The sequence below is a fragment of the Streptomyces boninensis genome, from assembly GCF_048572725.1.
In the GTDB taxonomy this organism is placed as follows: domain Bacteria; phylum Actinomycetota; class Actinomycetes; order Streptomycetales; family Streptomycetaceae; genus Streptomyces; species Streptomyces boninensis.
In genome coordinates this window covers 622,115-677,806 of record NZ_CP183837.1, presented here as the reverse complement: position 1 = coordinate 677,806, position 55,692 = coordinate 622,115, and the positions used below count along the sequence as shown (strand labels likewise).

The window sequence follows — 55,692 nt, the reverse complement described above, 5'->3', positions numbered from 1 at the left end:
GCGGGTGAGCAGGCCGCCCAGGTGCTCGCGGACCTCGGGATCGGCGTTCATGGCGGCCCATGGTGCGAGGTCGGAGTCGCGCCATCCGCGCAGGGTGAGGCGGGCGCTGTGCAGTTCGGTCATGCCGGCCAGCCAATCATGACGGCCTCTGGCGCGGACGTATCCGGCGGGTCAGGATGGGGGAGGGGCGAGTCACTCGGCTAGGCGACGGGTGGGGTGGTGCGGCAATGTCCGGTTCCCTGAAGACTCTGGTGGGGTGCACCGCGGGCGGTCTGGTGGCCGTGTCGGCGTACTCCGTGGCGCTGGGCAGCAGCGGGTGGCTGTGGTTCTTCTGGACCGTGCTGCTGCTGACGATGATCGGGTCGATCGTCGTGGGGGACTGAACCGGCCCTGACCCGCCGCGGCGGGCGGACGGCCCGTGCTGCCGCCCGCCCGCCGGTTCTGTTCAGCAGTGCGCGAAAGTCCCCGCCGCGGGGCGCTCCACCGCATCCGGAGTCCAGGCCTTCGCGGCCATGCCGTTCAGATCCCAGACCACCTTCCCGGCGCGCACGGTCACCTGCGCCGTGAGCTTCCGCTTGCCGTCGATGCGATAGCCGAAGCTGTCCGTGAAGCCGAACGTGCCACGGTCGGCGGAGAGGACCGCGATGTCGGCCGGTGCGCCCTCCGACAGGTGCCCGAGGTCGGGGCGGCCGATGGTCTGCGCCGGCATCCAGGTGGACGCCTTGATCACGTCCGTCAGCGGAATCCCGAGCACCAGGAACTTCGACATGAGGTTGGCCATGTCCTTCATCCCGGAGTTCATGCTCGTGATGTGCAGGTCGGTGGAGATGGTGTCGGGCGGAAAGCCTTCCTTCATGGCCTGCTTCACCACGTCCCACCCGAAGCTGCCGCCGCCGTGCCCGACGTCGAAGAGCACCCCGCGCCGGCGGCCCGCGTGCATGCCCGAGTTGAGCCTGCCGTCCACGAGCTCGCGGCGCAGCCCCGAGTAGGCGTGCGTGTAGATGTCGCCGCGGCGGAGCTTCTCGGTGAGCAGCTGCTCCAGCGGGCGCTCGGGGTGGTCGGAGCCGAAGTCGACCTTCACCGGGAGGTCCGCGCGCACACCGGCCTCCAGCGAACGGTCCACCGCGATCCAGTCGGCGCCCTCGTAGTGTGCCGTCTTGATGCCGACGATCAGCCCCGGATACTGCTCGGCTTTGTCGACCGCGGGCCCCGGCCGCATGTCGCCGGTGTCCTGCTCGACCTTGGCGCCGCCCATGCCCTTGCCGACGATGTTGAGGAACGCCAGCACCCGGGTCTCTGCGCGGTCGATGATCTTCTTCTTGAACAGCTCGAAGTTGGCGGCCCCCGAGGAGCCGGCGTCCACCGCGGTGGTGACGCCGCTGCGGAAGGTGAACCCGTCCGGCACCACGCCGTTCTTGCCGTCCGCGTAGTCGTTCGCCGGCCCGTAGAACAGGTGGGCGTGCAGATCGATCAGGCCCGGGGTGACGTACTGCCCGCGGGCGTCCACGGTCTGCTTCGCCCCCGAGGCGTCGATGCTCTTCGCCACCTCGGCGATCTTCCCGTCCTTGACGGCGATGTCCCGCACGGCGTTCAGCTTGTTCTTCGGGTCGATGACATGGCCGCGCTGGATGACGAGGTCGTACGCCCCTGCCTCCTCGGCCGCCGCGCCGGAGGGGGCCGCCGCGGCCGGGGCCGCCTTGCCCACGACCATGCCGAGCGCCGCGGCGGGCGCTGCCAGTACGCGGGCGCGGTTGCGTATCTCCATCCCGTCGGCCCTCATATGACCGCGATGCAATCGATCTCGACCAGCGAGTCCCCGGGGATGCCGGCCGCGGCGGCGATCGTGGTGCGGACGCCCGGCTCGGGGCCCCAGCGGCCGAGGAACACCTCGTTCATGCCGTCGTAGTCGTCGAGGGTGTTGAGGTAGACGTTGACCTTGAGCACCTTCTTCATCGAGGAGCCGACCGACTCCAGGTAGCGCTCCACCTCGTTCAGCACATGCTCGGTGTGGTCCTTGATATCGCCCTCGAAGTGGGCGCCGATGCCGGAGATGAAGACCATCGAGCCGTACGTGACGATGGGGCTGAACAGCGGGTTCTCCGGCGGCTCCTCGCCACCGGGGTAGTGCACCTCCTTCTTCGGCTTGTGGCCGTGCTTGGTGTCGGCCGCCGAAGCCGCGCCGGCGCCGGCCACCGTCGGCACGGCCGCGATGGCCGCGACGGCGGGCGCCTTGCGGATGAAGTCACGTCGGTTCGAGCTCACATGTCCTCCAGGGGTTGTTCAGGGCATGACAGGTGGAAAGAAGGGTCGGGGACGCGCTCAGGACTTCTTGGTGGCCTTCCAGCTGCCCTTCAGGTACTCGCCCATGTCGACCTTGCCGCTGATGCGGTCGCCGTCGAGGGTGCCGGTGAAGGTGAAGGACAGCGAGTCGCCGTGCTCCTCCCCGTAATTGCTGCGCACCGTCACCTCGGCGCCGCTGACGGAGCCGGTCGCGTCCCGGGAGACGAAGTCCCCGCGATGCGTGCCGGTGATCTTCGCGCCGTCCTGGCTCAGCTTCAGCTCGTGCGCCGAGGACGTGCCCGCCGTGTACGTGATCTCCAGCTCCCAGGTGCCGGAGGCGTCCACGGTCGGCGGCTTCGGCGGCTCGGGTGCGGGCGGCGGGTCCTTGAGCAGCTTCACGACCGCGTCGGCGATCGTCTTGTCGTTGCCGGGCTCGAGCATGTAAGGCGTGACGGCCACCCCGGACTGTGCCGGGTCGTCGCCCGAGGCGGCATTGATCGCGATCCGCGGTGAGCCCTCCCACAGCGCGTCCACGATCGTCTGGCCCAGCACGCCGGCCTTTTCGGCATCCCACAGCAGGTTCAGCGTCGGGGTGCGGTTGGAGAGGCCCTCCGGCTGCACGATCTTCGACGTGACGCCGGGCACGGCGCTCTTCACCCGCCGGGCGATGGTGTTCAGCCATGAAGTCCAGCGCTCGTACTCGGCCTTGTGGTCGCGGCGCACCCACATCTCCACCGCGGCCAGCATGCCCATGGCCTCTTCCTTGCCGACCTTGAAGCCGCGGGCGAAGCCGTGGTGCGGGGCGCTGTGCACCCAGGCGGCGCGGACCAGGTCCTCGCGGCCGAGCAGGATGCCGGCCGACTGCGGGCCGCGCAGCGCCTTGCCGCCGCTGTACGCGACCAGGTCGGCGCCGCGTTCGAGGTGCACGTTGGGGATGGTGAGGACCTCGGCGGCGGCGTCCACCAGCACCGGCACGTCCTTCTCGTGGGCGAGCTCGGCGATCGTCTTGGTGTCGAGCTCGCTCTCGTCGACCCGGGGCATGGCGAAGATGTAGACGAGCGCGGTCTGCGGCCCGAGCGCCGCCTTCAGCTCCTCCTTGGTATCGACCTCGACGACCTTGAGGCCGACGGCGCTGATCGCGGCCTCGTACACATTCCTGGAATGCTTGGGAATGATCGCCTCGGTCTTCTCGAAGCCCGTGAGATCCGGTATCCGCACGTGCAGATCCGGGTTGCCGCCCGCGGTACACGCGGCCGTCGCATGCGTCAGCGCCGCCGCGCAGCCGGAGGCCACCATCCCGAACTCCGCGCGGGTCAGCTCGCCGAGCCGCTTCCCGATCCCGTCCGCGAGCTCGTCCAGCTGCACGTACTCCCGCGCCGCCGCATCGATCGCCGACCGCACCTCGGGCAGGATCAGCGAGCCGCTCAGGACGGTGTACGTGCCGCGCCCGTTGATCAGCGGCCGGACCCCGATCTTCTCGTACGCGCCCTTCTTCGCCCGTGCGCCGCCGCTCTCGGCCGCCGCCTCGCCCGCCGCGAGCGGGCCCAGCGCGAGGGCTCCGCCCACGGCCGCGCTCCGCCCCAGTACCGTCCGACGCGTGAGCTTCTCTGCCGTCATCCCGGCCCCCATCCGCCTCGTGGATCGTTGTGCGCTACAACCTAGGAAGGCCGGGATCCGCTGTTAAGCGCACATCCCTGATGCCACTATCCGGGTTCCGGATCCGCGCCGGTCAGCCCGGCAAGTGCCCAGGTGATACCAGCCCTCGGTCGTGGTCCACCTGGAGCGGGCGGGTGCCGGCCGGGGGTTCGGAGGCCGCTATTTCGCGGAGGAGGGTGCGGGCCGGCGGGGTCAGGGGGCTGGTGGTGGACCAGTGGACGGCGACGCGGCGGCCGCAGGGGACGTCCAGGCGGCGGGCCACGACGCCGTCGGTGTCGGCGGTGGAGACGGCCAGGCTGTTGGTGACGCCCACGCCGAGGCCGCTGCGGACGAGGGAGATGAGGGTCTGCGGCTGGTTGGTGGCCTGCACCGCGTGCGGCTCCAGGCCGCGTTCGCGGAAGGCGCGGTAGGTCTCGAAGTTCATCGCCTCCGGGGAGCCGAGCCGGCCGATGGTGATCAGCGGATGGCAGGCGACCTCGGCCAGCGGCAGCGGCTCCGGCAGCTCGGCGAGCGGATGGCCCGGCGGGTGTACGACGATGAGCCCCTCCCGCCACAGCGGCCGGAACTCCACCGAAGGGCCGGGCGGCGGCGTCATCGGCCGCAGGCAGATGTCCACCTCACCGGCCGCCAGCGCGGCGTCGAGCTCCAGCGTGGACCGCTCCACCAGGATCACCTTGATCGCCGGGCGGGTGCGCGCCATGCGCTCCAGCAGCTGCGGTACGAACGCCACGGACGCACTCGGATAGCTGCCGAGCGTCACCAGCCCGCGGGCCGCACCGCGATAGCCGGCCATGGCCGCCTCGGCGCCCGCGAGTTGCCGCAGGATGGCGCGGGCGTGGTCGGCGAGCGCCACCCCCGCATCGGTGAGGGACACCGGCCGCCGGTCGCGGTCGAAGAGCGGCACCCCCGCCTCCTTCTCCAGGGCGGCGACATGCATGCTCACCCGGCCCTGCGAGCGGTGCGTCACCTCCGCCGCGGCGCTGAAGCTGCCGGTGTCGACGACGCCGAGGAAGGACACGAGCCATTCGAGACGCAGGTCGGTACGCAGCATGACCGAGGTCTACCGTCGCGCCGGACGGCTCACAATCGGGCGCTGGGAATGAGAGGAGGGCCGATCCGCTTTACGAATAGCCCTTCGGCTTCATGGGTGTTGACCGGGCGGTCAGTGGTGGTGATGGCCGTGACTGTGACCGTGCCCGTGGTGGTGCCCGTGCCCGCGCCGCCGCCAGCTGACCGCGTCCGGGTCCGCGGGGCGCCGGTCCACGACCAGACCGCCCGCGGTGAGCAGCAGCCCGGCGACGGAGACCGCGTGCGCGAGCGCGGTGCGCGGCACCCGTACGGGGTCCAGCACTCCGGCCGCCGCCAGATCGCGGAAGGTGCGGGTGGCGGCGTCCCAGCCATGGCCCGCGGGCAGTCCGGCGAGCCGGGCGGCGATGTGGGCGCCGTCGGGGCCGGAGTTGGCGGCGATCCGGCGCGCGGGTGCGGCGAGCGCGTCCCGTACCGCCAGCGCGCCGGCCCGCTCGTCGCCCGCCGCTGCGCTGAGGGGCGGCGCCGCCGCGGCCAGGGCGCAGCCGCCGCCGCTGACCACGCCGTCCGCCATCGCCGCCCGGGTCGCCGCGACCGCCGCGGTCACCCGTCGCGCCCGCTCGGCGCTCTCGGCATCCGTCGGCGCGCCCACCTTCAGCACGCACACACCGCCGGTCAGCCGGGCCAGGCGGGTGCCGAGCACCTCCCGGTCGAAGCCGGCGGCGCCGGTTCGGGCGTACTCCAGCTGCCGCACCCGCGCCTCGACGACCGTCGCCGACCCGGCGCCGCCGGTCACGGTGGTGCCGCTCTTCGTGGCCACCACCCGCGCCGCCCGGCCGAGTTGGCCGAGCCCGACCTGCTCCAGCGGCAGCCCGGCCTCCGGCGCGACCACCTCGCCGCCGGTGAGCGCCGCCAGGTCCTCGACGTGCGCCCGGCGGCGTTCGCCGAGCGCCGGCGCGGCAATGGCGGCGCACAGGAGCGTGCCCCGCAGCCGGTTCATGACCAGCGCCGACAGCGCCTCCCCGCCGATGCCGCCCGCGACGACCAGCAGCGGCCGCCCGGTGGCGGCGACCTTGTCCAGCACGGGCAGCAGCTCCCGCACCCCGCCGATCTGCCCCGGGTGCAGCAGCAGATACGCGTCCTCGAGCACCGCCGCACCCTGCTCGGGATGGGTGACCATCAGCGGGCTGAGCAGCCCCTGCTCGAGCCGCACGCCCGCCCCGAACTCGGCCTCCAGGTCCGGCACATGCGCTTCCTCCACCGTCACCGCACCATGCGCCCCGGCCTTCGCGCACGCCCGCGCGATCAGCTCGCCCCACTCCCGGTCCCCGGCCGCCGCGCCCGCCACCACGGCCGCCTCCTGCTCACCGGCCAACGGCCGCGCCGCCGCCGCGAGCCGCCCGTCGGCCGCCCCGGCGGCGGCCGCCATGCCGCGCCGCACCGCGAGCGGATCGGCGCCCGCCGTCACCGCGCGCAGCCCCGCCGCGAACAGCGCCCCGGCGAGCACGACCGTGGTCGCGGCCCCGTCCCCGGCCACCTCCCGCGTGCGCCCGGCGGCCTCGCGTACGAGCCGGGCGCCCAGGTTCTCGTACGGATCCGGCAGCTCCACCGCCTCGGCCACCGCGGCGCCGTCCGCCGTCACCACAGGGCCGTCCGCGGTGCCGAGCACCACCTGCCGGCCGCCCGGCCCCAGCGTGACGCCGACCGCGTCCGCGACGGCGGCGACGCCACGCCCGAGCGCGGCCCGGGCGGCGGCACCGGACAGCTGCCCGGTCACCGGCGCCCCGGCCGGCCACGCTCCATGATCAGCGCCGCCTGCATCATCGCGCGGGCGTAGCCGGTGTCGTAGAGCTCGCCGCCATGGCCGCCGCCGCCCACGTCCTTGTACTGGTTGTCCTCGACCGACCCGTTCTCCCGGTCGAAGTCCAGCGCCCGCGGATGCTCGGCCAGGATGCCGCGGTCGTAGCCGGCGCGGACCAGCATCCGCATGAAGCCGAACATGTCGGTCTCGCCGGTGTCGGGGAAGACCTCCGCGTACTTCACCCGCGGCTCGTCGACGCGGACGTTGCGGTAGTGGATGTGGTTGACCCGGTCCTTGCGGGCCATCCAGCGCAGGAAGTCGACCGAGTCGAAGCCGGTCTCGGCGGTGACGCCGGAGTGCACGGTCATGCCGTTCGACGGGCTGTCGACCGTCTCCACCATCCGCTTCCAGTCCGCCACCGACCCGAGGATCTGCGGATTGCCGCGGCTGACCGCGGCGGGCGGGTCGTTGGGGTGCACCGCCATCCGCACGCCGGCCTCCTCCGCCACCGGCATCACCTCGCGCAGGAAGTACTCGAAGTGCTCCCACAGCTCCTCGCGGGTGAAGGCCGGAACGCCGTCGGGGCGCGGCAGGTCGCGGACCTTCACGCCGTCCACCTCGTGGTCGAGGGAGAAGGCGGTGTAGCCGGCGCCGGGCCGGTCGTCCTCGTCGATCTCCTCGTAGTAGCCCTCGAAGAGGCGGTGGACATACCAGTTGTACTCGACCACCGGAATCCCGGCCGCGCCCGCCGCCCGCAGCGACGCCTTGATGTCGTCGATGGCCTTGTCCCGGCCGTCCTCGCCGCGTACCACCGCGTCGGGCGCGCTGATCAGATACGCGGTGACGTGCATGCCCTGCTCCTCCAGCCGCTCCCGGTCGGCCTGGAGTTCGGCGGCCTGCCAGGGCACCTTGGGCACGTCGGTGACGAGGGCGCCGGTGATGCCGGCCTGCCGCCAGCGGCGGACCGTCTCCGGCTTCGGATTACGGGACATCCACTGGCACAGCTTGGGGGTGTCGGCGCCTTCGCTGACCTCGTCCGGCCAGTTGAGCTGCGGGAACGGCGCCTGACCGGATGTGGCGCCGGCGGCGGGCGGGGCCGCGGTCAGGGAGACGCCGACGGCCGCGGCGGCCGCAGTCGAGCCGGTCATGAGGAACGTACGACGTGAACTGCCGGAAAGATGTGCGTCATTCATCGTGCGGATCCTTTCGGGGCCTCGAGTTCCTTGATCCAGTACTCCCGTGCCAGCGCATCGACTCCCGCCGGCGCCACCCCCCGCAGATGCACCACATGCCCGTCCGTGCCGGCGATCCGCCCGTGCTTCTGCAGCTGCAGAATGTGATAGCGCTCGGGCGCGAAGCCGAGCCTGACGTCCACCGAGAAGCGCCCGCGCGCGTCCCGCTCGGCGCCGACGCCGGGGCCTGCCTTGCCGCCGGCCTGCACGCTCAGCCACACCTGGTACGCGAGGACGATCAGCACGACCACCGCCAGCTTGCGCAGCGTGGGGCTCTTCGCGGCTCTACGAAGCAGCGTCGAGTTGACCGGCATCGGCCTCATCTCCCGCCAGCAGTTCGTTGACCCGGTTCGCGATGGCCCGGAGTTCCGGGGACGCGAGCGCGTCGTCCCATCGCCGCGGTCGCGGCAGCGGCACATCGACGATCTCCCGCACCCGGCTCGGCCGGCCTGACAGCACCACCACCCGGTCGGACAGGAACACCGCCTCGTCCACGTCATGGGTGACGAAGAAGACCGTCGGCCGCCGGCTCTCGAAGATCCCGGTGAGGTCCTCCTGCAGCTTGCGCCGGGTCTGCGCGTCGATGGACGCGAACGGCTCGTCCATGAGCATCACCGCCGGCTCGTTCGCGAGCACCCGGGCCACTCCGAGACGCTGCTGCATGCCGCCGGACAACTCGTGCGGATACCGGTGCTCGAAGCCGCTGAGGCCGACGAGCTCCAGGAACTCCTCCGCCCGCGCGGTGCGTTCATCCCGCGGCACGCCGCGCATCCGCAGCCCGAAGACGACATTCCCCAGCACCGTCTTCCACGGGAACAGCGCATGGCTCTGGAAGACCACCCCGCGGTCGGGCCCCGGCCCCGCGACCGGCCGCCCGTCCACCACCACATCGCCCGCCGTCAGGTCCACGAACCCGGCGACGATGTTCAGCACGGTCGTCTTGCCGCAGCCGCTCGGCCCCAGCACCGACACGAACTCGCCCTGTTCGACGGCGAAGGACACGTCGTCGATCGCGGTGACCTCCTCACCGCTGTAGTCGTCCGTGTATGTCTTGTGCAGCCCGCTAATCTCCAGGGCGGTCATCCGTCGGCCTCCAACCTGCGTACCATTCCCCAGCGTTCGACGGTCGCCCGCTCGAACGGGGCCAGAATCAGCGCGTCCAGCGCGTACCAGAGCGCCCCGAGCACGGCCATGCCCAGGAACACCTGGCTGATGTCGCCGACGCGGCGGGCGTCGAACATCATGAAGCCGACACCGCTGGTGCCGACGATGATCTCCGCGGCCACCAGCGCCCGCCAGCCATAGCCGAGGCCGGTACGGATCCCGCCGGCCACCGAGGGCAGCGCCCCGGGCACGATCACCTCGAGGAACACCCGCCACCGCCCGGCCCCCAGCGATCGCGCGGCCCTGACCAGCTCCCGCGGCACCTGCTCGACACCCGCGACGACGCTCAGCATCAGCGGAAAGACGATCGTGTAGACGAGCACAAAGGTCACCGACGTCAGACTGAACCCGAACCACACAATGACGATCGGCAGCCACGCGATATCGGCAATCGCCTGGAAGAACAGCAGAATCGGCCAGCAGAACCGCCGCAGCCGCGGCAGCATCGCCACCGCGTACCCCAGCGGCAGCCCGATCAGCAGCCCGAAGCCGACCCCGTACCCGAGCCGGGTCAGCGAATCGGACAGATAGCCCGGCAGGATGCCCTTCTCCAGCAGCTCACCGAGCTTCTCGACCACCGTCGGCGGCCCGACGAAGAACTCCTTCGGGAACACCTCCAGCGCCGCCAGCAGCCACCACAGCGCGACCACCGGCACGAAGGGACCCAGCGTGCGGAAGGTGCCGCTGCGCGCCAGCCGCCGCCAGAGCGGCGCACGTCGCTTGGTCGGTACGGCCCGTACGGGCTTCGCGGTTACCACGGCCATCAGCGACCCACCCCCGTCATGCCCCACCGCTGCACGGTGCGCCGCTCGAGCGGCGCCAGCAGCAGCCGGTCCATCAGCAGCCACAGCACACCGATGATCACCATCGAGGCGATGATGACGTCGGTGCGGAAGTACTTCTGCGCCTGGAACAGGGCGTAGCCGAGCCCCGCGTCCGACGCGATGATCTCGGCCGCGACCAGCCCGCGCCAGCCGTACCCGAGGCCGACGCGCAGCCCCGTCACGATGCTCGGCAGCGCGCCCGGCAGCAGCACCTCGGTGAACATCCGCGTCCGGGACGTCCCCATGCTGCGGGCGGCCCGCAGCAGCTGCAGCGGGATCTGCCGTACGCCCAGCATCGCGTTGTACGTGATCGCGAAGAACATCGCATTCCACACGATGAAGATCACCGCGCGGTCCCCGTACCCGAACCAGAGGGTCGCCACCGGAATCCACGCGATGCCCGCGAGCGCCACCGAGAACCGCAGCAGCGGCGCGAAGAACGCCGACAGCAGCCGGCTCGACCCGAGCGCGATCCCGAAAGGCAGCGCCGTCACCAGCGCCAGCACGATCCCCAGCCCCATCCGCTTCAGGCTGGCGCCCAGATGCCGGAAGAGATCGCCGCTCGTCCACATGTCCCCGATCGCCGAGGCCACGTCGCCGACCTGCGGAAACACCCGCATCGGCGCCCCGGACGCCGCCACCGCGACCGCCCACACCGCCACCAGTACGCCGAGCGGTCCGACGAACCACAGCGCGGGACCGACTCGCTTGCCCAGGGGACTGGCCCGCCCCGCGGGTTTGACCCGCTCGGCGGGCTTCACGGACTGCGCGGTCACGACGGGCAGGCCTTCGAAGCCGCGCCGCGCTCGAAGGTGTAGCCGCGCTCGATGCCCGCGGCCTTCGGGACCTGCGGCAGGTCGGCGAAGAGCTTGTCGTTCTTCGCCATCACGTCGAGGATCGGCTCCGGGTCGAAGTACTTGCCCACGTCGAAGCCGGACTTCACATCGCCCTGCTCGGCCAGCAGCCGGGCGAGGGTGTCGAGGGCGAGGTAGTTGCAGGCGGAGAAGCGGCCGTCGAGCTGCTTGACGTTGTGCTTCATCGCCTTGCGGGCCACGGCCTTCTTGGTGCCGGGCAGCCAGCGGGTCGCGGAGTCCGCGGCGTCCGTCGGGTTCTTGCGCATCCACTGGTCGGTACGCGCCCGCGCCGTCAGGAAGCGGCGCACCTCCTCCGGGTGCTCCTTCGCGTACTTGGGAGTGGTGACGATGTAGCCGACGAACGGTATGTAGCCGCCGCCGCGCAGCACCTCCTTGGCGCCCGCCACCGAATCGGTGATGGAGATCGGGAACGGATCCCACACGATCGCCACATCGATGCCGCCGGTCTTCAGCGCCACCGCCATGTCCGGCGGCTCGGTGTTCACGATCTTCACATCACTGGTCTTCAGCCCGGCCTTGTCCAGCACACCCAGCAGATACAGGTGGTTGATGGACCCCTCGGACACCCCGATCTTCTTGCCCTTCAGGGACTTCAGGTCCTTGCCGTCGACGCCGGACTTGGCGGCTGCCACCACCGCCATCGTCTCGTCGATGCTCTGCTGGCTGGACGACCCGGTGTAGTTGCCCACCAGCGCTAGGTCGATGCCCTTCTGCGCGGCGGCGATCGCGGGCGTACCGACCTGCACGAAGTCGACCTCGCCCGCCTGCAGCGCGTTGAGGGCGTCGACGCCCGTCGGATACGGCTGCGCCAGCTTGACGTTGAGGTTCTCCTCGTCGAAGTATCCGGCCTCGACCCCGGCCGGCAGCCCGACCTGGTCGATCGCCGACACATACCCCGCCTTGACCTGCGTGGGCGCGGCGCCGTCGGCGCCGGCCACGTCGTCGTCGACGGTCGAGCCGTCGGAACACCCCGCGAGCAGCAGCATCCCCGAGCATGCCGCGACCACGGTGTGGCGTAGGGGCCTACCCATGACTTCTCATCTCCTGATCGGTCCGGTTGACGGTGGTTTCTCGGCTCCGGCCGCGGCGTCCACGACGTCGCGGTGCGGTATGGGGGTGACCGCGCCAGGGCCGGTCGTGGTGAGTGCGGCCGCGACCGCCGCGTAACGCGCGGCCTCCTCCGGCGACGCACCGCCGGTCAGCCGCGCGGCGAAGGCGCCGTCGAAGGTGTCTCCGGCCCCGGTGGAATCCACCGGCGTCACCGGATGCGGCGCGATCCGGGTGACCGCACCGTCGTGCGCCAGCAGCACGCCCTGCGCGCCCAGCTTCAGCGCCACGACCGAGGGGCCGCGCCGTACGAAGGCATCGAGCACTTCCTCCGGCTCCTGCAGCCCGGTCAGCACCCGCCCTTCCTCAAGGTTCGGCAGCGCGATGTCGCACAGCTCCACGCTGCGCATCACGATCGCCCGGGCCCGCTCGGCCGGCCACAGCGCGGGCCGCAGATTCGGGTCGTACGAAATGAGCGTCGAGCTCCGCCGCGCCGTCTCCATCGCGTGGAATGCCGCATCGCAGGCGGAGGTGGAAATCGCCTGGGTGATCCCGGAAAGGTGCAGCAGCCGGGCCCCGGCGATCGCCTCCTCCGGAATATCGGCGGGGGTGAGCCGGCTGGCGGGGGAATTGGCCCGGTAGTACGTGAACGAGCTGGCCGATGGCGTACGGGCAATGAAGTAGATCCCGGTACGCCCGCCCGGCTCGCGCACCACATGCTCCGCCGTGACGCCTTCGCGTTCCCACAGCCGTACGAAGGCGGCCCCGAATTCGTCGTCGCCGATCCGCGTGACATATCCCGCGCGGGCGCCGGAACGGGCCGCGGCGATCGCGAAGTTGCTCGTATCCCCGCCGTACCCGACGGCAAAGGCGGCACCCGCCGCGACCGGCTCGTCGGCGGCGCCGACGGAATTGAACTCCAGCAGCGGCTCTCCGACCGCGATGACATCCATGCGGCCGCCTCAGATCCTGTTGTACTTCTCGAGCCCGCCGCGCAGCGAACCCGACTCGAGAATCAGCGCGGTCTGCTCCCGCTCCCGCCGCTCGATCTCCTGCGCGCCTTCGAGGACCTTGTCGATGAGATGCGCCGGTACGCACACGACCCCGTCGCTGTCGGCGACGATGAGATCCCCGGGCGATACGGCGGTGCCGCCGATCTCGACCGGCTCATTCAGGCATACGGTCCGGTACCGGCCCACGGTCGTCGCGGGCACGCTGCCGCGCGCATAGACCGCGAAGTCCGGGTAATCCCGCCGGATCTCCTCCACATCCCGCACCCCGCCGTCCAGCACCGCGCCCGCGAGCCGGTTCGCGACCGCGCCCGCGGTCATCAGCCCGCCCCACACCGCCACCTCCGCGCCCCCGGCCGCGATGCACACCACGCTCCCCGGCGCCGACTCGTCGATGGCCTGCAGCGCATGCTCGGGCGGCACGGACTCGGGGGAGGGGACCTCTTGCACGGTCACGGCGGGCCCGACGAGCTTCTGGCCCGGAAGCACCTGGCGGATGCTGCCCGCGAGAAACCCGCGCAGCCCGTGCTGCTCGACGGCGTCGGCGACCGAGGCGGTAGCTATGGAACGGAATGCCTCGACGGTCTCGTCAGGAATAGTGGCCATGTGGGGTGAGCTCCCGTCTGCTGCGTTGGCAAATGCCTCACCAACCGGAATGGAAATGCGTGAACTTCCGCCTGGCGAACACTAGGAGCGGTTTGGTACGGGCGTTAATCCTCGGTCGCGGATGCCGGTATCCGACTCGCGGATGTCCACGGCCATTCGGGCACCGGCAGCTTGCTCAGCCGCTCCCGCACCGCCTCCACCGCGGGCGATGCCTCCCCGAGCCGCCACCATGTGGCCACGACCCGCTCGCAGTTCGCGTCGCTGATCGGCACCAGCGTGACGCCTGTCGTATCGGCGGTGGTCATGGCAAGCGCATTGGTGACCCCGACGCCCAGCCCGTGCCGTACGAGCGAGATGAGCGTCTGCGGCTGATTGGTGCGCTCGCAGATCACCGGCTGCAGCCCGAGATTGGCGAAGGCGAGGTTGGTCTCGTACTGCCGGCTGTGCCCGTCGTCGCTCTCCCCGATGCTGATGACCGGCAGCGCCGCGGTCTGCGCGAGGGTCACTCCGCTTGCCGCGGCGAGTGGGTGGTCGTCCCGGAATACGGCGACGAGGGGTTCCCGCCACAGCACCTGGCTGGCCACGCGATCGGAATTGACGAGGGGATGCAGCGGCCGTACGGCGAGATCGACGCTCCCGTCGGTGAGCCGCCGCCCGAGCTCGATGCTGGGCCCCTCGTGCAGCACCAGCCGCACCTGCGGATGCGTGGCCCGCAAGGCCCGTACCATCCGCGGATACAGATACGCGGCCACGCTCGGATAGCACCCCAGCCGCACCGTCCCGCAGACCGTGCCGTCGGCGAGCTCGGCCAGCAGGTCGAGACGTCGGATGATTTCCTCGGCGTGCGGGAGCAGCCCCCGCCCCTCGGGGGTGAGGATGGCGGGCTGGACCGACCGGTCGACCAGCCGCCGCCCCACCAGCCGTTCCAGCGCTGCCACGTGGCTGCTCACCCGCGGCTGCGACCGGTACAGCGCCTTTGCCGCGGCGGAGAAGCTGCCGTGGTGGGCGACGGCGACGAAGCTGGCGATCCAGTCGATGCGATAGTGGTGCACGCTGCTGAGGTCCACGGCCGCCGCCCTCCGATCACCTTGATCGGTTAGCAGGCTACCCGCGGGGCGGGGCGGCGGGAACGGTCCGTGATCGACTGATCTGCCGCGCGCGGCGGACATCAGCGGATGAACTGGTCGACGTAGCCGCCCCCGAGCCCGGCCTTCTCGTAGTGCGCCCGGCACATGTCGATCTTCGTGAAGGTGTCCTCGTACCCGGTCTGGACCCCGTCCTCGTCAACGTAGGCCATGGCCCCGGTGATATTGAAGAACGTGATCATCTCGTCGCAGTCCGGCGGCACGGCGAGGGTGTGGATCTCCCCGGGCGGCTCGTATACGAAGTGCCCGGCCTCGGCGACCCAGTCGTGCTCGTAGTAATGCCACTTGCCTTTGATGACATATCCGAAGACGACGCCGGGGTGGCGATGCCGGGAGATGATTCCGGAGGCGGTCACCTTGAGCAGATTGCACCACTGCCCGGTCACGGTATTGAACATGAGCGGCCGGAACCAGACATTCGGCGCCTGCGGCACCCATACGCGGTCGTCTTCGGGGATGGCGGCGACGGCGATTTCGGGAGGGACGACGGAGGATGCGGGTATTACGGGCCCGGAGGATGGACTGGAACTACTCATGCGGAGACTCCTTTCGGGGGAGGGGCGGGCGGGGCCCCTCGATTCAACAGGCGAGATAACCGCCATCGACGGCGAGTACGGCACCCGTAATGAAGGTCGCGTCGGGCCCGGCAAGGAAGGAAACGGCTCCGGCGATATCGGAGGGGGTGCCCCAACGCCGCATCGGGGTGCGGTCGATGATGCGCCGGCTGTTCTCCTCGTTCTCTTGAAGATCCTGGGTCAGTCCGGTGCGTATCCAGCCGGGGGCGACCGCATTCACCCGTATCCCCTCACCGGCCCAGGCGACGGCGAGCGACTTGGTGAGCTGCATGACGCCGCCTTTGCTGGAGCTGTAGGCGGGGACGCGGGCGCCGCCGAAGTAGCTGAGCATGGAGGCGATATTGATGATGCAGCCGCCGGATCTGGCGAGTGCGGTGCGGGCGGCGGTGCAGGTGTGCATGGTGCCGGTGAGATTCACATTGATGACGTGGGCGAAGGTCTGCGGATCGAATTCCTCGTCGCGGGCGATGGTCCCGGCGGCGTTCACGAGGACATGCAGCTCGTCGATCCCGGCGAGAAACCCGCTCAGCGCATCCCCATGCGTCACGTCGAGCTCCACGGTCTCGACCCACCCCGGCCCCGGAACCCCGCCCCCCTCCTCGGCCGCTGCGGCCGGGGCAGGCAGCCCGACGGCAATGACGCGATCCCCGTCCGCAGCGAACCGCCGCCCGATCGCGGCCCCGATGCCGCTGGTCCCCCCGGTGACGACCACGGTCCTGGGACCGGTCCCGGGGCCGGCGGACATCGCCTGCTCATGCTGCACGTCGGTCTCCTTCGGCACTCGATTGATGCGAGTGCAGCACAGGGCCCGGCGGGGCGTCAGGTCTCATCCGCGGGTGAGATGGGGGCTATTCGGTTCAGCCGCGTACGTCCATCAGGGCGGTGACATAGGCATCGAGCCGCGCCTCGACGGCGGGTTCCGTGAGGTCCGTCCTGCCGGCCTCCCGCCATCCTCGCGCGACCAAATGCAGCTCTTCGGAGAGCGCCAGCGCGTCCCGCACCCGCCAGTACAGCCGCTCACGTGCGTCCGCGGCCAATACCCCGCCGGCCTCCTCGTATGCGTCGGAGAACCGTGGACCCCACGCCGGGCCGTGCAGCACCGCGAGGTTGGTGGAGCAGTGGGCTACGTCGAGATCCGCTGGGCCCCAGGAGGGCTGTGCCCAGTCGATGACGCCGGTGATCCGGGAGGCGTCGAAGAGCACATTGCCGGGGTGGAAGTCCCGGTGAAGGTAGCACCCCTCATAGGGTGGCGGGGGCTTGCGGATCATGTCGATGGCCGCGGCCCATGCCGCGGTGTCGGCGCCTGCCGGAGTCACGACGGTGTCGGCCGTCGTCCACGCCTCGTAGTCCCGGGGCCGCGAGGCGGGGCGCAGCGCGTGGATGGCGACGAGCTGGCGGGCCAGCAGCGGGATGCGGTCTTCGACGCTCTCGTCGCCGAAGACCGACCGGCCCGCCAGATGCGTCATGAGGAGCGACGGGTACGCGCAATGCGCGGCGCCCGGATCGACCGCGACCAGTGCGGGAGCCGGCACACCGGTCCCGGTGAGCAGCTCCAGAGCGCCGGCCTCCCGCTTCAGCCAGTCGTCGGCATGCTTTACGAAGAAGGGGTCGACGAAGGTCCGCAGCACCAGGTCACGGCTGCTCCCATCCGGCGCCTCGATGCTCAGCCGGCGCATCTCGGCGGTGGCACCACCGACCAACTCCTCGACCCTGACGATCCGCTCATCAGCCGCCAGCTGCCGGCTCACCCAGGCCAGGGTCAAGGGCGGTACACGCACAAAGCCTTGCCTCCCGTCAGCCGTCGTTTGCGGCGTGGGTGAGAGTCTCCCAGGCGACGAAGAGGTTGTTGGAGGCTGCTGGGCGGCCTTGTTCGGTGAGTTTCTGGGTGTTGGTCATCGGTAGGCCGAGGCGGTTGTGGAGGGCGTTGAAGCCGACTTCTGGGATCGGGCCGAGGCCTCGCTTGACCGTGCCGCCGCAGAGCCAGCTCGGTGGGGTCTCGCCCAGTTCGTACTTGGCGTGGAAGCCGAGGGCCTGGCGGAGGCGTTCGCCTACGTCGGTGCCGTACAGGTCCTGGCCCTGGATGCGGCTGGTCTCGGCCACATGGGAGATGGCGGAGATGCCGTAGCCGGTGTGCGTGAAGTCGCGGCAGGTCTCCTGGCTGAGGCCGGTGACGAAGGTGGACTGGCCCTGCCAGTACTTGACGATCTTCTCCTTGGTGTCGAGGTTCTGGCTCGGCACGGTCTTCGGGAGCGGGCCGTCCGAGGAGAGGTAGACGTACGCGGCCGTCCGCGTGCGGAACTTCGCCATTGCCTTGTCGTACGACGACTTGTCCTCCAGGAAGACGGAGATGCCGACCGCCGCCTCCATCATCGACAGCTCCCAGTTGCCGTTGGAGTTCGAGCCGTTGATGATCTCGGGGAGGTAGACGTCGCGCAGCATCGTGCCGAAGCGCCCGGAGTTCGCCCAGCTGCCCGTATACGTGTGCTTGATGATCTCGGCCGCCCGCGGCCAGACCGAACCCGCCCACCCCGTCTGCAGTGGCGCGTTGCTGTTGGTGTGGTCCTTGATCGTGCCGGACCACGCGTCCATCAGCGCGATCGCCTTCTTCGCGTAGCGGTCGTCGCGCGTGATGTACCAGGCGAGCGCGTCCGTGTACGCCGCGATGGCGTCCTCGCGCTCGTCGGTGCAGCCGTAGTTCGGGTTCGAGTACGAGCCGCACTCGACGACCGCGCGCGGCTTGGGAGTGCGGCCGAGGTCGGCGTACTTGCTCGCCTTCATCTGGTCGAACGCGGCCTTCCAGGGCTGCGCGCCGGCCTCGACCTTGCCGCGTACGAAGTCCAGCTGGCCCTTCGAGACGGTGACTCCGGGGTGGGTGAAGCTCGCGGGCGCCGCGCCCGCCCGGTCCGCGCCGGGCCAGGCGGCGACCCCGGCGACCAGTGCGGCGACGGCGGCCGCGCCGGCCAGGAGGGACGTGCGGGCTCTGCGGCGGTGTGAGGTCGTGGGGGTGACCTGCATGGTGGCTGCCTTCCGTTCGCGTATGTGGATACGGGGCACCGACATGAACTCCGGCGTTGGCGCAGGAGATTAGGTCTGGACCAACGCCGCGTCAAGAGGCGTCATCCGCGAAGGAGGCGAGCCAGGCGAGTGGGGCGTTCCAGTTGATGGCGACCTCGTTGGTCGAGTACGACTCGATGTGGTCGATGTAGCACGCCGCCGGGGCGCAGCCCTTGAGCTTCTCGGCCGCGATCGGGTCCTGGAGGCCGGAGTTGGGGCCGCCGGCGAGGGCGCCGGGGGGCGGGTGCGGCAGGGTCGGGTCGTTCTGGTGGGCCCAGAAGCGGTGGTGCTGGTTCCGGGAGTCGAGCTCGCCGTAGCCGGTCACGTACGACTGGCCGAGCGGGTTGCGGCCGAGGAGGTAGTCGAGGCCGCTGAGCGCGGCGTCGCGGTAGCGGCGGGCGCCGGTCAGGTCGTGGGCGGTGGCCAGGACCAGGGCGTTGTTGAGCACCTGGCTGTTGGAGCCCCACACGTACTGGCCGTCGGCGGGCGCGTACGGCACCCCGTAGCCGGACGCGCGCGACTGGGCCGCGAAGCGGTCGGCGGCCTTCGTCACCACGCCGCGTACGGCACCCAGCTCGTGGCCGCCGAGACCGCCCCTGACCGTGGCCAGGTCCAGGGCGCCGAGCCCGGCCACCGCGCCCCAGTTCAGGCCGCCCTGCGGGAAGATCGCGTCGGCGTCGCCGTGCAGTGGCGAGGCGGTGACGTCGCGGCGGTAGCGGTCGTCGCGCGTGCTCAGGTAGAGCTCGGCGGCCGCCCAGTAGAACTCGTCGGTGACGTTGTCATCGCTGTACGCGCCGCCGCCGGTGGAGTCGCCCGGGTCCGCGTACATCGCGGGGTGCGCGCGGGCGGCGTCGTACGCGCTCGTCGCGGCGGCCTTGCAGCGGGCGGCGAAGGCGCGGTCGTACGGGCGGAAGAGGCGGGCGCATTGGGCGGCGGCGGCCGCGAGATTGAGGGTGGCGGCGGTGGACGGCGGGTGCAGCTCGCGCGGCTGCGCGTCCTGCTCGGGGCGGGTGGGCAGGCCGGTCCAGGCGCGGTCGTGCAGCTTGTGGTGCGCCGTGCCGGCGAGCGGCCGGCCCTTGGGCACCTGCATTTCCAGCAGGAACTCCAGCTCCCAGCGGGCCTCGTCGAGCACGTCCGGCACGCCATTGCCGCGCTCGGGGACCCGCAGCTTCCCGTCGCCGAGCGGGCCGCCGTCGGCGTCGTCGGCGGTCAGGGTGCGTTCGTAGGCGGACATCACCGTGGCGACGGAGATGCCGCCGTTGACGACGTACTTGCCCTGGTCGCCGGCGTCGTACCAGCCGTGCGGGACGTCGAGGCGGTAGTCGCACTCGCCGGGGCGGCAGGGGACGTCGTTATCACCCTGGTTGGGGGCCACGTTGAGGTGCCCGGCCGGCCTGGCGTACGCATCGCCGACGAGGTCCGCGGAGATGGGGATGCCGGCGCGGTTGTGATAGAAGTACGCCAGCGCGTCGCTTCGCAGCGGACGGTACAGGTCACCGCCCACCGCGAACGGCGCGCTTGTCTTGTCGCCCGCCGTGAGCGTGAAGCCCGTACCGGAGCGGTGGAAGCCGCTGAAGTCGGCCTTGTGCACGCGCTGGCGGGCGCTCGCGTCCTCGCCGGCCGGTGTGGTCTGCCCGGTGGCGCGTACCTTTCCGGCGCCGTCGCGGAGCGTCCAGCGGAGCGGGTCGTCGGCGTCGGTGACTATGGTCGCGGACTTGGGGCCTTGGGGGAGGTAGCCGACCTGGTTGACCTGCACGGCGGAGGCGGAGGCGGAGTCGGCGCCGGTGGCCGGGGGTGCGCCGATCAGTGGGGCGAGGGCGGTGGCTGCGGCTATGGCTGCGGTGGCGAGTGCGGATCTTTTGCGGGTCACGATCCAGTCCCTCCGGTGGGCGCGGTTGGCTGGGAGCGCTCCCAAAGTCGTCGCGGATCGCGAGCATGTCAAGAGGTGGCGCCGGTACGTAAGTGGCGTATCGGTACCGTCAGTTGGCGCCTGCCGGGTCCCATCCCGTCGTCAGGCCCTCGTCCAGGGCGTCCAGGAGGCGCAGCTCCTCCGCGGTGAGCGTGAAGCCGTCCACGTCGGCGTTGGCGCGGATCCGGCCGGGGTTCTGGGAGCGGGGGAGTGGGATGAAGTCGCGCTGCAGGGACCAGCGGAGCAGGACCTGGGCCGGGGTGACGCCGTGGTGGGCGGCCACCTCCGCGAGGGCCGGGTGCTGGAGGCGGGCGCCCTTGGTGAGGGGGCTGTACGCCTCGATGGCGATGCCCGCGTCGCGGCAGGCGCGGATGGTGTCCTCGCGGGTGGTGTACAGGAACGGGCTGAGCTCGATCTGGTTCACCGCCGGGACGACGTCGCTGTTCGCGGCCAGTTCGGTGAGGTGCGGGGTGAGGAAGTTGCTCACGCCGATGGACCGGGCCAGGCCCTCCTCGCGGGCCCGTACCATCGCCTTCCAGCTGTCGAGGCGGTGCCGCACCGGCCAGTGCATCAGCCACAGGTCGACGGAGTCGACGCCCAGCTTGGCGAGGCTGGTCTCGAGGGCGGCGAGGGGGCGGGCGTGGTCGGCGTTCCACAGCTTGGTGGTGATCCAGACGTCCTCGCGGTCGAGCCCCGAGTCGCGCACCGCGGCGCCGACGTCCTGCTCGTTGCCGTACACCGTCGCCGTGTCGAGGTGGCGGTAGCCGGCGTCGAGGGCCGTGCGGACCGCGTCGCGGGTCGTGCTGCCGGGCGCGAGGAGGTAGGTGCCGAAGCCGAGGGCCGGCAGGTGGCGGCCGTCGTTGAGTTCCACGGTCGAGGTGGTCATGGGGCCAGCGTACGGGCAGTGCGGGCGCCTGCGGCGGTGGCTTTTGCCGGGCCCTCAACTATGCCTTGACATCGGATCTTTGACGCCCGTACGGTCCCGGGCACAGGTCTAGACCCCGGGAGAGGTCGGATGAGTCTGCGTCGCCGGAGTTTCCTCGTCAGAGCCGGGCTGGTGGGTGGCGTCGCCGCCTTCGGGGCCTACGGGTCCGCCCGTGCGGCGGTCGCCGATGGCGGGGGAGGGGCCGGCGCGGCGCGGGACGCTGTCGCGCGGCTGCTGCCGCGGCATCACCGGCAGGTCGAGCTGGAGGTCCGGCCGGGGGACGGTGACGGCTACCGGGTCGGCGGCAGGGACGGCCGGATCGCGATCAGCGGCACCAGCACGTCCGCCGCGCTCGCCGGGCTCGGTGCGTATCTGAAGCGGGTGGCGCGGGCGAACATCTCCTGGACCGGCGAGCAGCTCGACCTCCCGGACCGGCTCCCGGCGCCCGCCGCGGAGCTGACCGGCGCGGCGAATGTCGCGCACCGGTTCGCGTACAACGACACCAACGAGGGCTACACGGGCGCCTACCGCGGCTGGGACGCCTGGGAGCGCTCCCTCGACGTGCTGGCGCTGCACGGCTTCAACGAGGTGCTGGTCGGCATCGGCGCGGAGACCGTCTACTACGAAACCTTCCGCGACTTCGGTTATTCGGACGCCGAGATGCGCGCGTGGATACCGGGCCCTGCCCACCAGCCGTGGTGGCTGCTGCAGAACATGTCGCACTTCGCAGGGCCCGTCTCCCGCCGCCTGCTCGACAAGCGCGCGGTGCTCGCCGTCCGCATCACCGACCGGATCCGCGAGCTGGGCATGACCCCGGTCTTTCCCGGCTACGTCGGCACCGTCCCCGACGGCTTCGCGGACAAGAACCCGGGCGCGAAGGTCGTGCCGCAGGGCACCTGGGTCGGCTTCCAGCGGCCGGGCTGGCTCGACCCGCGCGACCCGGTCTTCGCGGACGTGGCCGCCGCCTTCTACGACCATCAGCGGGACCTCCTCGGCGCCACCGGGCTCTACAAGATGGACCTGCTGCACGAGGGCGGCGACCCGGGTGACGTGCCGGTCGGCGACGCGGCGCGCGGGGTCGAGGCGGCGCTGCGGCGGGCGCATCCCGAGGCGATCTGGGCGATCCTCGGCTGGCAGACGAATCCGCGGCAGGAGATCCTGAAGGCCGTCGACCGCGACCGGATGCTGATCGTCGACGGCCTCTCCGACCGGTACGCCACCGTCACCGACCGCGAGTCCGACTGGCTGGACACCCCGTACGCCTTCGGCTCCATCTGGAACTTCGGCGGCCACACCGCGCTCGGCGCCAACACCCCCGACTGGGCCGAGGTCTACCCGGCCTGGCGCGACAAGAAGGGCAGCAAGCTCTCCGGCATCGCGATGATGCCCGAGGGCGCCGACAACAACGCCGCCGCCATGGCCCTCCTCTCCGAACTCGCCTGGACGCCGGGCCGGATCGACCTGGACGCCTGGTTCCGCGACTACGCCACCGCGCGGTACGGGGCCGAGGACGCGCACGCCGCGAAGGCGTGGCAGATCCTGCGCGAGACGGCGTACGGGATGCGGCGTACGGACAAGTGGAGCGAGGCGCCCGACGGCCTCTTCGGCGCCCGGCCGTCGCTGGACGCCAAGTCGGCGGCCGCCTGGAGCCCGCAGCAGGACCGCTACGACACCGCCGCCTTTGCCCGCGCGCTGCCGGAGCTGCTGGCCGTCGATGCCTCGCTGCGCGGCAGTTCGGCGTACCGCCACGACCTGATGGACGTGGCCCGGCAGGTCGTCTCGAACCGCAGCCGCGAGCTGCTGCCGCAGATCAAGTCCGCTTACGAGGCGAAGGACCGGGGCCGCTTCGACGAGCTCACCCGCGGCTGGCTGGACCTGATGGTGCTGCTGGACAAGGTCGTCGGCACCAGCGCGCAGCACCTCCTCGGCCGCCACCTCGCCGAGGCGCGCGCCTGGGGCGCCGACGCGGCGGAGGCCGACCTGCTGGAGTTCGACTGCCGCTCGCTGCTGACCACCTGGGGCGACCGGGCCGGCAGCGAGGAAGGGCTGCACGACTACGCCAACCGCGAATGGCAGGGCCTGCTCGGCGACTTCTACCACGGCCGCTGGCAGCGCTACTTCACCGAACTCGCCACCGCCCTCGCGGAGAACCGCGACCCGAAGCCCATCGACTGGTACGCCCACGACGACGCCTGGGCCCGCAGCCACACCTCCTATCCGGTGCGGCCCCGCGGCGACATCGAGAAGCTCGCGGGGAAGGTGGCGGCGCTGGCGTGAGCAGCCGTCACCCGACGCTCACCCGGCTCCGAAGTGCTCGGCGAGCACCGGCGCGACGGCCTCCGGCGACGCCGCATGGTCCTGTCCGTCGAGGACCCGCAGCCGACCGCGCGGCAGCAGCTCCGCCAGTCGCCGTGCCGTGTCCAGGAAGAACGGCGGGCTCGCGGCACCGGCAAGCACCAGCGTCGGCGCGGTGACCTTGGCGGCATCGGCCTCCGGGAGCACCCCGCCGGTGCGTATGTTGCCCTGCGCCTCGAAGTCGTACGGCATCGTGGGCGCCACGGCCAGCATCCCCGGGTCCTTCGCGGCCTGCGCCGCCGCCTCCGGCGGCAGGCCCGCAGCGGTCAGGAACGCGGTGATCGCGTCCTCGCGCCGGTCGTCGGCTATGTACGCCGCGATCGCCTTGCCGAGGTCGGCCGCCGCGCGTCGGCTGTCCGCGTCGTCGGGGCCGTACGGCGGCTCGTGCAGCACCAGCCGGCCGGCGCGCAGGCCGCCCGAGGCCGCTGCCTGCAGTACGAGGCTCGCGCCCGAGGAGTGGCCGTACACGTCGGCCCCCACGTCGGCCCCCACGTCGGCTCCGCCGCCGTCGTCGCCCGCCGCGGCGATCACGGCGTGCAGGTCCTCGATCTCCCGCTCCACCGCATAGGGGAGCGTGTCACCCGAGTCGCCGCGCCCCCGCCGGTCGTAGATCACGGCGGCGAGACCGGCCGCGGCCAACTGCTCCGCCAGCGGCCGCACCGTCTCCCGGGTGCAGAGGATTCCAGGGACGAGGATGACGGGCCGCCCAGCTCCGGGGCGTGCGGGCCGTCCGGGACGCCCGCTGCGTCCGAGCCGTTCGTACGCGATGCCGGTGCCGTCCGCCGATTGGGTCGTGGTGGTCATGCCGGGTCCTTCCGCACTCGTAAGGGGATGTCGCCGAATGAGACTCCACGGACGCCCCGGAATCGTCGCGCCGGCGGAGACTCAGCCCTGGCGCCCGGACGCCACGGCGGCGAGGAGACGGGCGAGTTCGGCAGGCTTGGTGACCATGGGCCAGTGGCCGGAGTCGATGTCCACGTACTCGAGGTGCTTGGCCCTGGCCAGCTCGGGGGCCTCGCCCGCCTCGATCCACTCCTTCGCCTGGGCGGGCGTGAACTCCGGGCACACCAGCACCACCGGGACGTCGAAGCGCCGCTCGTCGGTCAGCCGCACCACGCCCTTCGCCACCCGCTCGGGCACCGATATCGCCGCGGACTCGAATCGCTCCCGAGCCGCGTCGTCCAGGTCGGCCGCGTCGGGACCCTCGAAGGGCTGCCAGCCGGGGAACGGCATCACACCATCCACGACCGGGAAGAAGTCCGCATACGGCGCCCCATCGGCCTGCGGCATGCCCCCGATCAGGGCGACTTCCGCCACCCCTTCGGGCCGCGCATCAGCCGCCAGCCACGCCAGCGCGCAGGCGGCGGAATGCCCCACCACCAGCGGCGGCCCGGACGCCGAGTCGACCGCCGCGAGGACGGCCGCCACCTGGTCGTCGAGCGTGGCGGACGCGTGACCGTCCCCCTGGCCGGGGAGCGTCAGCGGCACCGGCCGGTGGCCGAGCGGCCGCAGCGCGGCGGTGACGTCGTCCCAGGCGCTGCGGCCGTCGAGCCACAGGCCGCCGATGAGCAGGATGTCCACGGTGAGCTCCCCTTCGCACAATGTGGATGATGGGCCCCACCGTATGCCCGGGCACTGACAATCAATGCCGGACCAGGCCACGTGCGCCGCGGCGGCCCGACCGCGCCCTGCGCCCGCCGGGTGCCGGGGGCACGAGCAGCGCGTCGAGGAACTCCCTGCCGTGCAGCAGCGCCCGCCGCAGCTCTTCCGTGTCCGCCCGTCCCTCGTCCGCGTGGGCGGCGATCGCATGCACCTCGCGATAGGCCGTGACCTGCCGCGGATGGTGCACCGACAGCGCGGCGACCTGCTCCTCGTAACCGTCGGAGGGGAAGCCGCGGTCGCGCGCCGCCGCGCCCAGCAGCCGGTCGGCCTTGACGACCGAGTCCGCCGGCGCGTCGACGAACCGCTCCTGCATCACGGCCCACTCGGCGGCATACCGCTCGCGCGGCTCCGCCCCCATGTCCCGTAGCTCCAGGTGCCGGTGGTGCTTGAGCCGCTCGCTGAGATCCTGTTCGGCGGCGTGAGTGTTCCCGTCGTGGCGGCGTACGGTCCGCTCGTACTCGGGCCCGAAGTGACGGCGCAGCCGCGCGCTGCCGCCCATGACGCGCTGCCACAGCAGCAGGGCGGCGCACACCGCGACGCTGACCACGATCACCGCAATGATCAGGGTGGTATTCATGCAGGACGAGTGACCGCGATGGGCTCGCCCAAACGGCCCGTGCCCCCCACCTGCCGAAGGACAGTCCCTAGGCCGACCGCCGCGGGTCGATCCACAACGACTCCGACACCACACACACCTCGCCGTCTCCGGTGGCTATCGCCGCCCCGCCCCGGTGCTTGCGCCCCGCGCCATCGATCGACCAGCTGAACACGACATGCTCCACCCCGGCCCGCACCGGCGCCAGCACCGCCGCGTCGAGCGCCGCCGTGACCGACATGTCGTCGGCCGCGCCGAGGACCCGGACCGCCCAGCCGGCCGGGCAGTCCAGCGCCGACCAGACCAGCTCCGGCGGCAGCGAGCCGTCCGCGCCGCCCATCGACGCATGCGGCGTCCACGCCGCGGCGAACACCTCCCGGTCCGGCACCCGCCCCGGGAAGACCCGCATCCCCTTCTCCGGCGGCAGGTCGGGACCGCAGCCGAAGCACTCCGTATAGTCCGCGATCACCCCGCGCCGCTCCACCAGATACCGCCGCGAGCCCTCCCGCGCCTCCTCGAGACTCGGCACCGCCGGTGCCTCGACCGCAACCGGACGCGGCGCCGCGGCAGCCAGCACCCCGCCGCCGTCATCGGTGAGCGCCGCGGCATCCTCGTCCGTACGCAACGGCACCGGCACCCCCGGCTTCACTATCCCGCGGAAGTCGACGCCGACCCCCGTGGCCGCCGCGGCACCCCCGGCGGCACGGCCGGCCAGCAGCCCCGCCACGTAACCACCGAAGGCCACCCCGTGATAGCCCTCCACAACCGCCGGGATCACCACGGACCCCGCTTCCCCCTCAACCACCTGCAGCGTCATGGAAATCGACGGTAGTGCACCCCACTGACAAAGCCAGAGATCCGCCCCGTGCCCTACGTCACGCCAGCACCCGCAGCGCCCCCGGCAGCACCTTCGCCGTCACCGGCACCGTCGCATCGACCTCGCCGTCCGCCCCGTACGGCAGCGCCCGCTCCGCCTCGATCCGCACCTCCCGCCCGCGCAGCACCTCCACCTGCGGGCGCCGGACGTGCGACCCGTCCTTGAGCTCATTCATCACCGCGAAGAAAAGCCGCCGCGGCGCATGCCGGATCACGATCACATCCAGCACCCCGTCGTCCACCTTCGCATCCGGCGCGACCTTGCGATTGAAGCCGTAGTACGCGGAGTTGGCCACCACGACCGTGTAGCCGCGCCGCTCCAGCTCCTCGCCGTCCACCGTCAGCCGGTAGTGCGCGGGCCGCCACGTCAGCACGGCTCGCAGCGCGCCCATGTAGTACGAGGCCGCGCCGCGCAGCAGCCGCGACTGGTTCGCGTTGCGGTTGGCGACGGCGTCGACGCCCGCGTACACGCTGCCCAGCACCGCGACCCGGTCGTGCACCGCCGACGTCACCTCGATCGCGTCCACCCGCCGCGGCGACCCGCTCAGCAGCAGCCGCGCAAGCGCCTGCGGATCGCCGGCCGGCAGGCCGAGGGCGCGGGCGAAGTCGTTGCCGCGCCCCGCCGGGACGAAGCCGCACACCCCGTCCGTACCGGCCAGCGCGCCGCCCACGCAGCCCGCCATGCCGTCGCCGCCGACACCGAGCACCACCCGTCCGTCGGCGGCCGCCCGCCGCGCCAGTTCGCGGGCGTGGTCGAGGCCGCGGCTGTACTCCGTCTCGACGTCCGCGCCCGCCGCGCGGAGCTCCTTCGCCACCGGGAGCAGGGCGGCCGCGCCCTCGTTGCCGCCCGCGGCCGGGTTGATGACGGCGGTGAATGCGCCGCTGACTTCGTCCATGGATCAGCCTCTTCAGCTCGGTCGGGCGGATGCGGGCGGGAGCAGCACGCCGGGGTTCAGCACGCCGTCCGGGTCGAGGGCGTCCTTCACCGCGCGCAGCGCCGCGATGCCGAGCGCGCCGGCCTCGTCGTCGTACCACGGCCGGTGGTCGGTGCCCACGCCGTGGTGGTGACTGATGGTGCCGCCGTGCGCCGCGATGGCGTCGCCCGCGGCCCGCTTGGCCCGGTCCCAGGTGGCGGCGGGGTCGGCGGCCTGGGCGCTGACGACGGTGAGGTAGAGGGAGGCGCCGGTCTCGTAGACATGCGAGACGTGGCAGAGGACGAGCGGCGGCGTGCCCTCGGCGGTGAGTACGTCGGTCAGCGCCGCGCGCACCGCCTCGTACAGCCCGGGCAGCGACGACCAGAAGCCCGCGGTCTCCAGGGTCTCCGCGAAGGCCCCCGCGCCCAGCAGCGAGTCGCGGAGATACGGGGCGGCGTACCGGCCGTGTTCCCAGCCGCTGCCCGGGTCCTCGCCCAGGTACTCGCCGCCGCACCGGCGCAGCACCGCGTGCGCGCGCTCCCGCCGGTCCTCGGTCTCGTCCTCGCCGCCCTCGTAACCGGCGATCACCAGGCACCCGTCGGGCTCCAGGCTCAGCCCGCTCGCCGAACCGCCCACCATCTGCGGCCTGGCCAGCCCCACCATGGTCTCGGCCTCGTCCGAAAGCCGCAGCACGGTCGGCAGCGGCCCGTCCTGCGCGAGCCGCCGCAGCGCCGCGGAGCCCGCCGCGAAGGCGGGGAAGCGCCAGCCCTCGTACGTACGCGCCTGGGGCAGCGGCCGCACCCGCACGGTGACCGAGGTGATCACCCCGAAGGCGCCCTCGGAGCCGAGCAGCAGCTGCCGCAGGTCGGGCCCGGCCGCGGAGCGCGGGGCGCGGCCCAGGTCGAGGGTCCCGGCGGGGGTGGCGGCGGTGAGCGCGACGACCATCTCGTCGAAGCGGCCGTAACCGGCCGACGCCTGCCCGCTGGATCGGGTGGCGGCGAAGCCGCCGATGGTGGCCCACTCGTACGACTGCGGGAAGTGGCCGAGGGTGAAGCCGCGTTCGGCCAGCAGCCGCTCCGCCTCGGGCGCGCGCAGCCCCGGCTCCAGGACGGCGGTGCGCGAGATTTCGTCCACCGCGACCAGGCGGTCCATGCGCCGCAGATCCAGGGCGACGAACGGCCCCGCGGCAGCGGGCGCGAGCCCGCCCGTCACCGATGTGCCGCCGCCGAACGGGACCGCCTGCACGTCCAGTTCCGCGCAGGCACGCAGCACGGCGAGGACCTCGTCATGGCTCCCGGGCAGCACGACCGCGTCCGGCGCCGCGTCCGCCTCCCCGGCCCGTATCCGCAGCAGATCGGGCGTGGACTTGCCGCGCGTGTGCCGGATCCGCGCCTCGGCATCGGTGTGTACGTGCTCCGCCCCGCCGGCCGCGGCGGCCAGCGCATCGCATGCGTCGTCGTCCAGCCGCGACGGCGGCACCCTGACCTCCGCCAGCAGCGCCGCGGGGGCGGCCGGCGGCGTGACGCCGAGCAGTTCACGCAACAGCCCCGCCACCTGCTCCGGCAGCGGCGCCGCTTTGTCCGGATCGCCCCACCCATTCCACAACATGTCCAGCAACTCGCGCACTCTCCCTCTGCCTTGTGTGCGACACTGTGACAGATGAAGTCCAAGCGTCACAACCGTTCGGCGGCGACCACCGCGGAAGACGCGGTCCTCGACGCCGCCCGCGCCTGCGTGCTCGCCGTCGGCGTCCGCCGCACGACCCTCACCGACGTGGCCCGCCGCGCCGGCGTCTCGCGCATGACGCTCTACCGGCGCTGGCCCGACCTGCGCTCACTCGTCGGCGACTTGATGACCCGCGAGTGGGTGGCCACGGCGCACGCCGCGATACCGGAGCAGGACGCGGGCGTGTCGACCCGCGAGCGGCTGGTCGACGGGCTCACGGCGGGCGCCCGCGCGCTCCGGGAGCACCCCCTCTTCGTCAAGATCATGGACGTCGACCCGGAGCTGCTCCTCCCGTACGTCCTCGACCGCCGCGGCGCCAGCCAGAACGCGCTCCTCGGCCTCTTGGAGGACAACCTCCGCCGCGGCCACGCGGACGGCTCCGTCCGCCGCGACCACCCCGTCCGGCAGGCGCGCGGCGTGCTGCTGGTCGTGCAGTCGTTCACGCTCTCGCTCGGCACGATGACCGAGGACGACGACCCGGACCTCGGCGAGGACGCCTTCGACGCCGAACTGCGCCACATCCTGGAGAGGACCCTCGCCCCATGACCCACCCCTCCGGCTCCTCCCTCAACGCCCCCCGCCGCGCCCGCGAACTGGCCGAGCTCACCTCCGGCCGTACGGTCGACGTCCTCGTCGTCGGCCTCGGCGCCACCGGCGCCGGCGCCGCGCTCGACGCCGCCGCCCGCGGCCTGTCCGTCGCCGCCATCGACGCGCACGACCTCGCCTTCGGCACCTCCCGCTTCAGCTCGAAGATGATCCACGGCGGCCTCCGTTACCTGGCCTCGGGGCAGGCGGCCATCGCCCACGAGTGCGCGGTCGAGCGCGGCACGCTCATGACGCACACCGCGCCGCATCTCGTACGCGCGCAGCCCTTCGTGCTCCCGCTCACCCCGCTGACCGGCCGGCTGGCGGCCGCCCTCGCCTGGGCCGGCTTCCGCGCGGGCGACGCCCTGCGCGCCGGCGCCCGCACCCCCCGGCGCACCCTGCCGGGCCCGCGCCGCCTGTCCGCGGTGGAGACCGCGCGACTCGCCCCCGCCGTGCGCCGTTACGGGCTCCGCGGCGGCCTGCTCTCCTGGGACGGCCAGCTCGCCGACGACGCCCGCCTGGTCACCGCCATCGCCCGTACGGCCGCGGCCCACGGCGCCCGCATCCTCACCCGGGTGCGCGCCCTCGGCCTGGACGGCGGGGGAGCGGCGATACGCGACGAACTCACCGGCGCTACGGGGGAGATCCGCGCCCGCGCCGTCGTCAACGCCACCGGCGTCTGGGCCGGCGGCCTCGTCGACGGCGTCCGGATGCGCCCCTCCCGCGGCACTCACCTGGTGCTCCGCGCCGAAACCCTCGGCAACCTCGGCGCCGCCCTGCACATCCCGGTCCCCGGCACCTCCAACCGCTTCGCCCTCGTCCTCCCGCAGGGCGACGGCCGCGTCTACGCCGGGCTCACGGACGAGCCCGTCGACGGCCCGGTCCCGGACGAGGCCACCGCCCCCGAGACGGACATCGGCTTCCTCCTCGACGTCCTCGACTCCACCCTGGACGTGCCACTGCGCCGCTCCGACGTCGTCGGCGCCTTCGCGGGTCTGCGCCCGCTGCTCGACGGCGACGGCCGCACCGCGGACCTCTCCCGGCAGCACGCCGTCCTCACGTCCCCCGAGGGGGTGGTCACGGTCGTCGGCGGCAAGCTCACCACGTACCGGCGGATGGCCCAGGACGCCATCGACGCCGCCGTCACCGAGGGCGGCCTGCCCGCCCGGCGCTCAACCACATCCCGGCTCCCGCTGGTCGGCGCCGCCCCGGTGGAAGATCTCCTCCGCCTGGACGCCCCCGCCCGCCTCATCCACCGCTACGGCACGGAGGCCCCCGCCCTGCACGCCCTGGGCGCCGACGACCCATCCCTCCGCGAGCCGGTCCTCCCCGGCCACCCGGTCACCCGTGCCGAACTCACCTGGGCCGTACGCCACGAGGGCGCCCTGGACGAATCCGACCTCCTCGACCGCCGCACCCGCATCGGCCTGGTCCCGGAAGACCGCGAGGCTGCCCTGGACGCGGCCAGGGGAGCGCTACCCGTCATCCAGGGCTGAACGGCGGCCATCCGCGGCGGTCTTAGGGCCATCGTCCCTGGCCGCGTCCGCCGCCCGCCCGATGCCGCCAGGGCGCCACCCGCGACAAGATTTTCCCGTACGCCGCACAGAGCGCCCGGGAGGTGAGCCGCCGATGCGAGGACCGAATGGACCGAGCCCCGGCGCCGCCCACCCGGGCGCGCTCCTGGGGTGCGCCAACAAATGCCCGCCGTCCTCGGTGCAGTGCCCGCTCACGCACCGCATCCGCCCTGGACGAAAGGCATCAGCATGTCCGCCGCACCCACCCCGGCCCGCCTCCGGCGGCCGGCCTGGAGCCTGGCGCTGCTCGCGCTCGGCCACCTGATCATCAGCCTCGACTTCACCATCATCTACGTCGCCCTGCCCGACATAGCCGCCGATGTCGGCTTCACTCCGCACACCCTGCAGTGGGTGGTCACCGCGTACGCCGTCCTCTACGGCGGCTTCCTGCTCCTCGGCGGGCGGCTGTCCGATCTGCTGGGGCGGCGGCGGATGTTCGTGGCCGGCATGGCGCTGTACGGCCTCTCCTCGCTGCTGGGCGGGCTGGCCACGGCACCGGGCGTGCTGCTGGCCGCGCGTGGGCTGCAGGGCCTGGCCGGGGCGGTGCTGTTCCCGGCCGTGCTGGCCCTGGTGAATACCTCGTTCGCCGAGGGCCCGCCGCGCAACCGGGCGCTGACCATCTGGGCCATGGCGGGCGCCGGCGGCCTGACCGCGGGCTCGCTCGCCGGCGGTCTGCTCACCGACGCCCTGGGCTGGCAGGCGGTGTTCTACGTCAACGTCCCCCTGGCCGCCCTGGGCGTCGTCGCCGCCTTCGCGCTGCTGCCCGCCGACGGCTCCGCCACCCGCGGCAGCATCGACGTCCCCGGCACCCTGACCGGCACCGCCGGGATCACCCTCCTGATCTACGCGATCGCGCACGGCTCAGAGGCGGGCTGGACGCAGGCCGAGGTGCTGGGCGCGGCCGTGTTCGCGCTCCTGCTGCTGGTCGCGTTCGTCCGCATCCAGGCGCGCGGGCGCAACCCGCTGATGCCGCTGCGGCTGTTCCGCAACCGGGCGCACAGCGCGGCCGTCGTGGTCATCCTCCTCTTCGGGCTGACGATGCAGGCGGTGCCGTACTTCCTGACGCTCTACTACCAGGACGTCCTGAGCTTCAGCGCTCTGGAGACCGGCCTGGCCTTCCTCGGCCCGACGCTGTCCATCACCGCGGGGAACTTCCTCAGCGAGCGGCTCATCCAGCGCCTGGGCACCCGCGGCACACTGCTGACCGGCATCGTCGTCAACGCCCTGGGCACCGCGGCTCTGGCGCCCGGCCTGCGCCCCGACGGCTCCGTACTCACCACCCTGGCCGGGGTGATCGTGGTCGGCCTCGGCATGGGGATCACGTACGCGCCGATGTGGAACGCCGCCGCGACCGGCGTCCCGGCCGGCGAGCAGGGCCTCGCGTCCGGAGTGGCCTCCACCGCGCTACAGTTCGGCACCGCCGCGGGGCTCGCCCTGCTGGTCGCCGTCGCCAATCACGACATCGCCGGACTGACCGGGCAGGCCCTGCGCGCCGCCACCGCGGACGGGATGCGCGCGGCCGTCCTCACCGCCGGCGCCGTGGTGCTGCTCGCCCTTCCGGCCGCGCTGAAACTGCCCCGCCCGGCCGGCGAGGTCAGCCCAGCACAGCCAGAGCGCGCCGCAGCGAGCCGGTGAAACCCGACCAGGCGAGGTCCGTGTCCGGGCCTCGCCTGTGCGGTGCCCGGAAGGTCTCCAGATAGATCGTCAGGTCGTCCAGATCCCACCGCAGCCGGTAGAGCGCCAGCGCCGCCGGGTCGGGCGCGTGCCCAGCCACCTCGGCGTACGCCTCGAACTGCGCGCCCGAGCCGCCCTCCAGGAACCACAGGTCGCGCTCCGGCGGGGCGAGCCCGAGCGTGTCCCAGTCGATGAGGCGGAGGCCGCCGGCCTCCGTGGCGAGGACATTGCCCGGGTGCGGCTCGCCGTGCGTGAGCACGGGCGTGGCGGCGGCCTGGACGCGGGCGGACAGCTCGTCGTAGTGCGCCAGCACCTCCAGGAGCTTCTCCTGCCCGTACGCGCCGAGCTCCGCCCGCGCCGGTTCCGCGTACGGGCCCCAGGTCCAGGTCCGCGCCAGGTCGTCCAGCGCCTCATGCAGCACCGGCACCCCGGCGACCGCCGGATCGTGGACCGGAGCGGCGGGCACCTTCGGCGTGGCGCGGTGCAGTTCGCCGAGGAGCCGGGCGAGCGCGGTGCGCCGCTGCTGCGACGGCTCGTCGCCGAAGTCGCCCGCGGCGCCGTCGACCTGGCGGTAGAGGACGAGGGCGTACAGGTCGTCCAGGCGGCGGACGGTCTCGCCGCGGGTGGTGCGGACCGGCGCCACGACGAAGTCCAGGCCCGCGTCCTCGGACAGGGCGGCGGCGGTGTCCATGGCCAGCCGCAGCTGCCGGAGGTCGCGCACTTCCGACAGTTCGGCGACGGTGACGAACCAGCGGCCGCCGGTGGCGTCGGCCGCCGTCCAGTGGTGATCGCCGAAGCCCACCGGCGCGTACGTGAGGGATTCGGGCTCAAGTCCCCAGTCCGCCCGCAGCGCTTCCGCGACCTGGGCGTCCGTCAGATCCGAAGGTCGTTGTTGCATCACGCCAGCCTAACCGCGGGGCCCGGCCCGGCGGCGAGCGTCCGTTCGGGCGGACACCGTGACCTATATGTGCGTGTCAGCGCGGTTTGCGGGCTGTCCCGTACATGCTGTGCCGGGTAACCGACGCCAGCGACCGGGAGCCGGAGTGGAATCCTTGTCCCAGCCCTCGCAGACCACCGCGACGGCCGACGACGACGCGTACGAGAACGAGATCCCGGTCCGCCGGCACCAGCGCGGCAGCGTCGTGGTCAAGTGGCTCACCACCACCGACCACAAGACCATCGGCAGCCTCTATCTCATCACGTCGTTCGCCTTCTTCATCATCGGCGGCATCATGGCGCTCTTCATGCGCGCCGAGCTGGCCCGCCCTGGACTGCAGATCCTGTCGGCGGAGCAGTTCAACCAGGCGTTCACGCTGCACGGCCTGATCATGCTGCTGATGTTCGCCACCCCGCTCTTCGCGGGCTTCGCGAACTGGATCATGCCGCTCCAGATCGGCGCCCCCGACGTCGCCTTCCCGCGGCTGAACATGCTGGCGTACTGGTTCTATCTCTTCGGCTCGCTCATCGCCGCGTCCTCGCTGCTCACCCCGCAGGGCGGACCGTCCTTCGGCTGGTTCATGTACACCCCGCTCTCCGACGGCGTGCACTCCCCGTCGATCGGCGCCGACCTGGGCATCATGGGCCTGTGCCTCTCCGGCTTCGGCACCATCCTGGGCGCGGTCAACTTCTTCACCACGATCCTGTGCATGCGCGCGCCCGGCATGACGATGTTCCGGATGTCGATCTTCACCTGGACCGTGCTGCTCACGTCGGTGCTGATCCTCTTCATCTTCCCGGTGCTGGCGGCCTGCCTGTTCGCGCTGGAGGCGGACCGTAAATTCGGGGCGCACATCTTCGATCCGGCTAATGGCGGGTCGTTGCTGTGGCAGCACCTCTTCTGGTTCTTCGGGCATCCAGAGGTGTACGTGATCGCGCTGCCGTTCTTCGGGATCATCTCGGAGGTCGTCCCGGTCTTCTCCCGCAAGCCGATGTTCGGCTACCTCGGCCTCGTTGGTGCCACGATCGCCATCGCCGGCCTGTCGGTGACGGTGTGGGCGCACCATATGTACGTGACGGGCGGCGTCCTCTTGCCCTTCTTCGCGCTGATGACGATGCTGATCGCGGTGCCGACCGGGGTGAAGTTCTTCAACTGGATCGGCACCATGTGGAAGGGCTCGCTGTCCTTCGAGACGCCGATGCTGTGGTCCACCGGCTTTCTGGTGACGTTCCTCTTCGGCGGCCTCACCGGCGTCATCCTGGCGTCCCCGCCGCTGGACTTCCACGTCTCCGACTCGTACTTCGTCGTCGCGCACTTCCACTACGTCATCTTCGGGACGGTCGTCTTCGCGATGTTCGCCGGCTTCCACTTCTGGTGGCCGAAGTTCACCGGGAAGATGCTCGACGAGAAGCTCGGGAAGATCACCTTCTGGACGCTGTTCGTCGGCTTCCACACGACCTTCCTCGTGCAGCACTGGCTCGGCGTCGAGGGCATGCCGCGCCGTTACGTCGACTACCTGGCCGCCGACGGCTTCACGGCCCTCAACACGGTCTCGTCGATCGGGTCCTTCATTCTGGGCCTCTCGATGCTGCCGTTCTTCTACAACGTCTGGAAGACCGCCAAGTACGGCAAGAAGATCGACGTCGATGACCCGTGGGGCTACGGCCGCTCCCTGGAGTGGTCGACGTCGTGCCCGCCGCCCCGGCACAACTTCACGTCCCTGCCGCGGATCCGCTCCGAATCCCCGTCCTTCGACCTGCACCATCCGCAGATCGCCGCCCTTGACGGCCGCTCCCATGCCGAAGTGGGCAGCGGCAGCATCGACCGGTGAGACTGGTGAGACCGGTGGACGACGGCCTGCGGCAGCTCGACGGCTACCTCTACTGGCAGGGCGAGCTGGGCGCCGCCCGCCGCGAGGCGGAGGAGCTCTGCGACCGCCTGGAGTGGCTGACCACGGCCGAACGGGAGCAGCTGCTGCGGGAGTACACCTCCACCCGCACCGCCCTCACCGAACAGCTGCTCCGCCGCCTCGCCAAGCGCCGCGACGAGCTGCGCACCGAGTACGAGACCCGCTACCGGGAGCTGCGCACGCGAGTGGTCGGCTGGGCGGTGGTGGCGGTGCCGTGCGTGTGCCTGGTCGTCGAGGTGCTGCGGCTGTCGGTGTGACCGCCTAGTCGTCGAAGCGGCGGCGGGCGGACTCGATCTGGCCGAGGTGCTCGACGGTCCAGCCGCAGATGGCGTCGACCGTGGTGCGCAGGGCGCGGCCCGATTCGGTGAGGGTGTATTCCACCTTCGGTGGCACCGTGGGGTGCACCTTGCGGTCGAGCAGGCCGTTGCGCTCCAGCATGCGCAGGTTCTGCGTGAGCATCTTGTGGCTGACGCCCTGGACCTCGTCGCGCAGCTCGCTGAAGCGCAGCGTGCGCTCGCCGAGCGCCTCGATGATCAGGAGCGCCCACTTGTTGGCCACGTCGGAGAAGATCTCCCGCGCCAGTGAGTCCGCGCGCCGCAGGTCGGCGTCCTCGGGCAGACCCGCCACTTGCTGCTTGGTCACCATGAGGTTCCTTAGTAACGAAAAAGTGCGTTCTTCCAGGTCAGCTCAGACTCTCCTACAGTTTCTGAGTAACCGCAAGAGACCACGGAAGAAGGGCGGGCCAACGTGTCCACCATCGATGCCTTCAATCACCAGGTTCCGGCCGAAAGCCACTTCGGCTACTCGCAGGCGATCAAGTCCGGCGACCAGATCCACGTATCGGGTCAGCTCGCGTTCGACGAAGCGGGCGAGCTCCTGAAGCCGGGAGACTTCGCCGCCCAGCTCAAGCAGACCCACGCCGCCATCGACAAGGTCCTCGACCACTACGGCGCCACCAGGAACCAGATCATCTCGCAGGTCCTGTACCTGGTGGACCTGCCGCGGCACGCCGACGCGATGGCGGAGGGAAACCGGGCGTACTTCGGTGAGCACCGCCCCGCCGCCACCGCGCTCGGCGTGACCGAGCTGACCTTTCCCGGCCAGCTCATCGAGATCAGCGTCATCGTCGACACGACGCTGCCCGCCTGACCCCGGGCCCTCAGTCCTCCGGCGGTGGCGGCGGCTTCGGCGCCCCCGCCGGAGGGACGAGCTTCTGGTACGAGCCCGCCGCCCGCGGCACCGCATCCTCGACCGGCGCCTCCGGGCGCGCCTGCGGCCCGAGCACGGCGTCGCGCCGCGCGCCCGGGTCCCAGCCGGTCTCCACGACCTTCTTCTGCATGACGATCGCCCCGGCGAGCACCGCCGCCCCGATCAGCAGCATCAGTGCGATGCCGCCTCCCGTGCCCACCTTCGCCGCGTTGCCGATCAGTGTGCCGAACCAGCCGAAGTCGGCGTCACCGAAGGTGGTGTTCTCCTTGCCGAAGGCGCCCAGCACCTTCAGCAGCAGCGCAGGCAGGAAGGTGATCAGCACGCCGTTGACGAAGCCGCCCGCCATCGCGCCGCGCCGGCCGCCGGTGGCGTTTCCGTACACACCTGCGGCGCCGCCCGTAAAGAAGTGCGGCACAAGTCCCGGCAGCACCAGGGCGAGCCCGAAGGCCGGGTTGAAGACGGCGGAGAGCAGGCCGAGCGAGATCAGGCCGCCGATGAAGCTGAAGATGAAGCCGATGAGGACGGCGTTCTGCGCGTACGGGAAGACGATCGGCGCGTCCAGCGACGGCACCGCGCCCGGAACCACCTTCGCCGCGATGCCCTGGAAGGCCGGCACCAGCTCGCCGAGGATGGTGCGGACGCCGAAGAGGATGATGGCGACCGCGATGCCGAACTGCAGGCCCTGCATGACGGCCTGCATCAGATAGTTGCCGACGCCGGTCGCGGCCGCGCCGCCGTCGACGGCGAAGGCCTTGAAGGCGGTCTCCCTGCCGACCTTGCCCAGGAAGATCAGCGCCATGATGAGGTAGATCAGCAGCATGGACAGCGCGGTCGCCACCATCGAGTCGCGCAGGAAGCGCAGCCCCTCGGGGAGGTTCATCTCCTCGGTGGACGGGCTCTTCTTGCCGACCAGCTGTCCGGTCGCGCCCGCCGCCACATACCCGGCCGTGCCGAAGTGGCCGATGGCGACGGTGTTGTTGCCCGTGATCCGTTTCGTCCATGGATGGGCGAAGGCCGGCATCGAGACCAGCATGATGCCCAGCAGCACGCCGCCGAGCAGCACCACGATCCACGACTTCATCCCGGCCGTGGCCAGCACCATCGTCAGCAGCGTGGCCATGAACAGCATGTGATGCCCGGTCAGGAACACGTACCGCAGCGGCGTGAAGCGGGCGAGCACCAGGCTCAGCGCAAAGCCGACGATCATCAGCCAGGCCACCCGCGCTCCGTACTCCTTCTGCGCGATGCCGACGATCGCCTCATTGGTCGGAATGACGCCGTGCGCACCCGTCGACCCCTGAATCATCTCGCCGAGCGGTGCCAGCGACGCGACCACCAGACCCGCGCCCGCGCCGATCAGCAGGAACCCGAGCGTCGCCTTGATGGCGCCGCCGATGACCTGCCCGGTCGACTTCTTCAGCGCGATCAGGCCTGCTGCCGTGATCAGACCGATCAGATACGCGGGCTGGCTCAGGATCTCGTTGACGAGAAACTGCGCCAGGGACACGAGCCAGTCCATGGGCCCTCTCCTCAGACGTCGTAGGTGTCCCGCATGGCGCGGTCCACCTCTTTCCTGCTCGTGAAGTCCTCGATCACCCGGACCGGGATGCCGGGGTCGCCGAGCGCCTTGGCGATCTCACCGGAGGTGAAGATGGCGACGGCCTCGGAGGCCTTCCCCTTTGCGGAGATGGTGTCGGTCGCCTCAACGGTGATGAAGCGGCCCCAGCCCCACCGGTCGAGGACCTGCTCCAGGGTGTTCTTGAGGAAGAGGCTGGTGCCGAGGCCGTTGCCGCAGACGGTGAGGATCTTGTGCGAGCCGCCGGGCGCGGCGTCCCTCGGCTGCTGCGCCTGCGGCACGCCGCCCGCGAGGATCGCGTGTACGGCCTCCGGGTCCCGCGCCTCGCTGAGCGCCTGTTCGGTGGCCGGGTCGCCGAGCAGCTGCGCGAGCGAGGCCATGGCCTGCGTATGCGCGCCGGAGTCCTCGGCGGCGAGCCCGACGACGAGGCTGACCGGATCGTTCGTCTCGTGCCCGAACGCCACCGGCTCCGCCAGCCGCACCCACGACATCCCCGTGTGCCGCACGGCGGGGGAGGGGCGGGCGTGCGCGAAGGCGAGGCCGGGGGCGATGACGATGTACGGGCCGTTGTGCTCGACGTTCTCGAGCATCTCGGTCGTGTACGCGTCCGTGGTGCTGCCGGTCGCGGTCATCAGGTCGCCGGCGGCCCGTACCGCCGCGCGCCAGTCGGCCGCCGGGACGTCCAGGCGGATGGCCTCCACGGGCAGCAGCTCGCTCAAGGTCGCCATGGGGCGGATCTTTCCACGAACGGCGGGCCGCGGCCCCGCCAATGCCGCCGTTCGCGCGAGGTACGCGTGTGAGGATGTGTGAATGATGTGGCTTAGGCGGCGGACGCGCAGGTTGGCGGGAGCGGCGGGGGCGGTGCTGGCGCTGGTCGCCTGCAGCGCGGGCAGTTCCGGGGGCGGCGGCGAGGACCGCGAGACGCTGTACAAGCGCGTCATCAACGATCCGCACCCGAAGCCCGACGAGGTGATCGAGGCCGCCGGGGCTCCCGCGGGGGTGGCGCGTGCGGGTGACGGCTCGCTGCTGCTGACGTACTGGGCGGGCAATGTCGAGGACGACGAGGGACCGGCCGCCTTCGCCTGGCGGATCGTCAGCCCAGCCGGCCGTACGGTCGCCCAGAAGGCGAATCACGCGGACTCGGAGTCGCAGCCGGACCGGTTCGAGGGACTGAAGGACGGCTTCGTACGCGTGCCGCCGGGGGAGGGGTCGGACGGGGCGTACGTCCTGGACCTGCGCGGCAAGCGGCAGCCGGTCACCGTCTCGAAGAAGGCCCTGGGCACCCGGCCCGGCGACGTCATGCTCTCCGCGATCGAGCCGTCCCTCATCTACCGCCCCGCCACCCGTACCATCGCGGCCCCGGCCGGAGTGCCGGAGTACGGCATCCGCCTCGCCGTCGACGAGCGCGGGACCGCCTGGAGCCTCGACCAGCCGCTGACCGACGACCCCAACCGGGTCGTCTGGCAGCGCGACGGCCGTACCCTCGGCTCGCGCGATGTCCCGGATCCGTACACGGGCGGCGTCCTGACCGCGCGCGGCGGCACCGCGGCGGTGACCCTCAACCGGAGTCAGGACGTGCGGGGGCTGCTGGTGGCGACGGAGGGCGGCAAGACCTGGCGGGTGGTCAACGGCGGGGGCGTCCCGTGGCGGGAGTTCAAGCTGGGACCGGAGGCCGTGGCGCTGCACGCGCGCTCGGACGGGCGGCTCGCGGTGGGTGAGGAGGGCGGCCGGTACTGGCTCGCCGACGACCGCTCGAACCGCCGCTTCCACGAGTTCAAGACCCCGGCGAAGTTCACGTCGTTCGACGTGCACGGCACCACCCTGTACGGCATCGCGGACACGACGACGGCGACGTACGAGCTGGCGAAGGGCGAGGGCCTCTGGGCGTCGCGCGACGACGGCCGCACCTGGAAGCGCGTGAAGGGCGCGTCCTAGGGCGTCGCCGGCTCGCGCAGCCAGACGACGATCAGCACGGCGAAGGCGGCGACGGCGATCGCGACCGTCCTGTACCCGGCGGCCATCCCGTCCGTGAACGCGGCCACCGCCGCCGCGCCCCGCGGCTCCGCGCCGCCGAAGTGCCCGGCGAGGACGGTCGCCATCACGGCGACCCCGAGCGCGCTGCCGACCTCCCGTACCGCGCTGTTGAGTCCGGAGCCGAGCCCGGCCCGGTGCGGGGGGAGCGCGGCGATGATCTGCTGGGACAGCACGGGCATCGCGAGGCCCATGCCCGCGGCGAGGCCGAGCAGCACCAGCCCGTAGAGGAGATACGGGGTGTCCGCCCCGGTCAGCGACATCAGCGCGAGCCCGCCGACGAGCAGTCCGAACCCGGCCGCCGTGACCGGGCGGGCGCCGACGCGCCCCGACAGGGGTATGGCGCGCCTGGAGAAGGCCAGCATGCCGACTGCCAGGGGCCCGATGGCGATCCCCGCGACCAGCGGCGAATAGCCCTTCGCGTACTGCAGATACTGCGCGTTGACGTAGAACAGCGCGAACAGCCCCACGAACAGCACCGTCACGCCCAGCGCCCCCGCGCGCAGCCGGGCCACCGCGAACAGCCGCGGGTCCACCAGCGGCTGCGCCGCCCGCAGCGAGCGCGCCACGAAGCCGCCGAGGATCACCGCCGCCGCGCCGAAGGCCACCAGCACCGCGCCCGCCGACCAGCCGCGCTCCGGGCCCTCGATGATCCCGTACAGGAGCGCGACGAAGCCGAGCACCAGCAGCGCCGTGCCCGGCAGGTCGGCGGCGGCCGGGTGGCGTTCGCCGCGCGGCGCGTAGCGGGCGGTGAGCGCGAGCAGCAGCAGCGCCGCGGGTGCCGCGGACCAGAACAGGCCCTGCCAGGGGAGGTATTGCAGCACCGCCCCGCCGGCGAGATTGCCGACGGCGCCCGCGATGCCGGTCGCCGCGGTCCATACGCCGATGGCGTGCCCGCGCCGCTCGGCAGGCGCGGACTGGAGCATCAGCGACAGCGTCGCCGGCATGACCAGCGCGGCCCCCGCGCCCATGACGGCCCGCGCGGCGATCAGCACCCCGGCGGCGGGGGCGAGCGCGGCCAGCACGGCGCCGGCGGCGAAGATCCCGAGGCCCGCGAGCAGCACCCCCTTGCGGCCGAGGCGGTCGCCGAGCGCACCGGCGGGGATCAGCAGGCAGGCGAAGACGATGACGTACGCGTCCACGATCCACACCAGTTGGGTGCGGCTCGGGTCGAGGGAGCTGGCGGCGAGCTTCGGTATGGCGAGGTTGATCGCGGCGACCAGGGAGACGGCCAGGATCACGCAGGCCGACATCAGGGGTGCGACGGGGTTTCTGGGCATGAACCGAACGGTGGCAGTCGGCCGGAATGACTTCAAATGCAATGTAGGTAATGGAAAGATGCATGCCATGCAATCCAGGCTTGACCTCAACCTTCTCGTCGCCCTCGACGCCCTGCTGGAGGAGGAGAGCGTCACCGGCGCCGCCGACCGGCTGCACCTCTCCAGCCCGGCCATGAGCCGCACCCTCGCCCGCATCCGCCGCGCCCTCGGCGACCCGGTGCTGGTCCGCTCGGGCCGCCATATGGTGCCGACGCCGCGCGCCCTGGAGCTGCGCGCCCAGGTGCGCGAGGCGCTGACCAGCGCCGAGGCGGTGTTCGCGCCCGCGGGGGAGCTGGACCTGGACACCCTGGAACGGACCTTCACCCTGGTCGCCGACGAGGCGCTGCTGACCGCCCTCGGGCTGCGGCTGCTCGCGCGGGTACGGGACGAGGCGCCCGGCGTGGCACTCCGGCTGCTGCCCGAGGGGCCCGGCGACGCCGACGCGCTGCGCGAGAGCCGCGCCGACCTCGAGCTGGGGGTGATCACGCGGACCGCGCCCGAGACCCGCGTCGAGGAGCTGTTCACCGACGACAACGTCGGCGTTGTACGGGCCGGGCACCCGCTGCTCGACGGCGGCCCGGTGACGCCATCGCGGTTCGCCGCCGCCGACCACGTCACCGCCTCGCGCCGCGGGCGGCTGCACGGGCCGATCGACGCGGCGCTCGCGGACCTCGGACTCTCCCGGCGGGTGGTGGCGTCCGTGCCGACCTTCTCGGCCGCGCTGCTGACCGCCGCCAACACCGACCTCGTCGCCCGCACCGGGCGGCGCATCGCCGCGCCGCTGATCGAGCGGCTGGGGCTGACCGCCTTCGAGATCCCCCTGGACCTGCCCCGGCTGCCGCTCGCCCAGGCCTGGCACCCGCGGCACGAGGCCGACGCCGGGCATGCGTGGCTGCGGCGGCGGGTGCGCGAGGTGGCGGCGGAGCTGGGCTCATTGCCGTAGACGAAGGCCGGGGCGGCGGGGCAGGCTGGGCCCATGATGATCAGAGAGGCCACCGCCGCCGACTGGGACGCCATCTGGCCGTTCTTCCACGAGATCGCCGCCGCCGGTGAGACCTTCGTCTACCCCCTGGATCTGGACAAGGACCAGGGCCGCGAGTGGTGGATGATCACCAAGGCTCCCGGCCGCTCGGTGGTCGCGGTCGACGACGAGCACGGCGTCGTCGGCACGGCGCACATGAACACCAACCGCCCCGGCAACGGCTCCCACATGGGCACCGCCAGCTTCATGGTCGACCCGGCCCACGCGGGGCGCGGCATCGGGCGGGCGCTGTGCGAGTACGTCATCGAGTGGGCGCGCGGCGCCGGTTACCGCGGGATCGTCTTCAACGCGGTGGTGGAGACGAACACGGCCGCGGTCGAGCTGTACCGCAAGCTCGGCTTCTCGGTCCTCGGCACGGTCCCGGAGGGGTTCAAGCATCCGGACAAGGGTTACGTGGGGCTGCACATGATGCACCTGCCGCTCACCGTAGGGTGAATTCCATGAACATTCTGGGTGTCGACATCGGCGGCTCGGGCATCAAGGGCGCCCCGGCCGATCTGGACGAGGGCGGTCTTGCGGAGGAGCGGCACAAGGTGCTGACGCCGCAGCCGTCGAAGCCGGACGCCGTCGCGGAGTGCGTGGCCGAGGTGGCCGAGCACTTCGGATGGCAGGGTTCGGGGAAGCCGGTGGGGATCACCTTCCCCGGCGTGGTGACCTCGGGCACGGTGCGCACCGCGGCGAACGTCGACAAGGGCTGGGTCGACCTGGACGCGGCCACGCTCCTCGGCAAGCGGCTCGGCTGCCCGGTCACCGTCATCAACGACGCGGACGCGGCGGGCGTCGCCGAGATGACCTTCGGCGCGGGCCGCGGCCGCAAGGGCACGGTGATGCTCCTGACCTTCGGCACGGGCATCGGCAGCGCCCTCTTCACCGACGGCCGCCTCGTCCCGAATACGGAACTCGGCCACCTCGAACTCCACGGCCACGACGCGGAGAAGCACGCCTCGTCGAAGGTCAAGGAGGACGAGGACCTGAGCTGGGCGCACTGGGCGAAGCGGGTGCAGAAGTATCTCGCCCATGTGGAGATGCTCTTCTCGCCCGACCTCTTCATCATCGGCGGCGGGGTGAGCCGCAAGGCGGACAAGTTCGTGCCGCTGATCGAGGGCGTACGGGCGGAGATCGTCCCGGCGGAGCTGCAGAACAATGCCGGGATCGTGGGCGCGGCGATGGCGGCATCGGCCGCCGTCTAGCGGGTCAGCGTTAGCCGCCGAGCCGCACGTCCACGCCCTCGATCTCAAAGGCGCTGCTGCCGTCCGGGACGACCGGGACCGACACCGGCTCGTAGCCCGTCGCGACCACCGTGTAGCGGGCGCGGGGGAGGGAGTCGAAGGTGAAGGCGCCGGTGGCATCTGTCGTGGCCGTGGCCACCACCTCGCCATCCGCGCCGACCAGCGAGACCCGCGCGCCCGGCAGGGCGACGCCGCCGGGGCCGCGGACCGTGCCGCGTACCGAGCCCTCGGGAGTAGAGAGCAGGAGGTCCTGGACCAGCTGCCGGTCTGCCGCCAGGCGTACGGGCGTGGCGTGCGGCTGGTGGGCGTCGGCGGCGGCGATCAGGGTCGCGGTGCCGGTGGCCGAGGCGGGGATCCGGTAGCCGCCGTCGGCGTCGCTGACCGTACGGCCGAGCTGGCGGCCGGCCGGGTCGATGAGCGTGACCGCGGCACCGGCGAGCGGCGCGCCGCCGGGGCCCGCGACGCGGCCGCGAACGCCGGGGGAAGCGGCGGCGGAGGCATCGGACGCGTCAGCGGCCGGTGCCGGAGCCACATCGGCGGAAGCCGGCCCCTCCGCGGCGGGCGCCGGAGTCTCCTCCGGCACCCGGTCGGCGCTGGTCTCAACAGGCGTCGACGGCCGCCGCAGCTTAGGCAGGAACAGGGCGATCAGCAGCCCCATCACCGCCGCCGCACCCGCCACCGCCATGGCCGTACGGAAGCCGTCCATATCCGGCACCTCCGCCGACCCGAGGCGGACCGTGGAGTGCGCGAGGATCACCGCCACCACCGCGGAGGAGGTGGACATGCCGATCGAACGCATCAGGCTGTTGAGGCCGTTGGCGGCGCCCGTCTCGCCCGCCGGGACCGAGCCGATGATCAGCGACGGCATCGCCGAGTACGCGATGCCGACGCCCGCGCCGATGACCGTAGCGATGATCGCGATCTGCCACGGCTCGGCCATCATCTGAGTGCCGAAGCCGTATCCGGCCGCGATCACCAGCAGGCCCAGGATCAGCGATACCTTCGGCCCGCGGGCGGCGTTCAGGCGCGCGGACAGCGGCGATACGAGCATCATCGCCGCACCCATCGGGGCGATGTAGAGGCCCGCGGACACCATCGTCTGGCCGAGCCCATACCCAGTCGCCTCAGGCAACTGCAGGACCTGCGGATGCACGAGCATCATCGCGTAGAAGGAGAAGCCGACGAGGATCGACGCCAGGTTGGTGAGCAGCACCGGCCGGCTCGCCGTCGTACGCAGGTCGACCAGCGGCTGTGCGGTGCGCAGCTCGATCAGGCTCCACACCAGCAGAATCACCGCAGCGGCGCCGAAGAGGCCGAGCGTGGTGGAGCTGCCCCAGCCCCAGTCGCCGCCCTTGGTGATCGGCAGCAGCAGGCAGACCAGACCGGCCGAGAGGCCGATCGCGCCGATGAAGTCGAAGCGGGCGGGCTGGCGCAGGGCCGACTCCGGCACGCCGCTGAGGACCAGCACGATCGACAGCGCGGCGAGCCCGGCGGTGCTGAAGAAGAGCGTGTGCCAGTCGGCGTGCTGGGCCAGGAACGCGGCCGCCGGCAGCCCGAGTGCGCCGCCGATGCCCAGCGAGGAGCTCATCAGCGCCATGCCGGAGCCGAGCTTCTGCGGCGGCAGCTCGTCGCGCATGATGCTGATGCCGAGCGGGATGGCGCCCATCGCGCCGCCCTGGATCGCCCGGCCGACCACCATGAGCGTGACGTCGCTGGTCAGGGCGCAGATGAGCGAGCCGACCAGGAGGAGCCCGAGGGCGACGATCAGCATCCGGCGCTTGCCGAGCATGTCGCCGAGGCGGCCCATGACCGGGGTGGAGACCGCGCCCGCGAGGAGGGTGGCGGTGACCACCCAGGAGGCGTTGGAGGCGGTGGTGGAGAGCAGCTTCGGGAGGTCGGACACCAGCGGTACGATCAGGGTGTTCATGATCGAGACGGTGATGCCGCAGAAGGCGAGGATCGCGACGAAGGCGCCGCCCGCCTCGCGTCGGCCCGTTTCCGGTGGTGTGGCTATGTGGTCCTGGGGGAGACGGGTTGCGGCGTGAGACATAGGTGCATTCTACACTTGCTTGCGCCTTGCAAGTTTCTAGAGGCTGACGATCACCTGAATACAGGCGATCTTGACCAGGATGGCGAGCGCGAAGAGGGTCGCGTAGCCGGTGTTGACGCGGCTGTCGTGCACCCGTCCGTTCGCGTACGCCAGCAGCGCCGGATTCCCGACGTAACCGGCGAGCAGGCCCGTGGTCCGCTCCCGGCTCTGCCCGAGCAGCTTCGCGACCAGGCTGAAGAGCGCGTAGCCGAGGACGGCCGTCACCGCCAGCAGCAGCACCAGCTTGCCGCCGAGGGCGGTGAACGCGTGCTTCCGGAAGGCGTCGCCCGACGTGAGGCCGACGACGGCGAGGAAGAGCAGCAGGCCGATCTGGCGCAGGGTCAGGTTGGCGCGGGTGGGCAGCGTCCACACGATCGGCCCGGTGCGCCGCAGCCGGCCGAGCACCATCCCGGCGATCAGCGGCCCGGCGGCGGTGCCGAGCGCGAAGGCGGAGCCGCCGATGGTCACGGACGGGATGCCGATCAGGAAGCCGAGGGTGAGGCCGAGCCCCAGGCTGACCGCGCTGACCTGGCTGACCCGGGCCTCCACGTCGCCGAGGTACGCGGTCACCTCGCGGGTCCGCTCACGCGGCATCGCCACCCGGATCCGGTCGTCGAGCTGCACGACGAGGTCGTCGTGGGCGAGCAGGTCCTGGTCGCCGCGGCGCAGCCGGGTGGCCAGCGCGCCGTACCGCTCGGCCAGTCGCAGGTCTGCGAGCGTGCGACCGGCGAGGTCGGGGTTGGTGAGGAGGATGCGGCGATAGTCCACCTGGGAGCGGTCGTCCAGGAGGTGGCCCGAGTCCAGGGCGCCGAGCCGGTCGGTGGCGGCGGCCACTGCTTCTTCGCCGCCGACCAGCACCATGCGGTCGCCTGCCGCGGCCGTACGGGCGTCGAGGGCCACGGCGCTCGCCGCGCCGGCCGGCTGGACGACGCTGATCAGCACCCGGCCGTCCGCGATCTCCGGCACATCCGTGAGCCGCGCGTCGCCGCCGACCCGGATCGTACGGGCGACCAGGCGGCGCGGCAGCGGACTGCCCGGGTCCTTGGCGGAGCCCCAGTTGCGGCGCCCGGCGACGAACGCGATCGCGAGGATGGCCAGCACGACGGCGAGCGGATAGCCGATCGCGTAACCGACCGCGGGCTGCTCCGGCTGCTCGGCCGCCGCCTGCGCGGCGGCCAGCCCGGGCGTCGTGGTGCCGATGCCCGCGTACCCGCCCGCGAGATAGCCGCCGGGGATCCCGAGCAGCCCGGCGCCGAGCCAGCCGACGGCGGCGGCCGTGGCCACCAGGGCGGCGACGGCGCCCGCCATCACGGGGAGTTGCGGGCGCAGCTCGCGGAAGAAGTCGGGGCCCGACTCGAGCCCCACGGTGTAGACGTAGAAGGCGAGTCCGACCGCGCCGAGCACCGCCGGCGCCGCCTTGCCGATGGCGGGGTCGAGCGCGCCCACCAGCAGCCCGACGAACAGCACCCCGGCCGGTCCGAGCACCACGGGCCCGAATCTGACCATGCCGAGCAGGCTGCCCAATGTGATGACGGCGAAGAGCGTGACGTACGGATGGTCCGCTAGAAAACCCCACATAGCGGGCATGATCTCCCGGGGAACCAGCCTTGCGCGGTAGCCCCGCCGGGCCGGCTCACGCCGCGTCCGGATCCCGCTGCGGCACGACCACCACCGGGCACGGCGCATGGTGCAGCACCGCATGGCTGACCTCGCCGAGCTGCATGCCTGACTGCCGCTCGGCGCGCGGGCGGGCGCCGACGACCAGCAGGTCGGCGGTGGCGCCCTCGGCGAGCAGCGCGTCGCGGGCCCGGCCCTCCAGGACGGTCTGCCGCACCTCGATCCGCGGATGCTCGGCGGCGAGGCCGCGGATCGCCCGGTCCAGGGTCCACTGCGCGTCGCGCAGGTGCGGGTCCGCGGCGCCGCCGATGGTGTGCGGGTGTACGGGCAGTGCGCGCTCGGGGCAGCGCCAGGCATGTACGGCGTCCAGCCGCCGGTCGCGCAGCTCCGCCTCGGCGAAGGCGAAGAGCGCCGCCTGCGCGCTCTCCTTCGCGTCGCCGACGCCGACCACGACGCGGTGGTGCTCGCCCTGCCGATGCGGCTCCCCGCCCCGTACGACCACGACCGGGCAGCGCGCGCGGGCCACCACCGCAAGGGCCGTCGTGCCCAGCAGCAGCCCCGGCATCGAGCCGCGCCCGCGGTGGCCGAGCACCAGCAGCGAGGCGCCCGCGGACTCGCGCAGCAGCGCGGGCACGGTGTCGGCGGTGAGGACCGAGGCCGTGAACTTCACGTCCTGCGTCAGCGCGCGGACCCGTTCACCGGCCGCCGCGAGGATCCGCTCGGCCAGCTCGCGGCCGGGCGGCGGGGGAGCGGGGATCGCGGGCGGCCCCTCGTACGCCTCCCACAGCGACGCGTAGACGAGGTGCACGTGCGCACCGCGGCGGATGGCCTCGGCCACCGCCCAGTCCAGGGCCGTAAAGGAGCCCTCGGAGCCGTCGATGCCTACCACCAGGGGGAGTTCCACCGTTCGCCACCGCCTTCCGCCGCGCGCCGTCGCTGCTTCGAGCGTGCCATGGGGGCCGCGTCCCGGGGAGTGGGCAGGGGTGGCCCGAGGGGGCGGGTACGGGCGAGGATGGGCGGGACATGACTGATCGGACCACCCGGCCACCGGCCCCCACCAGCACCGACGTCGCCCGGCGCGCGGGCGTCTCACGGGCGACCGTGTCGTACGCCCTCAACGACAACACCACCGCCCGGGTCAGCGAGGCCACGCGCGCGCGGGTGCGCGCGGCCGCGGAAGAACTCGGCTACATCCCGCACTTCGCCGCCCGCACGCTGCGCGCCGGGCACAGCCGGACCGTACTGCTGCCGACGCCCGACATCCCCGTCGGCCCGCTGTTCAGCCGCTTCCTCATCGAGCTGTCGCGCGGGCTCGCGCGGCGCGGCTATGCCGTCGTGCAGTACGGGGCGGGGGACCGGGCCGCCGGTGATGTGGCGCAGGCGCGGGCGTGGGCGGAGCTGCGTCCGGCGGCGGTGTTCGGGGCGAACGGGCTCAGCGACGAGGCGGTGCGGGTGCTGCGCGGCGCCGGGGTGCGGGCGCTGGTCGCGGTCGCACCGGAGCCGGTGCCCGGATTGCATACGCTGCTGCTCGACCACAGCCGGGTCGGCGCCGCGGCGGCCACCCACCTGCTGGAGCGCGGCTGCCGCCGTATCGGGGTGGTGGTGCCGGAGGAGGCGGAACTCGCCGTCTTCGCCCGCCCGCGCCTGCGCGGCGCGCAGGCCGCCGCGACGGCCGGAGGTGCGCATGCCGCGCGGCTCGACTTCGCGTACACGGAGGAGTCGGCCGCCCAACTGGCCGCCCGCTGGCGGGACCTGCGCCTCGACGGCGTCTTCGCGTACAACGACGAATACGCGATGCTCCTCCAGCGCGCCCTCCAGGACGCCGGGCTGCGGGTGCCGGACGACGTGGCGGTGATAGGCGCCGACGACCTGCTGCTCGGGCGGCTGCTGCGCCCGCGCCTGTCCACGGTACGCATCGAACTCCCCGGCGGAGCCCCGCTGTCGGAGGCGATCGACCGGCTGGTCCAGGGTCCCGGTGAGGTGCCCGGAGTGGTGGCCGAGGTGCCGGTCGAGGTGGAGGCGCGGGAATCGACCGGTCGGGCGTAAAAACGCCTGGACCGGTTGTCAGTGGGCTCCGCCATGATTGCGGTACGTGTTCATTCCGTTACCGCACGGAGGTCCGGTGCCGCAGTTCACCAGATGGTTATGGCCAAGGAGGCGCGTGCCGCCGCGCATCCCCGTATCGGAGACCGAGCAGACGCTTTTCGGCGGCGCGCTGCGCTATGACAAGCCGTATGTGCAGCATGAACTGCCGCTGCTGCGGCTGTCCTTCTGGGCCATGGCCCGGGAGCTGCCCCGGATGATCGGCCTGGTGGTGCGGGCCGCCTGGGCGGTCGACCGGCCCGCGCTGGTGGCGGTGGTGGGCGCGGAGGTGGGCATCGGGCTCAGCGGCGCTTTCGGCCTGATCGCCACCAACCGGGTGCTGGTCGCGCTCTTCGCCGAGGGGCCGACCCCTGACCGGCTGCGGCAGGCGCTGCCGGCGCTGTTCGCCATCACCGCCGTCACGGCGCTGGCCGCCGTTCTCGCGGCCGTCTCGGTCGCCGCCGCGGCCCGCCTGGAGCCGCAGGTCGAGCGGGAGGCCACCGCGCGGTATTACCGTCTGGCGGCGCGAGTGGAGCTGGCCGCGCTGGAGGACAAGGACTTCCATCGCACGCTGGACGCGGGACGGTTCGGGACCGACTCCGTACGCCGGATGATCGGCAACTCGGTGGCGGTGATCAACGCCCTGATCGGGCTGATAGCCGCCGGCAGCGTGCTGACGCTGCTGCATCCGGCGCTGCTGCCGATGCTTGCGCTCATCGCGGCGCCGAAGGGCTGGGGCGCGGTGCGCACCGCCCGCCGCCGGCACGAGTCGATCCACCTGTGGATCGAGCACCGCCGCGCCATCGGCGTGCTCACCAACGACCTCACCGCCCAGCACACCGCCGCCGAAATCCGGGCGCACGGGGCGGGGCGGCTGCTGAACCGTGCGTACGCCGACATGTCGGCCACCCTGGAGGTGGAGCAGAAGCGACTCGCCCACGCCAAAGGCGGGACGCTGCTGGTGGCTTCCGGCCTGTCGGGCATCGCCGCCCTCGCCACGTACGGCACGCTGTGGGCGCTGCTCACCGCGGGCGGCATGCCGCTGGCCGTGGGCGGCACCGCGGTGATCGCCATCCGCACCGCCTCCGCCGACCTGACCTCGCTGGTGCTCCAGGTCAACCGTCTGTACGAGGAGGCCCTCTACGTACACGACCTGGAGGTTTCCTGCCGCGAGTCGGAGCAGCACGCCATCCCGTCCGGCGGGGCGCCGCTGCCGGAGCCGACGCGGGAGATACGGGTGGAGCGGCTGACGTTCACGTATCCGGGCAATCCCGCGCCATCGCTGAAGGAGGTGAGCCTGACCATCCCGGCGGGTCGCGTCGTCGCGCTCGTCGGCGACAACGGCTCCGGCAAGACGACGTTGTCCAAGCTGGTCACCGGCCTGCTGCTGCCTACCTCCGGGCAGGTGCTGTGGGACGGCACCGACACCCGCGAGGTGGACCGGGACGCGCTCTTCGACCGGGTCGCCATCCTCACCCAGGACTTTCCGCATTGGGCGATGACCGCCCGCGCCAACATCTACATCGGCCGCGCTGACGGCGCCCCGGACGGCGAGCGGCTGGACCGGGCGGCGGCGGACTCCGGCGCGGACGAGGTCGTCGCAGCGCTGCCGCACGGCTGGGACAGCCTGGTCATCAAGGGCTACGAGCGCGGCACCCAGGTCTCCGGCGGCCAGTGGCAGAAGCTCGCCAACGCCCGCACCCGCTACCGGGACGCACCCCTGGTCGTCGTCGACGAACCGACCTCAGCCCTGGACCCGATGGCGGAGATAGCCGCCTTCCAGGCGCTGCGCCAGATGACCGCCGACGGCACCACCGTCCTGCTCATCACGCACCGTCTGGCGGCCACGGCGACCGCGGACATCATCTACGTGCTCGACGAGGGATGCCTCATCGAGCAGGGCAGCCATGCCGGGCTGATGAGGCTGCCCGGCGGGCACTACCGGGAGATGTACGAGGCGCAGGCGGCACAGTACGGGGTCGGCGACTCCGCCTCGGCGGCGTAGAGCGAGGTTCAGGGGGCGAGCGCGTACTCGGTGAAGTGGCCGCCGGCGGTGAAGCCGAGCCGGCGGTAGACGGGGTCGCCGTCGGCGGAGGCCTGTAGCACCGCGGCGTCGTAGCCGGCGTCGCGGGCGGTGTGCAGGGTGGCCGCGGTGATGGCGCCGCCGTAGCCGCGGCGGCGGTCGGTGGCGAGGGTGGCGATGTTGTAGACGCCGGCGACGCCCGCGTGCAGGAAGACCTCGGCCGAGCAGACGGGGCGGCCGTCGACGGTGCCGAGCAGATAGCGGGAGGGGCAGTCGGCGGCGAGCGCCGAGTCGGCGGCGTCGGCGAAGAACTGGCGTACCGTCGCGGCGGGCGGGTTCCAGTTCGCCGCGAGGACCGCTGCATAGTCGGCGAGTTGCTCCGGGGTGGTTACCCGGCGGATCTCGAGGCCGTCCGCGTACGCCTCGGGGAGTGGGCCGCGCAGGTCCATCCACATGCCCGTCTCGGTTTCCGACGCCTCCAGGCCCGCGGCCTGAAGATGCCCGGCGAGATGGTCCGGTGTGGAGGCGGGGCCCACCCACCAGGAGAAGGTCCGGCCGGTGGCCGCCAGGGTCCGGGCCGTTTCGGCGACGCGGGCCGGGGCGGTGTCCGGGGTGAAGCGGGCCGCCGCGACGATGTTGAAGGTGTCGTCGTCGAGTCCGCTGTCGGCGATCAGCAGGTCGCCGGTCTCCGTAACGGATGCGCCCCTCAGGGTTCGGTGCAGGTGGCAGGCGTGCTCGGCGAGGTTTTGCTCCGTCGCGAGCGGGAGAGCGGCTTCATTGATCGACGGGAGGCTCATGGCTTCATGATGATCCATTCCAGCGGGTCACCGCTCCCAGGAGCGTACGAGCGCACAGCTCCCGCACCTCGTCGCGCGGGAGGTCGTCGCGTTCCAGCCAGTCCAGGGAGACGGCGATGACGAAGGAGAGCCAGCCGCGGACGGCTAGGCGCAGCGCCGCCGGGGGGAGGGCTTCCGCGGGGCCTGCGGCCAGGGCCTCGGTGATGCGGCGTTCCTGTTCGGCCAGGTGCTTTTCGTAGATGCGGGCGATGTCGGGGTCGGCCGTCGCGGCGGCGCGGTGGAAGGCGCGGAAGCCCTGGGAGTGGTGTTCGGCGTAGCGGAGGTAGACGTCCAGGGCGGCGGTGAGGCGGTCCTCGACCGGGAGGGTGGCGTCGGGCTCCATCATGCGCATCAGGCGCTCGCCCTCGCGGGCTACGACGGCCGCGAAGAAGTCCCGCTTTGTCGGGAAGTAGTGGTAGAGGAGGCCGCGCGAGACGCCGGCGATCTCGGCGACCCGGCCGATCCAGACGTCGTCGTACGGCTGCACCGCGAAGAGCTCCGCGCCGACCCGCAGCAGCTGCTCCTTGCGCTCGACCGTGCCCAGGCGGGTGCGGGGACGCCGCTCGGCGTCCGCCCCCCGCTCCGCGTCCTGCGCTTCCAACCGGGCCATTCCTCCACCTTACTTGACACGGGTTCAATAGCCGCGCACGCTGTCTGTTGAACCGAGTTCAATAGGGAGTTGCGGCAATGGGGTACTCGGCAGCCCGCAGGCACAACCGGCTCTGGCCGGAACTGGAACGCATCCCGCATCCGCCCCGGCGGCTGCCCATCGCGGGGGACCTGCTCGGCGTCTCGCCGACCAGTCCGGTGCAGGACTCGCTGCGGATGGCGCGGGATCTCGGGCCCATCTTCCGGCGGAAGGTCTTCGGCCTGGAGATCGTCTTCGTCACCGGGGCGGAGCTCGCCGCCGAGCTGGTCGACGAGTCCCGCTTCGAAAAGCGCGTGGTGCTGGCGGTGAACAGCCTGCGCTCGCTGGCCGGCGACGGCCTCTTCACCGCACACAACCACGAGCCCAACTGGCGCCGCGCGCACGACATCCTCGCCCCGGCCTTCACCCGCGAGGCCATGGAGCGCTACCACCCGACGATGCTCACCACCGCCCACCAGGTCCTCGACGCCTGGGACCGGCACGCGGCGAGCGGCACCCCCGCCGACGTCTCCGGCGACATGACCAAGATGACCCTGGAGACGATCGCCCGCACCGGCTTCGGCTACGACTTCGGCTCCTTCGAGCGCTCGGAGCCGCACCCTTTCGTCACGCACATGGTGGCGGGCCTGCGCGGCGCCCAGCGCCGCAACATCCCGTTCCCGGTCGTCGGGCCCGCGCTCAACCGCCGCGCCGAGCGCCGCGACTCCGAGCACACCCAGTACCTCATCGACACCGTCGACGCGGTCATCCGCGAGCGCCAGGCGACCGGCGACACCCGCACCGACGACCTGCTCGGCCTGATGCTCCACACCGCCCAGCAGTCCACCGGCGAGCGCCTCGACACCACCAACATCCGCCGCCAGATCATCACCTTCCTGGTCGCCGGGCACGAAACCACCTCCGGCGCCCTGTCCTTCGCGCTCTACTACCTCGCGCGCAACCCGGAGGCCCTCGCCCGCGCCCAGGCGGAGGTCGACCAGGTCTGGGGGAGTGCCGGGGACCCGTCGTACGGCCAGGTCAGCAAGCTCCGTTACGTACGCAGGGCGCTCAACGAGTCGCTGCGCCTGTGGCCTACCGCCCCCGGCTTCACCCGCGCCGCCCGCGAGGACACCGTGCTCGGCGGCCGGCACCCGATGCGCAAGGGCGCCTGGGCGCTGGTGCTCATCCCGGGCCTGCACCGCGACAAGGAGATCTGGGGCGAGGACGCGGAGGACTTCGACCCGGACCGCTTCCTGCCCGAGCGGGTACGGGCCCGGCCGGGGCACGTCTTCAAGCCCTTCGGCACCGGCGAACGGGCCTGCATCGGCATGCAGTTCGCGCTGCACGAGGCCACGCTGGTGCTCGGCCTGCTGCTGCGCCGGTACGACCTGATCCCGGACCCGCGCTACCAGCTGAAGATCACGGAGCGGCTGACGCTGATGCCCGAGGACTTCACGCTCACCCTGCGGCGGCGGGACCTGCCGGTCAGCGGTTCCGCTGACCCGGCCGGGTCGGCTGCGGCGGCCGCGGTGGCTGGGCCGGCAGCACGCCCTGCGTAGCGAGCACGGCGGCCTGGATGCGGCGCTCGACGCCGAGCTTCGCCAGCAGCCGGGAGATGTGGTTCTTGACGGTCTTCTCCGACAGATAGAGCTGCTTGCCGATCTGCCGGTTGGTGAGGCCCTCGCCGATCAGCGCGAGGATCTCCCGCTCGCGCGGGGAAAGGGCGGCGAGCGGCGCGTCCGGCGCCACCGTCTGCGGGTCGCCGTCGGCGTCGTCCGTGCCGCGGAGGCTGGTCATCAGCCGGGCCGTGGTGGCGGGGTCGAGCATCGACTGGCCGGAGGCGACGGTACGGACGGCCGCCAGCAGGTCCGAGCCCTTGATCTGCTTGAGCACATAGCCCGCCGCGCCCGCCATGATCGAGTCCAGCAGGGCATCGTCATCGTCGAACGACGTCAGCATCAGACAGGCCAGCTCCGGCATCCGGGACCGCAGCTCGCGGCAGACCGTGATCCCGTCCCCGTCCGGCAGCCGCACATCGAGCACCGCCACATGCGGGCGCAGCGCCGACCCGCGGGT

At 72.1% G+C, this 55,692-nt stretch carries 52 protein-coding genes and 1 pseudogene (2 of these 53 only partly in view); 15 read left to right on the top strand and 38 right to left on the bottom strand.

Annotated elements, in window-relative coordinates:
• Positions 1-123, bottom strand: the beginning of a protein-coding gene (locus tag ACNNMR_RS02995) for a GNAT family N-acetyltransferase (protein WP_419992913.1). The gene continues 417 nt to the left of window position 1, outside the view; 123 of the gene's 540 nt are visible here — the first part of the coding sequence; its start codon is at positions 121-123; the stop codon falls past the left edge of the window.
• 104 nt (positions 124-227) lie between these two features.
• Here ACNNMR_RS02995 and ACNNMR_RS02990 point away from each other — a divergent pair, with 104 nt between their 5' ends.
• Positions 228-383: a hypothetical protein gene (locus tag ACNNMR_RS02990; RefSeq protein ID WP_419992912.1), complete on the top strand. Its 156-nt coding sequence runs from the start codon at positions 228-230 to the stop codon at positions 381-383.
• A gap of 62 nt (positions 384-445) precedes the next feature.
• Here ACNNMR_RS02990 and ACNNMR_RS02985 read toward each other — a convergent pair whose 3' ends face one another.
• The 20 genes and pseudogenes from ACNNMR_RS02985 to ACNNMR_RS02890 all read right to left on the bottom strand — a co-directional run bounded on the left by ACNNMR_RS02985 (position 446) and on the right by ACNNMR_RS02890 (position 21,090).
• The gene (locus ACNNMR_RS02985; protein WP_419992911.1) at positions 446-1,765 is read right to left on the bottom strand and encodes an amidohydrolase/deacetylase family metallohydrolase; all 1,320 of its coding nucleotides are present in this window, start codon (positions 1,763-1,765) and stop codon (positions 446-448) included.
• An 11-nt stretch (positions 1,766-1,776) separates the two neighbouring features.
• Entirely contained in the window at positions 1,777-2,262 is a 486-nt protein-coding gene (locus ACNNMR_RS02980; protein WP_419992910.1) for a RidA family protein, read from the bottom strand.
• A 57-nt stretch (positions 2,263-2,319) separates the two neighbouring features.
• Positions 2,320-3,846 (bottom strand): aminotransferase class V-fold PLP-dependent enzyme, encoded by a 1,527-nt coding sequence (locus ACNNMR_RS02975; RefSeq protein ID WP_419992909.1) that lies wholly within the window; start codon positions 3,844-3,846, stop codon positions 2,320-2,322.
• Positions 3,847-4,009: 163 nt separating this feature from the next.
• Positions 4,010-4,987, bottom strand: a complete 978-nt coding sequence (locus ACNNMR_RS02970; protein WP_419992908.1) for a LysR family transcriptional regulator — start codon at positions 4,985-4,987, stop codon at positions 4,010-4,012.
• Positions 4,988-5,098: 111 nt separating this feature from the next.
• Positions 5,099-6,739 carry a chaperonin GroEL gene (gene groEL / locus ACNNMR_RS02965; protein WP_419992907.1) on the bottom strand — a complete coding sequence of 547 codons (1,641 nt, stop codon included), beginning with the start codon at positions 6,737-6,739 and terminating at the stop codon, positions 5,099-5,101.
• Positions 6,736-7,911, bottom strand: coding sequence for a mannonate dehydratase (locus ACNNMR_RS02960; RefSeq protein ID WP_419992906.1), 1,176 nt, complete (start codon positions 7,909-7,911; stop codon positions 6,736-6,738). The genes groEL and ACNNMR_RS02960 overlap by 4 nt, the downstream gene beginning before the upstream one ends.
• A 41-nt stretch (positions 7,912-7,952) precedes the next feature.
• Entirely contained in the window at positions 7,953-8,309 is a 357-nt protein-coding gene (locus tag ACNNMR_RS02955; protein ID WP_419992905.1) for a hypothetical protein, read from the bottom strand.
• Positions 8,281-9,078: an ABC transporter ATP-binding protein gene (locus ACNNMR_RS02950; RefSeq protein WP_419992904.1), complete on the bottom strand. Its 798-nt coding sequence runs from the start codon at positions 9,076-9,078 to the stop codon at positions 8,281-8,283. The genes ACNNMR_RS02955 and ACNNMR_RS02950 overlap by 29 nt, the downstream gene beginning before the upstream one ends.
• Positions 9,075-9,923 carry an ABC transporter permease gene (locus ACNNMR_RS02945; RefSeq protein ID WP_419992903.1) on the bottom strand — a complete coding sequence of 283 codons (849 nt, stop codon included), beginning with the start codon at positions 9,921-9,923 and terminating at the stop codon, positions 9,075-9,077. Before ACNNMR_RS02945 ends, ACNNMR_RS02950 begins: the two co-directional genes overlap by 4 nt.
• Positions 9,923-10,759: an ABC transporter permease gene (locus tag ACNNMR_RS02940; protein WP_419992902.1), complete on the bottom strand. Its 837-nt coding sequence runs from the start codon at positions 10,757-10,759 to the stop codon at positions 9,923-9,925. The genes ACNNMR_RS02945 and ACNNMR_RS02940 overlap by 1 nt, the downstream gene beginning before the upstream one ends.
• Positions 10,756-11,889, bottom strand: a complete 1,134-nt coding sequence (locus ACNNMR_RS02935; RefSeq protein WP_419992901.1) for an ABC transporter substrate-binding protein — start codon at positions 11,887-11,889, stop codon at positions 10,756-10,758. The genes ACNNMR_RS02940 and ACNNMR_RS02935 overlap by 4 nt, the downstream gene beginning before the upstream one ends.
• 6 nt (positions 11,890-11,895) lie before the next feature.
• Positions 11,896-12,858: a sugar kinase gene (locus tag ACNNMR_RS02930; protein WP_419992900.1), complete on the bottom strand. Its 963-nt coding sequence runs from the start codon at positions 12,856-12,858 to the stop codon at positions 11,896-11,898.
• Between the two features lie 9 nt (positions 12,859-12,867).
• Positions 12,868-13,521: an RraA family protein gene (locus ACNNMR_RS02925; RefSeq protein WP_419992899.1), complete on the bottom strand. Its 654-nt coding sequence runs from the start codon at positions 13,519-13,521 to the stop codon at positions 12,868-12,870.
• Positions 13,522-13,625: 104 nt separating this feature from the next.
• Positions 13,626-14,588, bottom strand: a complete 963-nt coding sequence (locus ACNNMR_RS02920) for a LysR family transcriptional regulator (protein WP_419992898.1) — start codon at positions 14,586-14,588, stop codon at positions 13,626-13,628.
• Positions 14,589-14,689: 101 nt separating this feature from the next.
• Positions 14,690-15,202, bottom strand: coding sequence for a 2,4'-dihydroxyacetophenone dioxygenase family protein (locus ACNNMR_RS02915; protein WP_419992897.1), 513 nt, complete (start codon positions 15,200-15,202; stop codon positions 14,690-14,692).
• A 43-nt stretch (positions 15,203-15,245) separates the two neighbouring features.
• Positions 15,246-16,004 carry an SDR family NAD(P)-dependent oxidoreductase gene (locus tag ACNNMR_RS02910; protein ID WP_419992896.1) on the bottom strand — a complete coding sequence of 253 codons (759 nt, stop codon included), beginning with the start codon at positions 16,002-16,004 and terminating at the stop codon, positions 15,246-15,248.
• A gap of 94 nt (positions 16,005-16,098) precedes the next feature.
• Positions 16,099-16,989: a phosphotransferase family protein gene (locus tag ACNNMR_RS02905; RefSeq protein ID WP_419992895.1), complete on the bottom strand. Its 891-nt coding sequence runs from the start codon at positions 16,987-16,989 to the stop codon at positions 16,099-16,101.
• Positions 16,990-17,035: 46 nt separating this feature from the next.
• The gene (locus ACNNMR_RS02900; protein WP_419992894.1) at positions 17,036-18,256 is read right to left on the bottom strand and encodes an alginate lyase family protein; all 1,221 of its coding nucleotides are present in this window, start codon (positions 18,254-18,256) and stop codon (positions 17,036-17,038) included.
• Between the two features lie 91 nt (positions 18,257-18,347).
• Positions 18,348-20,090, bottom strand: a pseudogene (locus tag ACNNMR_RS02895) (glycoside hydrolase family 9 protein); the annotation flags it as partial.
• A 184-nt stretch (positions 20,091-20,274) separates the two neighbouring features.
• Positions 20,275-21,090 carry an aldo/keto reductase gene (locus tag ACNNMR_RS02890; RefSeq protein WP_419992893.1) on the bottom strand — a complete coding sequence of 272 codons (816 nt, stop codon included), beginning with the start codon at positions 21,088-21,090 and terminating at the stop codon, positions 20,275-20,277.
• A gap of 129 nt (positions 21,091-21,219) precedes the next feature.
• Between ACNNMR_RS02890 and ACNNMR_RS02885 the strand changes: the two genes are divergently transcribed.
• Entirely contained in the window at positions 21,220-23,406 is a 2,187-nt protein-coding gene (locus ACNNMR_RS02885; RefSeq protein ID WP_419992892.1) for an alpha-N-acetylglucosaminidase, read from the top strand.
• 18 nt (positions 23,407-23,424) lie between these two features.
• Here ACNNMR_RS02885 and ACNNMR_RS02880 read toward each other — a convergent pair whose 3' ends face one another.
• The 6 genes from ACNNMR_RS02880 to ACNNMR_RS02855 all read right to left on the bottom strand — a co-directional run bounded on the left by ACNNMR_RS02880 (position 23,425) and on the right by ACNNMR_RS02855 (position 29,139).
• On the bottom strand, positions 23,425-24,288 hold the full coding sequence (locus ACNNMR_RS02880; RefSeq protein WP_419992891.1) for an alpha/beta fold hydrolase: 864 nt from the start codon (positions 24,286-24,288) through the stop codon (positions 23,425-23,427).
• 81 nt (positions 24,289-24,369) lie between these two features.
• Positions 24,370-25,065 carry an alpha/beta fold hydrolase gene (locus ACNNMR_RS02875; protein WP_419992890.1) on the bottom strand — a complete coding sequence of 232 codons (696 nt, stop codon included), beginning with the start codon at positions 25,063-25,065 and terminating at the stop codon, positions 24,370-24,372.
• A gap of 61 nt (positions 25,066-25,126) precedes the next feature.
• Complete coding sequence (locus ACNNMR_RS02870) at positions 25,127-25,723, bottom strand: hypothetical protein (RefSeq protein ID WP_419992889.1); 597 nt, start codon at positions 25,721-25,723, stop codon at positions 25,127-25,129.
• A gap of 67 nt (positions 25,724-25,790) precedes the next feature.
• Positions 25,791-26,558 carry a hypothetical protein gene (locus ACNNMR_RS02865; protein WP_419992888.1) on the bottom strand — a complete coding sequence of 256 codons (768 nt, stop codon included), beginning with the start codon at positions 26,556-26,558 and terminating at the stop codon, positions 25,791-25,793.
• Positions 26,559-26,616: 58 nt separating this feature from the next.
• Positions 26,617-27,513 carry a YegS/Rv2252/BmrU family lipid kinase gene (locus ACNNMR_RS02860; RefSeq protein WP_419992887.1) on the bottom strand — a complete coding sequence of 299 codons (897 nt, stop codon included), beginning with the start codon at positions 27,511-27,513 and terminating at the stop codon, positions 26,617-26,619.
• Positions 27,514-27,525: 12 nt separating this feature from the next.
• Positions 27,526-29,139, bottom strand: a complete 1,614-nt coding sequence (locus ACNNMR_RS02855; protein ID WP_420000244.1) for an FAD-binding oxidoreductase — start codon at positions 29,137-29,139, stop codon at positions 27,526-27,528.
• A 51-nt stretch (positions 29,140-29,190) separates the two neighbouring features.
• Here ACNNMR_RS02855 and ACNNMR_RS02850 point away from each other — a divergent pair, with 51 nt between their 5' ends.
• The 3 genes from ACNNMR_RS02850 to ACNNMR_RS02840 all read left to right on the top strand — a co-directional run bounded on the left by ACNNMR_RS02850 (position 29,191) and on the right by ACNNMR_RS02840 (position 33,050).
• Positions 29,191-29,802, top strand: coding sequence for a TetR/AcrR family transcriptional regulator (locus ACNNMR_RS02850; protein WP_419992886.1), 612 nt, complete (start codon positions 29,191-29,193; stop codon positions 29,800-29,802).
• Positions 29,799-31,337: a glycerol-3-phosphate dehydrogenase/oxidase gene (locus ACNNMR_RS02845; protein ID WP_419992885.1), complete on the top strand. Its 1,539-nt coding sequence runs from the start codon at positions 29,799-29,801 to the stop codon at positions 31,335-31,337. The genes ACNNMR_RS02850 and ACNNMR_RS02845 overlap by 4 nt, the downstream gene beginning before the upstream one ends.
• 267 nt (positions 31,338-31,604) lie before the next feature.
• Entirely contained in the window at positions 31,605-33,050 is a 1,446-nt protein-coding gene (locus tag ACNNMR_RS02840; protein ID WP_419992884.1) for an MFS transporter, read from the top strand.
• Here the strand turns inward: ACNNMR_RS02840 and ACNNMR_RS02835 are convergent.
• Positions 33,010-33,987, bottom strand: coding sequence for a phosphotransferase enzyme family protein (locus ACNNMR_RS02835; protein ID WP_419992883.1), 978 nt, complete (start codon positions 33,985-33,987; stop codon positions 33,010-33,012). The two genes, ACNNMR_RS02840 and ACNNMR_RS02835, sit on opposite strands and share 41 nt — an antisense overlap.
• A 145-nt stretch (positions 33,988-34,132) precedes the next feature.
• Between ACNNMR_RS02835 and ctaD the strand changes: the two genes are divergently transcribed.
• Together ctaD and ACNNMR_RS02825 are read left to right on the top strand one after the other, a co-directional pair.
• Positions 34,133-35,857 (top strand): cytochrome c oxidase subunit I, encoded by a 1,725-nt coding sequence (gene ctaD, locus ACNNMR_RS02830; protein ID WP_419992882.1) that lies wholly within the window; start codon positions 34,133-34,135, stop codon positions 35,855-35,857.
• The gene (locus tag ACNNMR_RS02825; protein ID WP_419992881.1) at positions 35,854-36,192 is read left to right on the top strand and encodes a hypothetical protein; all 339 of its coding nucleotides are present in this window, start codon (positions 35,854-35,856) and stop codon (positions 36,190-36,192) included. The genes ctaD and ACNNMR_RS02825 overlap by 4 nt, the downstream gene beginning before the upstream one ends.
• A 4-nt stretch (positions 36,193-36,196) precedes the next feature.
• On the opposite strand, the gene ACNNMR_RS02820 is transcribed toward ACNNMR_RS02825, so the two are convergent.
• On the bottom strand, positions 36,197-36,580 hold the full coding sequence (locus tag ACNNMR_RS02820) for a winged helix-turn-helix transcriptional regulator (RefSeq protein ID WP_419992880.1): 384 nt from the start codon (positions 36,578-36,580) through the stop codon (positions 36,197-36,199).
• A 102-nt stretch (positions 36,581-36,682) separates the two neighbouring features.
• On the opposite strand from ACNNMR_RS02820, the gene ACNNMR_RS02815 reads away from it, so the two are divergent.
• Positions 36,683-37,084 (top strand): RidA family protein, encoded by a 402-nt coding sequence (locus ACNNMR_RS02815; protein WP_419992879.1) that lies wholly within the window; start codon positions 36,683-36,685, stop codon positions 37,082-37,084.
• Between the two features lie 10 nt (positions 37,085-37,094).
• Here the strand turns inward: ACNNMR_RS02815 and ACNNMR_RS02810 are convergent, their stop codons facing one another.
• On the bottom strand, positions 37,095-38,663 hold the full coding sequence (locus tag ACNNMR_RS02810) for a PTS ascorbate transporter subunit IIC (RefSeq protein WP_419992878.1): 1,569 nt from the start codon (positions 38,661-38,663) through the stop codon (positions 37,095-37,097).
• A gap of 11 nt (positions 38,664-38,674) precedes the next feature.
• Positions 38,675-39,448 carry a PTS sugar transporter subunit IIA gene (locus ACNNMR_RS02805; protein ID WP_419992877.1) on the bottom strand — a complete coding sequence of 258 codons (774 nt, stop codon included), beginning with the start codon at positions 39,446-39,448 and terminating at the stop codon, positions 38,675-38,677.
• An 82-nt stretch (positions 39,449-39,530) separates the two neighbouring features.
• Between ACNNMR_RS02805 and ACNNMR_RS02800 the strand changes: the two genes are divergently transcribed.
• A complete protein-coding gene (locus tag ACNNMR_RS02800; protein WP_419992876.1) occupies positions 39,531-40,655 on the top strand; it encodes a hypothetical protein in 1,125 nt (374 codons plus the stop codon).
• On the opposite strand, the gene ACNNMR_RS02795 is transcribed toward ACNNMR_RS02800, so the two are convergent.
• Positions 40,652-42,031 carry an MFS transporter gene (locus ACNNMR_RS02795; protein WP_419992875.1) on the bottom strand — a complete coding sequence of 460 codons (1,380 nt, stop codon included), beginning with the start codon at positions 42,029-42,031 and terminating at the stop codon, positions 40,652-40,654. The two genes, ACNNMR_RS02800 and ACNNMR_RS02795, sit on opposite strands and share 4 nt — an antisense overlap.
• A 58-nt stretch (positions 42,032-42,089) precedes the next feature.
• Here ACNNMR_RS02795 and ACNNMR_RS02790 point away from each other — a divergent pair, with 58 nt between their 5' ends.
• The 3 genes from ACNNMR_RS02790 to ppgK are packed head-to-tail and all read left to right on the top strand — an operon-like array spanning position 42,090 to position 44,302.
• Positions 42,090-43,013 carry a LysR family transcriptional regulator gene (locus ACNNMR_RS02790; RefSeq protein WP_419992874.1) on the top strand — a complete coding sequence of 308 codons (924 nt, stop codon included), beginning with the start codon at positions 42,090-42,092 and terminating at the stop codon, positions 43,011-43,013.
• Between the two features lie 33 nt (positions 43,014-43,046).
• Positions 43,047-43,547, top strand: a complete 501-nt coding sequence (locus ACNNMR_RS02785; RefSeq protein WP_419992873.1) for an N-acetyltransferase family protein — start codon at positions 43,047-43,049, stop codon at positions 43,545-43,547.
• A gap of 5 nt (positions 43,548-43,552) precedes the next feature.
• Positions 43,553-44,302 (top strand): polyphosphate--glucose phosphotransferase, encoded by a 750-nt coding sequence (gene ppgK, locus ACNNMR_RS02780; protein ID WP_419992872.1) that lies wholly within the window; start codon positions 43,553-43,555, stop codon positions 44,300-44,302.
• A 10-nt stretch (positions 44,303-44,312) separates the two neighbouring features.
• On the opposite strand, the gene ACNNMR_RS02775 is transcribed toward ppgK, so the two are convergent.
• From ACNNMR_RS02775 to ACNNMR_RS02765, 3 genes are read right to left on the bottom strand one after another with little or no spacing between them, the layout of a single operon-like run.
• The gene (locus ACNNMR_RS02775) at positions 44,313-46,391 is read right to left on the bottom strand and encodes an MFS transporter (protein WP_419992871.1); all 2,079 of its coding nucleotides are present in this window, start codon (positions 46,389-46,391) and stop codon (positions 44,313-44,315) included.
• Between the two features lie 36 nt (positions 46,392-46,427).
• Complete coding sequence (locus ACNNMR_RS02770; RefSeq protein WP_419992870.1) at positions 46,428-48,008, bottom strand: TrkA C-terminal domain-containing protein; 1,581 nt, start codon at positions 48,006-48,008, stop codon at positions 46,428-46,430.
• A gap of 55 nt (positions 48,009-48,063) precedes the next feature.
• Positions 48,064-48,951 (bottom strand): universal stress protein, encoded by an 888-nt coding sequence (locus ACNNMR_RS02765; RefSeq protein ID WP_419992869.1) that lies wholly within the window; start codon positions 48,949-48,951, stop codon positions 48,064-48,066.
• A gap of 119 nt (positions 48,952-49,070) precedes the next feature.
• Between ACNNMR_RS02765 and ACNNMR_RS02760 the strand changes: the two genes are divergently transcribed.
• Entirely contained in the window at positions 49,071-50,093 is a 1,023-nt protein-coding gene (locus ACNNMR_RS02760) for a LacI family DNA-binding transcriptional regulator (protein ID WP_419992868.1), read from the top strand.
• A 115-nt stretch (positions 50,094-50,208) separates the two neighbouring features.
• Positions 50,209-52,134, top strand: coding sequence for an ABC transporter ATP-binding protein (locus ACNNMR_RS02755; RefSeq protein WP_419992867.1), 1,926 nt, complete (start codon positions 50,209-50,211; stop codon positions 52,132-52,134).
• An 8-nt stretch (positions 52,135-52,142) separates the two neighbouring features.
• On the opposite strand, the gene ACNNMR_RS02750 is transcribed toward ACNNMR_RS02755, so the two are convergent.
• Both ACNNMR_RS02750 and ACNNMR_RS02745 read right to left on the bottom strand, forming a co-directional pair.
• Entirely contained in the window at positions 52,143-52,949 is an 807-nt protein-coding gene (locus ACNNMR_RS02750; protein ID WP_419992866.1) for a GNAT family N-acetyltransferase, read from the bottom strand.
• A gap of 4 nt (positions 52,950-52,953) precedes the next feature.
• On the bottom strand, positions 52,954-53,598 hold the full coding sequence (locus tag ACNNMR_RS02745; RefSeq protein WP_419992865.1) for a TetR/AcrR family transcriptional regulator: 645 nt from the start codon (positions 53,596-53,598) through the stop codon (positions 52,954-52,956).
• A gap of 77 nt (positions 53,599-53,675) precedes the next feature.
• Here ACNNMR_RS02745 and ACNNMR_RS02740 point away from each other — a divergent pair, with 77 nt between their 5' ends.
• Positions 53,676-55,175: a cytochrome P450 gene (locus ACNNMR_RS02740; protein ID WP_419992864.1), complete on the top strand. Its 1,500-nt coding sequence runs from the start codon at positions 53,676-53,678 to the stop codon at positions 55,173-55,175.
• Here the strand turns inward: ACNNMR_RS02740 and ACNNMR_RS02735 are convergent.
• Positions 55,102-55,692, bottom strand: the 3' portion of a protein-coding gene (locus ACNNMR_RS02735) for a response regulator (RefSeq protein WP_419992863.1). The gene runs 153 nt beyond the window's last position; only the last 591 of its 744 coding nucleotides appear in the window; the start codon falls outside the window, past its right edge — the gene reads right to left on this strand; the stop codon is at positions 55,102-55,104. The two genes, ACNNMR_RS02740 and ACNNMR_RS02735, sit on opposite strands and share 74 nt — an antisense overlap.

What these genes read in the sequence shown, in the direction of transcription:
- ACNNMR_RS02775 (WP_419992871.1), bottom strand. Translation starts at nt 46,391, where the DNA reads ATGTCTCACGCCGCAACCCGTCTCCCCCAGGACCACATAGCCACACCA.
- ACNNMR_RS02785 (WP_419992873.1), top strand. Translation starts at nt 43,047, where the DNA reads ATGATGATCAGAGAGGCCACCGCCGCCGACTGGGACGCCATCTGGCCG.
- ACNNMR_RS02915 (WP_419992897.1), bottom strand. Translation starts at nt 15,202, where the DNA reads ATGAGTAGTTCCAGTCCATCCTCCGGGCCCGTAATACCCGCATCCTCC.
- ACNNMR_RS02750 (WP_419992866.1), bottom strand. Translation starts at nt 52,949, where the DNA reads ATGAGCCTCCCGTCGATCAATGAAGCCGCTCTCCCGCTCGCGACGGAG.
- ACNNMR_RS02870 (WP_419992889.1), bottom strand. Translation starts at nt 25,723, where the DNA reads ATGAATACCACCCTGATCATTGCGGTGATCGTGGTCAGCGTCGCGGTG.
- ACNNMR_RS02860 (WP_419992887.1), bottom strand. Translation starts at nt 27,513, where the DNA reads ATGGACGAAGTCAGCGGCGCATTCACCGCCGTCATCAACCCGGCCGCG.
- ACNNMR_RS02935 (WP_419992901.1), bottom strand. Translation starts at nt 11,889, where the DNA reads ATGGGTAGGCCCCTACGCCACACCGTGGTCGCGGCATGCTCGGGGATG.
- ACNNMR_RS02845 (WP_419992885.1), top strand. Translation starts at nt 29,799, where the DNA reads ATGACCCACCCCTCCGGCTCCTCCCTCAACGCCCCCCGCCGCGCCCGC.
- ACNNMR_RS02880 (WP_419992891.1), bottom strand. Translation starts at nt 24,288, where the DNA reads ATGACCACCACGACCCAATCGGCGGACGGCACCGGCATCGCGTACGAA.
- ACNNMR_RS02805 (WP_419992877.1), bottom strand. Translation starts at nt 39,448, where the DNA reads ATGGCGACCTTGAGCGAGCTGCTGCCCGTGGAGGCCATCCGCCTGGAC.
- ACNNMR_RS02970 (WP_419992908.1), bottom strand. Translation starts at nt 4,987, where the DNA reads ATGCTGCGTACCGACCTGCGTCTCGAATGGCTCGTGTCCTTCCTCGGC.
- ppgK (WP_419992872.1), top strand. Translation starts at nt 43,553, where the DNA reads ATGAACATTCTGGGTGTCGACATCGGCGGCTCGGGCATCAAGGGCGCC.
- ACNNMR_RS02865 (WP_419992888.1), bottom strand. Translation starts at nt 26,558, where the DNA reads ATGACGCTGCAGGTGGTTGAGGGGGAAGCGGGGTCCGTGGTGATCCCG.
- ACNNMR_RS02960 (WP_419992906.1), bottom strand. Translation starts at nt 7,911, where the DNA reads ATGACCGGCTCGACTGCGGCCGCCGCGGCCGTCGGCGTCTCCCTGACC.
- ACNNMR_RS02855 (WP_420000244.1), bottom strand. Translation starts at nt 29,139, where the DNA reads ATGTTGTGGAATGGGTGGGGCGATCCGGACAAAGCGGCGCCGCTGCCG.
- ACNNMR_RS02770 (WP_419992870.1), bottom strand. Translation starts at nt 48,008, where the DNA reads ATGTGGGGTTTTCTAGCGGACCATCCGTACGTCACGCTCTTCGCCGTC.
- ACNNMR_RS02760 (WP_419992868.1), top strand. Translation starts at nt 49,071, where the DNA reads ATGACTGATCGGACCACCCGGCCACCGGCCCCCACCAGCACCGACGTC.
- ACNNMR_RS02930 (WP_419992900.1), bottom strand. Translation starts at nt 12,858, where the DNA reads ATGGATGTCATCGCGGTCGGAGAGCCGCTGCTGGAGTTCAATTCCGTC.
- ACNNMR_RS02820 (WP_419992880.1), bottom strand. Translation starts at nt 36,580, where the DNA reads ATGGTGACCAAGCAGCAAGTGGCGGGTCTGCCCGAGGACGCCGACCTG.
- ACNNMR_RS02990 (WP_419992912.1), top strand. Translation starts at nt 228, where the DNA reads ATGTCCGGTTCCCTGAAGACTCTGGTGGGGTGCACCGCGGGCGGTCTG.
- ACNNMR_RS02795 (WP_419992875.1), bottom strand. Translation starts at nt 42,031, where the DNA reads ATGCCCAGAAACCCCGTCGCACCCCTGATGTCGGCCTGCGTGATCCTG.
- ACNNMR_RS02835 (WP_419992883.1), bottom strand. Translation starts at nt 33,987, where the DNA reads ATGCAACAACGACCTTCGGATCTGACGGACGCCCAGGTCGCGGAAGCG.
- ACNNMR_RS02945 (WP_419992903.1), bottom strand. Translation starts at nt 9,923, where the DNA reads ATGGCCGTGGTAACCGCGAAGCCCGTACGGGCCGTACCGACCAAGCGA.
- ACNNMR_RS02790 (WP_419992874.1), top strand. Translation starts at nt 42,090, where the DNA reads ATGCATGCCATGCAATCCAGGCTTGACCTCAACCTTCTCGTCGCCCTC.
- ACNNMR_RS02810 (WP_419992878.1), bottom strand. Translation starts at nt 38,663, where the DNA reads ATGGACTGGCTCGTGTCCCTGGCGCAGTTTCTCGTCAACGAGATCCTG.
- ACNNMR_RS02885 (WP_419992892.1), top strand. Translation starts at nt 21,220, where the DNA reads ATGAGTCTGCGTCGCCGGAGTTTCCTCGTCAGAGCCGGGCTGGTGGGT.
- ACNNMR_RS02840 (WP_419992884.1), top strand. Translation starts at nt 31,605, where the DNA reads ATGTCCGCCGCACCCACCCCGGCCCGCCTCCGGCGGCCGGCCTGGAGC.
- ACNNMR_RS02955 (WP_419992905.1), bottom strand. Translation starts at nt 8,309, where the DNA reads ATGCCGGTCAACTCGACGCTGCTTCGTAGAGCCGCGAAGAGCCCCACG.
- ACNNMR_RS02850 (WP_419992886.1), top strand. Translation starts at nt 29,191, where the DNA reads ATGAAGTCCAAGCGTCACAACCGTTCGGCGGCGACCACCGCGGAAGAC.
- ACNNMR_RS02890 (WP_419992893.1), bottom strand. Translation starts at nt 21,090, where the DNA reads ATGACCACCTCGACCGTGGAACTCAACGACGGCCGCCACCTGCCGGCC.
- ACNNMR_RS02900 (WP_419992894.1), bottom strand. Translation starts at nt 18,256, where the DNA reads ATGCAGGTCACCCCCACGACCTCACACCGCCGCAGAGCCCGCACGTCC.
- ACNNMR_RS02740 (WP_419992864.1), top strand. Translation starts at nt 53,676, where the DNA reads ATGGGGTACTCGGCAGCCCGCAGGCACAACCGGCTCTGGCCGGAACTG.
- ACNNMR_RS02950 (WP_419992904.1), bottom strand. Translation starts at nt 9,078, where the DNA reads ATGACCGCCCTGGAGATTAGCGGGCTGCACAAGACATACACGGACGAC.
- ACNNMR_RS02800 (WP_419992876.1), top strand. Translation starts at nt 39,531, where the DNA reads ATGATGTGGCTTAGGCGGCGGACGCGCAGGTTGGCGGGAGCGGCGGGG.
- ACNNMR_RS02925 (WP_419992899.1), bottom strand. Translation starts at nt 13,521, where the DNA reads ATGGCCACTATTCCTGACGAGACCGTCGAGGCATTCCGTTCCATAGCT.
- ACNNMR_RS02985 (WP_419992911.1), bottom strand. Translation starts at nt 1,765, where the DNA reads ATGGAGATACGCAACCGCGCCCGCGTACTGGCAGCGCCCGCCGCGGCG.
- ACNNMR_RS02745 (WP_419992865.1), bottom strand. Translation starts at nt 53,598, where the DNA reads ATGGCCCGGTTGGAAGCGCAGGACGCGGAGCGGGGGGCGGACGCCGAG.